Origin of the sequence: Pseudomonas putida (assembly GCF_002906855.1) — a bacterium.
Lineage (GTDB): Bacteria > Pseudomonadota > Gammaproteobacteria > Pseudomonadales > Pseudomonadaceae > Aquipseudomonas > Aquipseudomonas putida_N.
Genome location: NZ_MINI01000038.1, coordinates 1,415,817 through 1,471,499, shown reverse-complemented (window position 1 = coordinate 1,471,499; position 55,683 = coordinate 1,415,817). Strand labels below are relative to the sequence as shown.

Below are 55,683 nucleotides of genomic sequence, written 5' to 3'. Positions count from 1 at the left end.
CTTGGCAGTGGTCTTTGCCGCAGGTTTGGCAGCGGCCTTCTTCGCAGCAGGCTTGGCGGCTGGCTTCTTGGTCTCGACTGGCTTGGCGGCAGGTGCCTTGGCATCCTGCACGGCAACCATCGAAGCCGGGCTTGCTACCGAAGCAGCCTGTTGGTACTTGGCCAGCAGGGCAAGCATGGTGTTCTGCGGCGTCAGCAGCATTTCGACACGGCGGTTCAGGGCACGGCCTTCAGCGCTGTCGTTGGCGGCACGCGGCATTACCGAGCCCATGCCCTTGAGCGACAGACGGTCACGCTGCAGGCCACTCAGGCGGAAGATGGCCGATACCGAGGCGGCACGCTCCAGGCTCAGCTTCTGGTTGGCGGCTGCTACACCGCTGGTGTCGGCATGGCCCAGTACCAGCACGGCAGTCTTCGAGTCACCTTCGACAGCCTTGGCCACGCGGGTGATCGGGCCCAGGGTCATCGGCAGCAGCATGTTCGGGCGATCCGGGTTGTACGAGCTGTCGACCGGGATGGTCACCACCAGCACGTTGTCGCGGCGCTCCAGCTCCAGCTTGCTGTCCTTGACGGCTTCGCGCAGCTTTGGCTCGTACTGGTCCAGCCAGGCCTGGGTGGCCTTTTCATCGATCTTCGGTACGACAGGGCCTTTGGCCTGCTTGTCATCACCGCCGAACGGCCACCACCAGTGGCTGGCGCTCTCGGACTTGGCGTCGGCCTTGGCGACTTTCTCGGTAACCGCCGCTTTCACTTCCTTGTCGGCAACCTTGTCCGAACCGAACGGCCACCAGCTGCTGGCGCCGTCCTTGGAGGCGTCCTGGGAGTGGCTGGCGCAACCGGTCATAGCGGCCAGGCACAGGGCGAGAGCTAAGGTTTTATGTGAAGACATCAGCGATACACCATGAAATTGAAAGATATTTTGCCAACGCACTTGAGGCGTTGGCATTGAGGATAGTCAAAGGGGTCGCGTAATACCCGCTTTACCCGATCAAAGGCAAGTGCCAAGCACGCGTACCAGCTGCTGGGCTCTTGGATCCATGAGCACGTAAGGGCCGAGGGTATTGACCACGAAGCCGAAGGCCACGTCGTGCTCCGGATCGGCGAAACCGACCGAGCCGCCAGCACCTGGATGGCCGAAAGCACGGGCGCCGAGGCCGAAGGTGGCGTTGGCCACATCGGGCTGGTCGAGCATGCAACCCAGGCCGAAGCGGGTCTGGGTCAACAGGGTACGGTCCTGGCCGAGGCTGTGTTCGCGGGTCAGTTCGTCAAGCAGTTCGGATTCGAGCAGACTGCCGTCCAGCAGGCCCGCATAGAAGCCTGCCAGGCTGCGTGCATTGCCGTGGCCATTGGCCGCCGGTTGTTGCATGCGCCGCCATTCGGGTTTGTTGGTGCTGGTCAGGATTGCCGGTGGGTTGGTGAAGGCACGAGTCGACAACGCCTCGGGTTCACGCATGGTCACCTGCAACAGGCGCTGGGCTGCGGCATCACCCGCATTGCCCTTGCCACGGGCAATGTGCGCCACGCGGTGGAACTCTTCGTCGGCCAGGCCGATGTGGAAGTCCAGGCCCAGCGGCCGGGCAGTACGGGCGACGATCGACTCACCCGGGCCACGGCCATCGACGCGGCGGATCAGTTCGCCGATCAGCCAGCCATAGGTGATGGCGGCATAGCCGTGCTCAGTGCCGGGCGTCCACCAGGGCGTTTCGGCGGCCAAGGCATCGACCATGGCTTGCCAGTCATACAGGGCTTCAGCCGGCAGTAGCTCACGGATGGCCGGCAGGCCGGCACGGTGGCTGAGCAACTGACGCAGGGTGATGTTCTGCTTGCCGGCCTGGGCGAACTCCGGCCAGTAACGGGCCACCGGAGCATCCAGGGCAAGCTTGCCCTCACCCACCAGCTGCAACGCGGTCACGGCAGTGAAGGTCTTGGTGCAGGAAAACAGGTTGGCGATGGTATCGCTGTGCCAGGCCTGCTGGCCGTCCTTGTCGGCACTGCCTGCCCACAGGTCGACCACGGTCTCGCCACCCACCTGGATGCACAGCGCAGCGCCACGTTCCTGGGGATCCTCGAACAATGCCGCAAACGCTTCACGCACCGCTTCGAACTTCAGCTCATAGTGACCCTGGATCTGCACCCGCTGTTCTCCGTACGACCATGCTGACAAAGGCGTGCATTGTTTCAGTAGTTGACGGTTTTGCCTACTGGGCAAGGCCGGATGGTCGGTGCCGAAACTGCAGGGTCATCTGTGCCAGGGGCGCTGAGCGCCCCCGGTAGACATTCAGGGGGCCTTTTTCTCCAGCTCGCCGCGCAACTGACCAACGGCCTGCAGGTTGCTCTTACGCACCGACTCGACGAACCCCGGATAGGGCACATCGGTGATCGCCACCAGGCCCAGGTGGCCGTTCTCGCCATCGAGCAAGCGCCCGCTGGCCGGTTGGTCGAGGTACTGGAACCAGTGCGCGCCCACGATCATCGGCTGTGCCAGAGCGGCCTTGAGGAAGTTGCCATAGGCTGGCCCGCGGTCCTCTTCCCTGGCCACTTCCACCGGCCCTGGCCAGAACGGCCCACGGTCGCGGGAGCCGAACTGGAACTCGGACACCAGCACCGGCTTGTCGAGTTCGGCCAGACGGGCGAAGTCATAACCATCCTCGGGCTTGAGGGCATAGAAGTTGAAACTCAGAACATCGCAAAACTCGGCGCAGGCCTTGACCGCCTCCGGCGTGCTCACGGCATAGCGACCGCCCAGCAGCAGGTGGTTCGGTGCATGCCACTTCAACGCATCGGCAATGGTCTTGAAGTAGGTCTCGGCAAATACCTGCTGGAAGTATTGGTAATCGCGCTCGATTTCCGGGTGCTCGGGATTCGGCAGCGGCGCCTCGAAGCCTGGGTCCTCCATCAGCTCCCAGGCCTGCAGTTCGATGCCCCAGGCCTTGGAGAGCCCCTCCTGGTTGCGATACTTGTCGCGCAGCTGCTTGAGGAAGGCACGCTTGGCTGGCACGTCGGTGGTCAGGCGCAGGGTGCCGTAGGCCAGGCCGTAACGCGCCTTGGGGTCGTTGCCGGGCGCGGCCCAGGCCAGCTCGTTGTCGGCGAAATAGCCGATCAGCCAGGGGTCGTCACGGTGATCCCGCGCGGCGATGGCCACGGCGCGCTCCGTGGCCATGGCAAAGCGTGGGTCGAACGGGTCAGGCATGCGGCCCCACCAGTCCATGCCGGTGCTGATGCTGGCATAGTCACCGACGATCGACAGCGGCAAGGTGTAGGGCATGCGTTTGGCCTGGGCGATGGCCGGGTCACTCCAGTTACCCAGGGTGTTGAAGCCCCAGGCTTGCAGACGGTCCAGCGTGTGAGCCTGCCAACGCTCTGCGTCCAGCACCAGCGGTGGGCATACGGCAGGTGCTTGCCCCTCGACGGCTGGCGGGCACGGCTTGCCATAGGTGCGCTGGATATTCGCGGCGTAGAAGTCGAACCAGCGCCCCTGCTTGAAGCTGCGCCCTTGCGACGAGGCGTTGCCATCGTCGTTGTTGCCTTCGCCATAAAAGGCCGTCAGTACGTCGCCTTCACCTGGCAAGGCCTTGAACATCCCCTCGCGGCCGGCAACGTAGGTACGCCCACCATCGGCGGCCACGGCATTGACGCCCAGCGAGTAGAACGGATGGCCTTGCGGCGTGACCAGGTACCAGCGGCCCTCGCGCTTTTCGGTGCGGAAAAAGCCCTTGGCCGCGAACGCCGGCCCGGCCAGCAAGCCACCGTAGCTGTCCAGTGGCTGCTTCTCACGGTCAGCCAGCCAGCTCTTGAGCTGCTGCTGTTCACGCGTGTCAGCAGCCTTGAGCTGATCGTCACTGGCGATCTTCTCGGGCCAATGCCCTCGGGTGGACTGGCCGTAGGCATCGATCAACTCGTGGTAGGCCGCCTGGTAGGCCTGATCGTCGTCCTGGATGCCGACCTTCTCGATCAGCAGGTTCTGCGCCACCTTCGGGTTGGGTATGGTCAGGCTGACAGACACTACCTGCTTGAGGTCTACCTCACCGGCACTGCTGGTCAACAGCAACCGCTGCCCTTCGTAGGCCCATGGCATGGGCGGGCCGGCACGCATGCCCTGGCTCAGTGGCGAACGGGCCTTGAGCGGCACCATGACGGTTTGCGCAGGCCCTGCAGGCAGGTCGATACGGCTGGTCAGCGTGCGCCCATCGCTGCCGAGCACCGTGACGTCGACGGTCAAGGCCCAGTCCTGGGCGCTTTGCATGCGCAAGGTGAGGAACTGCCCAGCCGACCAGTCCCACACGCCGCTCTGCGGGCTCAGGCGCAAGGTCGGCCGTTCGACCGGGTTGAACACCACCCGCCTGAGTACCTCGCCTTCGGCCGTCTGCTCCGCATTGTACTGCGGCATGCCGGTGCCTTCGGTCACCACGTTGACCACCGAGGCCGGGCGGACGAAGCTGAACAACGTCTGTTGGCCAGCCAGTAAAGGCGTGCTGAACAACAGCGTGAATATCACGGGCAAGGTGCGGCGGATCATAGGGCTGGGGCTCTCCTTCCAGGCCCTCATGGGCCCGCGACTGAGTAATGGACAACGGGCCGGCGCATCGTGCTCCGGCCGTCAGGAAATCTCCCGCCGGAATGGCGGCAGCGCATTGAGAATAGCCTTGCCGTAGCGCTGCGTGACCAGACGCCGATCCAGCAAGGTGATGACGCCGCGATCCTGCTCGGTACGCAGCAGGCGACCGCAGGCCTGGATCAGGCGCAGCGAGGCGTCGGGAACGGCAATCTCCATGAACGGGTTGCCGCCGCGGGCTTCGATCCATTCGGCCAGGGCCGCTTCGACCGGGTCGTCGGGGACGGCGAAGGGAATCTTGGCAATGACCACGTGCTCACAATAGGCACCTGGCAGGTCAACACCCTCGGCGAAGCTGGCCAGGCCGAACAGCACGCTGTGCTGGCCGTCGTCGACCCGTGCCTTGTGCTTGTTCAAGGTTTCCTGCTTGGACAGGTTGCCCTGGATCAGCACCAGTTTGCGCCAGTCGCGGTCCAGGCCGTCGAACACTTCCTGCATCTGCTTGCGCGAAGAGAACAGCACCAGTGCGCCGCGGGCATCTTCGACGATGCTCGGTAACTCGCGGATGATCGCCGCGGTGTGTGCCGCTGCGTCGCGTGGGTCGGCCTTGAGGTCGGGGACCCGCAACAGGCCGGCATCGCCATGCACGAACGGGCTTGGGACCACGCAGGTGACGGCATCGCGGGGCAATCCCGAGCGCATGCGGAAGCGGTCGAACTTGCCCAGCGCGGTCAGCGTGGCCGAGGTCACCAGGGCGCCGTGGGCGACACTCCAGAGGCTGCGCCGTAGCATTTCGGCGGCGAGAATCGGGCTGGCATTGACCTCGATGTCGAACAACGCACCGCTTTCGGCCAGAGTCAGCCAGCGCGCCATGGGCGGGCTGTCTTCCGGGTCTTCAGCGGTGAACGCGGTCCACAGCTCCCAGTTGCCCTGGGCGCGGGTGACCAGGCTGCCGAACAGCGGGTACCACTCCTCGGCCTGATGGCTGGCGATGCCGATGTTGACCTCACCGTCCATGCCTTCCTTGAGCAGGTCGGCCAAGCGGGTAAACAGGTCATTGAGGCGGGCGAAACCCTTTTTCAGCTCGATGCCGACTTCGCGGATCTGCTCCGGCACGACACCGCCCTCGAAGCGGTAACGCGGGCGCTCTCGGCCTTCGGTGTCCTCGCTCGGGCGGAAGTCGGCGACCTGTTCGCACAGGGTGAACATGAACTGCTGCTGGGTGCGCACTTCCCGCGCCAGCTCAGGCACCTGCTCGATGTACTTGCCCAGGTCACCCGGCAACGGGTGCTGGGCCAGCAGCTTGGTCAGGTTCTTGGCGGTCTGCTCCAGCCAGTCGGCAGTGGAGCGCAGGCGCGAATAATGGGCGAAGTGGCCGATGGCCTTGTCTGGCAGGTGGTGGCCTTCGTCGAACACGTACATTGTGTCGCGCGGGTCGGGCAGCACCGCACCACCACCCAGGGCCAGGTCGGCCAGGACCATGTCGTGGTTGGTGACGATCACATCGACCTTGCCCATGCCTTCGCGGGCCTTGTAGAACACGCACTGCTGGAAATTCGGGCAGTGGCGGCCGGTGCACTGGCTGTGGTCAGTGGTCAGGCGCGCCCAGTCCTGGTCCTCGACGGCCTCCGACCAGCTGTCGCGGTCGCCGTCCCAACGGTTGCCGGCGAGCTTTTCGATCATGCTGTTGAACAGCTTCTGGCTGCGTTCGTCGACCTCGATGTGGAAGCCTTCTTCCTCGAACAGCTGGGCAGTGGCCGACTGCGCGTGGCCCTCCTGCAGCAGGATGTCGAGCTTGGACAGGCACAGGTAGCGACCGCGGCCCTTGGCCAGGGCGAAGCTGAAGTTCAGGCCGCTGTTACGCATCAGGTCCGGCAGGTCCTTGATGACGATCTGTTCCTGCAAGGCCACGGTTGCGGTGGCAATCACCAGGCGCTTGCCAGCGGCCTTGGCAGCCGGGATCGCGGCCAGCGCGTAGGCGACCGTCTTGCCGGTACCGGTGCCCGCCTCCACCGCAACCACGGCAGGTTCGCCGGCGCGGCGGCCTTCGTCGTCACAGGCGATGTCGCCGAGCACCTTGGCCACTTCGGCGATCATCAGGCGCTGGCCATATCGCGGCTTGAGGCTCTTGGCTTCGAGAAAACGCGTGTAGGCGCCCTGGATGGTGGCTTTGAGTTCGTTGCTGATCATGGTCTGCAGGCGCCCGGAGGGCTGGATATATTTTCAGTGTTTCACATCGGGCGGCTATCATACCCCGCTATTGCCCTTTGTGCCGCATGGAGATCCGGATGCTAGCCTTTGCCCTGCCCTACACATTGCATGTCATCGCCGCCCTGGTATGGGTCGGCGGCATGTTCTTCGCCTGGCTGGTGCTGCGCCCGGCAACGGTTGCAGCCCTTGAAGGGCCTGCCCGGCTGCGGTTGTGGGTGGAAGTTTTCCGACGTTTCTTCGTCTGGGTCTGGCTGGCCGTGGCGATTCTGGCGATAAGTGGTATCGGCATGTTGCACATGCGTTTCAACGGTTTCGAAACGGCGCCTAAATATGTGCAGGTGATGATTGGCGGCGGGATTGCCATGTTTGCCCTGTTCATGCGCATCCAGGCTCTGCTGCTGCCGGAGCTGAAGGCGGCGGTGCAGGCCGAGGACTGGCCGGCAGGCGCCGCCGTGCTGGGGCGCATTCGGCGGATGGTAGGGATCAACCTGCTGCTTGGCCTTGCGGTCGTCGCAGTGGCCAGTTCACGACTGCTGATGTGATGCTGCGTGTGCCGGCGATGGGCCGGCACCCATTATCTGAGGCGCTGCAGGATCAGTTCACCCTCGGCGCCAGCCAATCCAGGCTGCCCCTCCTGCCCGGGCCGGCCGTTGGCCCCGGCATCGGTGCGATACACCAGGCACCCCTTGCTCGCCCCGCCCCTACCGGCTTTGCCGGCAGCCCCGGCCTTGCCCGGCGCACCGCCTTCCAGACGTACCACGACGCGCTCCTGCGGGAAGCCCTGCGGCAGGCTCAGGCGAATCCGCCCGCCAGGCGCACCGTCATGCCCGTTGCCACCATCATCGCCATTCGCCCCTTTGCTTGCCTGGCCCCAAGTACAGCCTCCCGCCTGGCCATTGGCTCCATCAAGGCCCATGTAGCCTGGTGCTCCGGCGCCACCGCGGGCATCGATCGCCAGGCGCTCGGCATCGATCTCGGCAAGCTTCAACTCCAGGCTGCGCCCAGAGCGGGCAGCGCGTTCATAGGTACCGGGCGCTCCTGGCGCGCTGATCTCGCTGCCCTCGCCCAGCACAGCACTGCGTACATCGATGAGCAGCGGTGCTTCGGCGGGCGCAATGGCAATGCGCGCATCGGGGCCCAGTTGCAGATGATCGACCTTCAGCTCGGTCAATGTGGCCGGCAACAGCAAGGTCGCCGAGTCCGCCACTCGCAATTGCTCCAGGTGCACGCTCGCCGACTTGTTCGGCAAGCGCAGCATGGAATGGGGGGCAACTTCCAGGCTCTGCGCCTGAGCCATAGGCGCGGCCAGCATCGCCAGCAACATCAAATTACGCATGGCGAGGTGCCTCCTGCGGACGGGGAATGGACATGACATGAAAGATACCGGTCAGCAGGATCTGCAGCCGGTCGAACCAGTGATGGCTACGGCCTCGCAGGCTGCCATTGAAAAACAGCACTTCAAGAAAGTGCAGGCTCAGCACAAAAATGCCCAAGGCATTGATCAACAGATTCAACGGCAACGGTTGCGGCATCATCAGGTTGAACAGCACCACGCCCCAGAACGCCACGGTCAGGAACTTGCCCAGACCCAGGATGAACTTCATATCCCGCCCCTACGTGTCTATTTATTGTTATGTCTACGCGGCCCGAGCAAGCGCGCCGCGAAGCCAACACTACCTGTATGCCCAGGCACACGCCAGCGCAGTCAGTTGAGGTGCAAGTCCACCCGTCGGTTGTGCGCACGCCCTTCATCGGTGGCGTTGTCGGCGATTGGCTCATGGGCGCCTCGCCCCTCGCTGGTCACCTTCTGCGGCGCCAGGCCCTGACGGATCAGGTACTCGGCGACGCTGGCGGCGCGGCGTTCGGAAAGCACCTGGTTGTAGCTGTCGGAGCCCACGTTGTCGGTATGCCCAACCACCTTGATGCGCGTGACCCCCAGCTCGTTGAGGCGGGGCAGCAGGCTTTTCAGGCGCTCCTCGCTACCCGGGGTGAGGTCGGCGGAGTTGAAGGCAAACATCACCTGGCCCTGGTCATCGAGGGTGATCACCTCGGGCTTGGGCTGCGGTGCGGGTTGGGACGGCGGATACTGAGGCAGCGGGCACCCCATGTGGTCGACCGGGGTATTGGCCGGGGTGTCGGGGCAACGGTCGCGACGGTCGAACACGCCGTCGCCATCTTCGTCGCCATCCTGGGCATAACAGATCAGCCCGCCGGTGATCGCGCCAAGAGCACCGAGGCCAGCTGCCCAGCTGGAGTTTTCGATGGCGCCGAGGCCACCACCCACCGCACCACCGAGCAGGCTGCAGATGGGCCAAGTCCTTTGATTAAGCGGCGCACTGCCATCACTGTGGGTGGCGCAGCCTGCAAGCAGGCTGGTCACCAACAGCAACGGCATCGCCGCCTTCGACATTACACTCATGAAGAATGCTCCTGTGTCATCGGCCGCAGCCGGCTAGCAGGATTAAAGACGCGCCCGCGCCACTTCTCAAGGCGCGGGCGCCGGGACGTCAACGCTGAATCTTGATCTCGGTGCGACGATTCATGGCTCGCCCCTCGGCCGTGGCGTTGTCCGCCACTGGCTGGGTTTCGCCTGCACCTACCACCGAAATGAAGCTGGAGCGAGGCACACCGCTTTCGATCAGGTAGTCGGTTACCGCGTGGGCACGGTGCTCGGACAATTTCTGGTTGTACTTGTCGGAGCCGACGCTGTCGGTATGGCCGGTCACGGTCAGACGGGCGCTGGGGGCTTCTTGCTTCAGGCGCGTGGCAACCGTGTTCAGGCGTTCCTTGTCGGCCGCAGTCAGGCGCGAGGAGTTGAATTCGAAGTGCACATCACGAATAACGATCACTTCTTCCTTCTGCACCACCACTTCCTCGACCACAGGCGCCGGCTCAGGCGGGCAGCCATTGGCATCGACCTTCACGCCGCGCGGCGTATGCGGGCACTTGTCACGGCTGTCCGGCACGCCATCACCGTCCTCGTCGCCATCGCCGTGAGCCCAGCAATAGCCCGCCGCCAGGCCACCACCGAGCAGCGCGCCCCAGCCAGCCCAGCTGGAGCTCTCGATGGCACCCAGGCCGGCACCGGCGACGCCCCCGACGGCAGCACACTTCGGCCAGTCGGTTTTTTGCAAACCTGCACAACCAGTCAACACACTGGTGAGCAGTACCAGGGGTAACGCTGTGCGTACTATGCTCATTTTCGTAGCTTCTCCTAGGGGAATCGGCATAAGACCGATCTCTGGGAGTAAAGACCGCACAATTGATCCCTGCCAGCAATAAGCCACGACGCGGCCACTTGCCTCTATGCCGCCGGACAGCAGCCCGCTAGTCTTGGATGACTTGAACGAGGATTGGCAATGACCGACGGTTTTTCCCAGCGCACCCCGCAACAAGCCCTGGCCGCCCTGCTAGAGCGCTTCACCCCGCAACGCCTGCTGCTGGTGGGCAGCCGCTTCCCGGCCCTGGATGCCTTTGCCCAGGCCCACCCCCAGGTGACCATCGAAACCTGTGCGCCGGGGCCATTGCCGGCAGCACTGGCGGCCCAGCGTTTTGACCTGGCAGTGCTGGTGGACTGCCTCGAGCACTTGCCCAAACGCACCGGCCTGCAACTGCTGGGCGGCATCCGCAACCTCAACGCAAGCCGGGTTGCAGTACTGGCCGATCTGATTGCCTGTGGCTGGCAAGACACCGATTTCTTCTCCCTGGCATTGTCGGCCAGCGAGAAATTCCGCCGCGATGAGCAGGTGTTGAGCTTGTTCACCTATGATCTACATGACTACAAGCAGGTCCCGGACTGGCTCAACGCCAAGTTCTGGGCCAACCCTGAAAACTTCGGCAAGTATTGGTGGTGATGATGAGTGTCTCGGTTTGCCCTTGTGGCAGCGGCAACCTGCTCGACGCCTGCTGTGGGCACTACCATGCCGGCACCCCGGCCCCCGACGCCCAGACGCTGATGCGTTCGCGCTACAGCGCCTATGTGCTGGGGCTGGTCGACTATCTGGTCGCCACCACCCTGCCGGCCCAGCAGGCGGAGCTGGACCGCGCCGCCATGGCGGCCTGGAGCGCCCAGAGCACCTGGCTTGGGCTGGAGGTGGAAAGCGCCGAAGTGCTCGGCGGCCAGCCTGAACACGCCTTCGTGACCTTCACTGCCCGCTGGCATGACCAGGAGGGCGACCACCAGCACCGTGAGCGGTCTGCCTTCGTGCAGCACGAGCGACGCTGGTACTTCATCGACCCCACCGTCGCGTTCAAGGCCGGCCGCAACGATCCCTGCCCCTGCGCCAGCGGGCAGAAATTCAAGAAATGCTGCAACAATTACCTACCAAAAGGTTGAGGTGGGTATATCCGCATCATGAGCAAGGTTTTTAGCTACATCCGATTTAGCAGTGCGAAGCAATCAGCAGGCGACAGCTATGCCAGACAGGTGAAAGCCGCGAAGGCATTCTGTGACGAGCACGGCCTAGAACTGGCCGACTCTCGGGAATACCTGTTCTTCGACAAAGGACGATCAGCCTTCAAGGGTCGGCATCTAGACGACACAGGTGAGCTAGCCCGATTCTTGGGCTATGTAGAAGACGGCACGATCCCAGCAGGCAGCTATTTAGTAGTGGAGTCGCTGGACCGCCTTTCACGTGAGCGAGTGAGAGACGCCCTTCCAAGGTTTCTTGACCTGCTAGCCAAGGGAATCAACGTCTACACCAGCGTAGACAAACGCCTGTACACCAAGGATTACAACGAACTAGATCTGATCATCTCGATCATCTCAATGTCACGTGCCCATGAGGAATCGGCAACCAAGGGTGGCCGGGTATCCTCTGCTTGGCGTGCGAAACAGAAGGAGGCTCGCACCACTGGCAAGCCACTGGGCAAGAATCGCCCGTTGTGGCTCGATGTGACACCAGATGGCTATGTGCTAAACCCTGGCAAAGCTGCCATTGTTCACCGCATCTTCGACCTATCTACCAAGGGCCACGGCTCCCGCATCATTGCAGCCACATTGAATCAGGAAGGCATACCCGCTTTCAGTGCAGGGCGTAAAAACTTCTCTGGCCTGTGGGGCTTCTCGACCGTGCGACACATCCTCGATAGCCGCACAGTGCTGGGTGAGTACCAACCTCACATTTTTATTGATGGCAAACGAACTCCAGACGGTGAACCGATCAAGGACTACTTCCCTTCCGTAGTGACGGAGAATGAATTTTACCTAGCCCAAGCTGCCCGAACGTCCCGCAAGACACACAGCGTCACGAATGCCACCACCAATTTCAATGTGCTGGCGGGCATTCTCAATTGTTACAAGTGCGGCTCAGCAATGCACCTCCAAGGCCAGCGTGGCCGTAAGTATTACAAATGCTCTAAGACGACTAGAGGACTGTGTGACGCTGGGATCATCAGCGCCCCACGCACTGAGGAAGTTTTTAAAGACCTGAATTCATAGAATAAGCGCAACGCTTGAAACGAGAGGCAGAGAGCCAGCCACCGGTAGAATCCAGGCTCTCACACCGAAGGATTCAAGCGCAGATGACTAAGTAGCGAGGATCAATCTACGCCCGCGCAAGCGCTTGGGCTGGAAGACGCCGTACGAAGTGCATACAGGGGTGAGCGTTGCACTTATGTGTTGAATTCAGGAGAGATATTGACGAAGGTCGATAGCTTGTCATTGGTACAGGATAGCTCTGGCAGCTTGCAGAAGTCCTTGCAGATCGTAGAAGGCCGCATAGCTTCGCTGAAGGCACGTCAGGACGATGCAGAGGCTTCGCACGCTGAATTCCCATCCCGCATCACTGCGAAGCTGCTGCACGAACTAGAAGCCGATATTGGCGCCCTTGAGTCAGAACGAACCGCTATCGCTGAACGGCTGGCATCTGACAAAGTGGTGAGCAAACATGACTTCTTCGAAAAGCTCGACCTTGTATCGTTTGAAGGCCGTGTAGCTGCCAACAACCTTATCAAGAGACTCGGCCTGTTCATTTTCGCTAGCAAGAACGGCAGGACAGATGAGACGTACTGGGTCAGCAAGAACAACGCCATCCCACAGATGTTCAGTGCAGAAGCCGACAATCTGATTTTCTACCTGATGCACCGAGGTAAGGAGATTCGATTTGAAGCAATGTATGACGAATACGTTGACCTGCAAGTGGCCCAAGGCGAGCTAAACGAAGTGGAAGCTATCTTCGCCAAAACTGAATCTTGGGATGAGCTAACGCCAGAGCTTCTGGCAATGTGGAAGGCTCGTCATGGCATAACCGACTAGAATGCCTTTAGCTACAAGAGCAGGACGCCAATCAAGGCGATGGTCGAGGCATTGAGGCACATCGAATAACCCCGAATAACCTACCAAAAACCTAGGTTAAACCTTGCCTTCAAATCGACGTTATCCAATACCCCTTCCCGCCAAACCCAATGTTTACGGGCGAAAGGGAGGTCTGGACTAAGCGAAGTGCGTTCCTCGCCACGAATCCCGGTTTTTGGTGAAATCTGGCTTGTCAAGCCATACCTTGACTGAAAACCGATAATGTGTATAATTCGCCGCCTACCCAGTAGGTAGACAGAAAACTTGGAAGCCTCCACTACAACCACCGAATTGGTGCCCTTGTAAGGAGGCTTCGTCGTGTCTGGGACTCACAAAACTAAATCGGCACAACCCGAGAGGAATGCCTATGCACTGAACTGACACAAGGAGAAAACAAGATGACTGCACTCGTCCGCAACAAAGTATCCCCCGCCGCCACACCTACCACTGACATTCGTCCCGCACTGACCAACCTCCGCACTGCAACCTCTGATGGTTTTGTCTTTGACAAGGCGACTGGTGAGGTCTTGGGCAGCTACATTTGCTCTGATTACAGGCCAGAGCCATTTGATTACCTTGTCCTCCCCATCCAAGCAAATCCCACTTTCGTCATTGATGAAGATGGCAGCCCTATCGAGGTACCGCCCGCTGCTGTGCTCCCCGGACTCACTGCACCAGCTCTCAGGTTTCCCATAGCCATCGCACCCTCATATCCCGAGGAGAGAAGTGGCAAGGGCAGAAAAGCACAAGTCATCCAGAACGGTCTATGTGAGTTGATGTGGGCCGCCAAGATCGAAGAGGTTCGTCTGCCTTGGCTTGACCACTACGTTCACGGTGCAATCAACACAGGGCCGGGCAGGATCAACGGCAGGTATACTGTTTCGCCTGCTGATGTGAAAAAGGTCCTTTACCTGCCAGAGCTTTCAGTAGAAGCCGCTTCAAGGTGCTTACTGAATCACGATCATGAGCCGATGAGCGTGAGACAGATTCAAAGAGTCGTGGAGGCTGCCAGAGTCGCCCTGAGGGGCATTGCTCTGCACTTCGAACGCCAGCCCGAGATACTCTCTCAGCTCGACTTGGAGATTGACTTCAGCCCATTCTGGCAAACCAACGTGAGCGAGGGAAAGCAGACTGGCCGGTTGGAACACCCGAAGAAACAGGAAGTTCTTCGTCTGCTGGACCAAGGCGAGGCAATCAAAGCGATTGCACGACAAACTGGCGTATCCAAAACCACTGTCAAGAAATGGCAGGTAGAAGCACTGGCTGCCTGATCCAGCCTACCCCCTCGATAAGCAAACCGTTGAGAGGGGTCAGTGAATTCTATTAACGACAGATTCTATAAGAAGAAGCATACCGTGACCGATAGGTCGATGCACCGAATCTTCAGGTTAAGAGGGGATATGTATTGATGAAATCAATCCCCTCCAAATGAAATGGATCACCTTGTGTCGGTACGACACGGGATTCCCCTACAACTCCGTTGATCATCTGCACGGTACAGACAAGAGCGATAAGCTCATCTGGTTGGGCTTCTATTGGTTGTTATTGATCTGGGTACCAACCTGTACTGCCGTACAGCGTGCGTCACACACATCGCTTTGACCTTCACATACGGAGCATGGCGGGTACTTCGTGTAAGCGACGCTTACAGATTGATCCCACTGAAAGAAAGGGTGGATGAATGATATACAATATCATCCACCAAATTTGAGGGCTAAACGCCTTGTGGTGCAAGCAACCAGTCAATACAGATACAACCATCAGCCGTCGATACCTTCCTAGACAAGTAACCAACAGCAGTAATGATAATGATTAAAATTAGCGCAACACTTGACCTCAAGATCAACATTACCTACTAGCCTTGCAATTCCCTGAGTATGCAGAAAACCCCAGCAACCACAGCAGACGCAGTTACGGAGGCAAGCAACATACAATCTCTTCTGCGTTTGTTGGCTAACTCATCCGCTATCACTTTGCGATAGGTATCGGTGTCGCTAAGACCTTGCATTTTATACTGACGTACAAGATCCATTTGCTTCTGGATATTGTCGTTGTACCTGTTGTTCATACTGATAACAAAGCACCATGGAACGAGCCATAAACCGAGCGTAGGCATGCACAGCAGTAGGTGCAGCACATGGTTGTCGTTTTCTCCTGATGAGCTAGCACAAAGAGCTTTTGATTCTTCACAGATGAGCTTTCCTGACACGATAGTCAACAACCGCAACGGACAAAGCAGATAGTATCATCCCATGTGCTACCAGCCAGAGCATTACGACCAACACACACCATACCCATCACTCTTGAAGCCACTAAATTTCCGCTGGTACGGCTCCAATCCAATCATAATGGATTCGCCTTAATGGAATGGACGAATTGATCTGCTGCAGGTATATGATAGGGGCAGAGAGCACTATCTTTCTTTGGTGAGCGGCATTTCGGATCGCTCCCAGCTAGAGCCCTACGTCGAACTCATGATTGAGAGTGACCGCCATGTCAGATAGCAACGCAAGAGTTGCCCACATCCTGGAGCTGCTTATGAACCCTGAATTCATAGAATAAGCGCAACGCTTGAAACGAGAGGCAGAGAGCCAGCCACCGGTAGAATCCAGGCTCTCACACCGAAGGATTCAAGCGCAGATGACTCAGTAGCGAGGATCAATCTACGCCCGCGCAAGCGCTTGGGCTGGAAGACGCCGTACGAAGTGCATACAGGGGTGAGCGTTGCACTTATGTGTTGAATTCAGGAACAACCAAGACGCCATAGCCGCTGGACTCGAAGAGGTGGCGCTATGGATCGAAGCAAAAGGCTCACCAAGCGTTCATGAGAACATCATGGCAGTACTGGAAACACTCGAATACAACGCTGACGCTGTAAATGCTGCTATCTCCTCCTTGGCCGGAACAGATACACCGTAACGAATTGGGTATAGGTCAACGAGCACAGGCAAACGACACCACACGAGTGTACCGAATAACTCTATAGACAACCCTAACGAGCACACCTATAATCGGTACATCCAAAACGATACAAGGCATCAGCCACCATGTTCATCCGTGCATACCTTCGAGCTTCGACCGACTCCCAAGACGCCAGCCGTGCCAAAGGCGCTCTCGTTCAGTTCGCTGCTGACAATGGTCACAAGATCGCTGCCTTCTACACAGAGAACGAATCAGGGACCAAGCTCCATCGTCCTGAACTGTTTCGTTTACTGGATGACAGCCATGACGGTGACGTGCTGCTGATTGAGCAGGTGGACAGATTGTCCCGCTTGTCTCCTGATGATTGGGCAAGCCTGAAAGCCATCATCGCAGCCAAGAAAGTCACTGTGGTATCCCTCGACTTAGCCACCAGCCATGCCGCATTGAAGCCCGCCCAAGGTCAAGACGACTTCACCAAAGGCATGATCAACGCTGTCAACGGGATGCTGCTCGACATGCTGGCTGTGGTAGCACGCAAGGACTACGAAGATCGCCGCCGCCGTCAGGCTGAGGGCATCGAGAATGCCAAGACCAGAGATGTTTACAAGGGCAGACAGGTCGATCAGGCACTTCATAACCGCATCAAAGAATGCCTCAATGCAGGCAAGAGCATCCGCAAGACTGCTGAAATTGTGGGCTGTGCAGTATCTACAGTGCAACGAGTGAAGGCAGCGTAAAAGCTCTGGCGCCAGCCACGCCTCTGTCACTCAGATCAGAGGCGACCAATCCTGACGACCTAAACTTATTTTAGATTCGAGAACGTTTCCTATCTGCTGCCTCGCATTTGGCTTAGCACCTCAGGCAAGATCACCAGTATTAATTTCCTGACCAAATCGTCAATCTGACTTCAATCTGCACCAGAAATTTTGGGGCGAGAAGGTTAATCACACCTGATGCAGGCTCGCTTTCCACAAGCAATCATGAATGATTATCGTTTTGATTGAGACTTGTAACCATGAGCCACGCTCGGTTTTTCGATAAGCCGCTTTGATACCAATACGGAAAGACAGTGCTACGCTTTGAAAGCTCCACGGCATTTGCTCAATCTGAATGGAGCCTTGAACATGAACTCATCACTAGATAAGAATGAGTTGCATTACTGAGCAACCGCAATTACAGCTGCCGCCCTATTCATCTGGATGACCAGTGACGCTTCCGAGGTGCAATTGATATGGGCAATCATCTGTCATTCTTAGACTGGGTTTTCATCGCTGTGGCGTTGCTAGGCGTGGCAATGGCAACGGCGCTGCTTCACTGGATATTCTGATAACCTGCCCCCATAGGAAGGGCGAGTCTCAGGAAGCTGGATTCATATGTTTGTACAGGAGGCGACATAAAATGGCTCGCAAATTCTCCAACGCTAAACAAGCAAAACGATACACCGATAGAGAGCGTACTGCCATAATCGCCAAGTTTCGTGCATCTGGCATGACCATTACTAATTTTTGCAAGCAGGATGACACACCTTCTTATCAAATTTTGAAAGCTTGGATAAGCGAGGTCAACACCTCTACAAGCAACATCAACATGATGGAGCTCAACGACGAGACATCAAATCATTCTAGAGAGCATCACATTGAGCTTATGCACGAAAGACTGGAAAATCTTCAAATCCAACTTCTAGCCATCAAGCATGAAGTTATGGAACTGGAACAAGACAACCTATAATCTCATTCTTTAGGAGCAGGCGTTTCAATTCGAAAGCGCCTACCCTCCGCATTCATTGAGGTTGTGCACCTTTGAGCTTGCAAGCTTGGATAAATTTATCCGTTTCACGAGTGGAGCCACTTACAGGTGCGGTGCCCGACCATTTGGCGTTAAACTCCTCTGATTGGAGCCCGAGCAAAATCTGCGACTTGGCATTACGCAGCTCTGCCAAAACTTTAAAAATCTCGTCTTTCTCGAATGTAATGTATTGAACATATTCGGTATTACGCTGACCGCTACTAGCGATGAAGCGATGAACCTCACCACCATCGACTTTAACAAGCAGATTCCAAGCTGAGCTCGGGCGACCGTCCTGCCACTTCTCCTTCTGAAGAAGTGCCAGTGAAAGACCATCCGAATTGCAGTCTATCGCTACCGATTGAAAAGGACTGATATATCCCAGCATCATGGCCGTCTTACCGCCACTGAAAATGTCGTCTTGCGTGGTCGTTATCCAGTCAGCGTTAGCGAATGAAGACATAACAAAACCACACATCCCTACAACTGCTGCCATCCTTGCTTTCATATCACGACCTCAATAGGAGTTTTGTGAATTTTATCCACACCAATGGCATTTTGCCAGCACGATTCACTGGAACACTGCCGTCCTTCTTTTGGGCTGGACCACACTCCGCGAGAGAGCCCACTTCAGGGCATGGAGCATTAAGGGTGCAAAATGAATCAACTCCTTGGTAGTGTATTGTTGCATAAGATCAAGAAATGCTGCGCCAGCTACGTCGGTAACTGAGCATGATCGCCGCCACCCGCCTGCTCCTGCTCAGCGCCCTGCTGGCGCTGCTGGCGGGCTGTGCGAGCTGGGGCGACGACTCTCGCGAGCCGGAGCTGCACCTGGACAAGGTGGAAACGGTGAAGGCGCGGCTGCTGCAACAGGAATTCGTCCTGCACCTGCGCGTCGACAACCCCAACGACAGCCGCCTGTTCATTCGCAACCTGAGCTATTCGGTGTGGCTCGACGACCTGCTGCTGGCGCAGGATGACGTCAGCCTCTGGCGCAGTGTCGGCGGGCATGCCCGGCGCACCTTCAAGATCACAGCGCGGACCAACCTCTGGCAACACCTCAAGCCATTGGCCAAGCTGCTCAAGAGTGGGCAGCCGCTGCACTACCGCCTGCAAGGCGAGCTGGAGACCGGGCTGATCTTCCATCAGGACCTGCACTTGTCGCGCAGTGGTGAGATAATCCCCGGCGATCTCATACCGGAGTAACCCTGCAATGACCCAGCAACCCCATGTTCATGGCCCGGACTGCAACCACGGTCACGATCATCATGATCACGACCACGGCCATGTGCACGGCCCGCACTGCAACCACGGCCATCAGGAGCCGGTGCGCAACGCCCTGAAGGACGTCGGCCGCAACGACCCGTGCCCGTGCGGCAGCCAGAAAAAGTTCAAGAAGTGCCACGGCGCTTGATCCTTTGAACGCAGGTACCTGCAGCGGCGATGACGGCGGTGCAGGTACCGCTGGTAAATAAACCTCCACCGCACCTTGCACGGCGCCTGCGCGCTCACTACCTTAGCGCCTTTCGAACCCCGCCACGCCTTGCAGGAGCCCTTGTCATGGCCGCCCCCGTCCTTCCTCCCTTCCGCCTGCGGTTCAGCGCCGCCGCCACGTTGCTCGGCATGCTCGGGCTCGCCGGCTGCCAGATGGGTGGCTATCAGGACAGCGTGCCACCGACCACCGGTGTGCAACCGCTCAAAGGCCTGGCACAGAACGTTTCGGTCCGGCGCAACGCCATGGGCGCGCCGCTGATCGAGAGCAGCAGCTTCCATGACGCGCTGTTCACCCTCGGCTATGTGCATGCCGGCGATCGCATCGAGCAGATGCTCGCCATGCGCCTGCTCGCCCAGGGCCGCCTGGCGGAGCTGGCCGGCAGCGATGCGCTGGACATCGACCGGCTGATGCGGGCCGCCAACCTCAAGCAGAGCGCCGCCCAGCAGTACGCAGACGCCTCGCCACGCCTGAAGCGCTTCTTCGAGGTGTATGCCCGCGGCGTCAACGCCTACCTGTTCCGCTACCGCGACAAACTGCCGGCGAGCCTGGCCAGTAGTGGTTACCGCCCGGAATATTGGAAGCCTGAAGATTCGGCACTGATCTTCAGTCTGTATGCGTTCAGCCAGTCGGTGAACCTGCAGGAAGAACTCAGCGCCCTGACCCTGGCGCAGAAAGTCGGCAACGACAAGCTGCCCTGGCTGCTGCCCGGCGCACCGGACGAACCCCTGGCAGCAGCCGAGGTGGACAAACTCAAGGGCCTGAACCTGGGCAGCCAGCTGCCGGGCCTGCCTGCACTGGCAGCGGCCAGCCAGAAACTCGCCGATCTTGACCTGCTCGGCAGCCCCGGCTCGGCCAACCTGGCACTAGGCCCGCAACGTAGCCGCAGCGGCAAGAGCCTGCTGGCCAGCGACAGCCGCGCAGCCTGGGCCCTGAGCCCGGTGCAGATCCACACGGGCAAGTACCAGGTTGCCGGCCTGTCACTGCCTGGTCTGCCCATCGTGCTGGCCGGCTACAATGGCAAGCTGGCCTGGAGCAGCAGCGCGGTGATGGCCGATAACCAGGACCTGTATCTGGAGCAACTGCGCCATGCCGGCAGCCAGGTGAGCTACCTGGCCGACGGCAAGTGGTTGCCGGCCCGGGCCCGCAGCGAGACCTTCTTCGTTCGCGGCCAGCGCCCACAGCGCGAGGTAATGTACGACACCCGCCACGGCACCCTGCTCCCCCAGGCGGGCAACCCCAGCCTGGGCCTGGCCCTGAGCCTGCCTCAGCTCAAGGGCGACCGTAGCCTCGACGCGCTGTTCGACCTGACCCGCGCTCAGAATATCGAGCGCGCCTTCGACAGCACCCGAGAAGTCGCCACCGCGGCGCTCAACTTCGTCTTCGCCGAGCCCGAACACATCGGCTGGCAAGTCAGCGGCCGCTACCCGAACCGCCGGGAAGGCCAGGGCCTGTTGCCGTCGCCTGGCTGGGACGGCCGCTATGACTGGGATGGCTATGCCGACCCCATGTTGCACCCGTATGACCAGGACCCACCGGCCGGCTGGATCGCCCACGCCAACCAGCGCAGCCTGCCGCGTGGCTATGGCATGCAGCTGTCCAGTACCTGGTACTACCCCGAGCGCGCCGAGCGCCTGGGCCAGCTGGCCGGCAACGGTCGCCACGACAGCCGCAGCCTGATGGCCCTGCAGAACGACCAGGTAACGCTGCTGGCCGACAAGCTCAAGCAGATGTTCGACGCCCCCGGCATGGCCCAGCAACTGAAGCAGGCGATCGACGCCCTGCCTGCGGCCCAGCGTGACAAGGCGCGCAACGCCTTGGCTCGGTTGAAGGCCTTCGATGGCCGTCTGAGCCCGGTGTCGGCGGATGCAGCGCTGTACGAGCTGTTCATCCAGGAAGTCACCCGGCAGACCTTCCTCGACGAGCTCGGCCCGGAATCCAGCCCTGCCTGGCAGGCGTTCGTCAGCAACGCCCGCCTGTCGTACTCGGCCCAGGCTGACCACTTGCTGGGCCGCGATGACAGCCCGTTCTGGGACGATCGCAACACGCCGCAGAAAGAAGACAAACCGACCATCCTCGCCCGCAGCCTGGCGGCCGCCGTGGATGCCGGCACCGCGCAACTGGGCAGTGACCGCCGTGCCTGGCAGTGGGGCAAGCTGCACCAGTACCGCTGGCCGGCCCCTGCCTACCACGGCCTGGGCGATGCAATGAACCGCTCGCCAATGGCCGCCGGTGGCGACTTCAGCACCCCGGCCCTGACCCCTTACGCCTGGGGCAGCAATTTCGACACCCGCCTGCCGGCCTCGGCGCGGATGATCGTTGACTTCGGCCAGGCCGAGCCGCTGCAGGTCCTGACCAGCAACGGCCAGTCGGGCAACCCGGCCAGCTCGCACTACAGCGACGGGCTGGACGCCTGGTTCACGGGGCGGTTCATGAGCTTGCCGCTGCAGCCGCAGAACTTCGGGCGGGCTTATGGCAGCCAGCGGTTGACGTTGGTGCCAGGGCGGTAAGGGCTTTGCGAAAGGTCGGAGGGCGAGTCAGGGCCACCAGGTGCTCGCCACAAGATTTTCAGCGCCAACTCCATCCGAACTTCCACACCGACCCACGGCTCCTAACTGGTAACCCCAAACCAGTGCGCCCAACCCATGGACCTCGTCATCGCTCGCCCCGAAGGCCTGTACTGCCCGCCTGGCGACTTCTACATAGACCCCTGGCGCCCGGTCGAGCGCGCCGTGATCACCCATGGTCATGGCGACCATGCCCGCACCGGCAACCGCCACTACCTGACCGCAGCCCCCGGCGCCGGCATCCTGCGCAGCCGACTGGGCCAGGACATCGACCTGCAGACCCTGCCGTACGGTGAACGCATCCTGCATCACGGCGTCACCCTCAGCCTGCACCCGGCTGGCCATGTGCTGGGCTCGGCGCAGGTGCGCCTCGAGTACCAGGGCGAAGTCTGGGTTGCTTCGGGTGATTACAAAGTCGAGCCGGATGGCACCTGCGCAGCCTTCGAGCCGTTGAGCTGCCATACCTTCATCACCGAGTCCACTTTCGGCCTGCCCATCTACCGCTGGCCCAGCCAGGCGCACATTTTTGCCGGGATCAACGCCTGGTGGCGCAGCAATTGTGAGCAAGGCAAGGCCAGCGTGCTGTTCTGCTACGCGTTCGGCAAGGCTCAGCGAATACTCCACGGCCTGGACCCGGAGATCGGGCCGATCCTCGTGCATGGCGCTGTCGAGCCGCTGAACCGGGTCTACCGAGAAGCCGGTGTGCACCTGCCGAGCACCCGTTATGCCGGTGATGTTCCGCGCAACGACCCACTGCTGCGCCAGGCATTGATCCTGGCGCCCCCCTCTGCCGCAGGCAGCAGCTGGATGCGCCGTTTCGGCGATTACAGCGATGCATTTGCCAGCGGCTGGATGCTGTTGCGCGGTACCCGACGACGGCGTGGGGTGGACCGTGGCTTCGTGCTGTCCGACCACGCCGACTGGCCGGGGCTGCTGTGGGCCATCGGCCAGACCGGAGCCGAACGGGTCATGGTTACCCACGGCTCGGTAAACGTGTTGGTGCGCTACCTCAACGAACAAGGGCTGGATGCCCGTGCGTTCATCACCGAGTACGGCGAAGAGGATGACACCGTAGCCACGGAGCCAGAGGCATGAAAGCCTTCGCCGAACTGTACCTGCGCCTGGATGCCACCACCTCCAGCAATGCCAAGCTCGAAGCCTTGCGTGACTACTTTGCGGCAGCACCCGCCGCAGATGCCGCCTGGGCTGTCTATTTCCTTGCTGGCGGGCGCCCCCGCCAGCTGGTGCCGACCCGCGTGCTGCGTGAGTTGGCCACGGCGTTGGCGGGGTTGCCCGAATGGTTGTTCGAAGAGAGCTATCAGGCGGTGGGCGACCTGGCCGAAACCATCTCGCTGCTGTTGCCGCAAGCCGCCCATGCCAGCGACGACGGCCTGGCATACTGGGTCGAAGCCCATCTGCTGCCCTTGCGCGGCCTGCCCGCTGAAGAACTCCAGCAACGCCTGCTCCCCTTGTGGGCACAACTGGACCGTCCGAGCCTGATGTTGTGCCTGAAACTGATCACCGGCAGCTTTCGTGTCGGGGTATCCAAGCTGCTGGTCACCCGCGCCCTGGCACAACTGGCGGGGCTGGATGCCAAGCGCGTGGCCCAGCGACTGGTCGGCTATACGGACATCGGCCATCGCCCGAAAGCCGCCAGTTACCTCAAGCTGATCGCCGAAGAGTCCACTGATGAACATAGCCAGCGCGGTGGCCAACCGTACCCATTCTTCCTGGCTCACGCCCTGCAGGCCCCGCCAGAACAATTCGAGGCCCTGCTCGGTCCGCCAGCTGCGTGGCAAATCGAATGGAAGTGGGACGGCATTCGCGCCCAGGTCGTCAAGCGCGAGGGTCAACTATGGGTCTGGTCACGGGGCGAGGAGCTGGTCACCGAGCGCTTTCCCGAGCTGCACGGCCTGGCCGAAAGCTTGCCGGACGGCACGGTGCTCGACGGTGAGATCCTGGTCTGGAAGCCGGGCGTCAGCGCCGATACACCAGCGGTGCAGCCGTTCGCCGTGCTGCAGCAGCGCCTTGGCCGCAAGAACCTGGGCAAAAAGCTGCTGGCTGACGCCCCGGTCGTACTGCAAGCCTATGACTTGCTGGAATGGCAAGGCGAGGACTGGCGCAGCCGCCCGCAACATGAACGGCGCCAGCAGTTGCAGCGTCTGGTGGCAGAGTGCCCGTTGGCCCCGCTGCTGCTTTCACCGCTGCTCGATGGCACCGACTGGAGCGACCTGGCCCGGCAACGTGAAAAGTCGCGCAGCCTGGGCGTTGAAGGGTTGATGCTCAAGCAGCGTGATGCCCTGTACGGCGTGGGCCGGACAAAGGACATGGGCCTGTGGTGGAAGTGGAAGATCGACCCGTTCAGCATCGATGCGGTACTGATTTATGCCCAGCGCGGGCATGGCCGCCGCGCCAGCCTCTACAGCGACTACACCTTCGCGGTATGGAACGCGCCACCCGGCACGCCCGACCGCGCGCTAGTGCCCTTCGCCAAGGCTTATTCCGGGCTCAGCGACGAAGAGATGCGCAAGGTGGATGCGATCATTCGCAAGACCACGGTGGAAACCTTCGGTCCGGTACGTAGCGTCACCCCGACGCTGGTGTTCGAGTTGGGCTTCGAGGGCATTGCGCTGTCCAAACGTCACAAGAGCGGCATCGCCGTCAGGTTTCCGCGGATGTTGCGCTGGCGCCTGGACAAGCCGGTCGAGGAAGCCGATGACCTGGCCAGCCTGCAGGCATTGCTGGTCTGAAAGAAGGCAACGCGGTGAGGCGCGATATCGGAAATTATGCTTCTATCTTTGAGCCGACCCGTGTCGCAGACCGTTTTCGCCACGCAGCCAGGACCACCATGCACCATTCGACCCACGACCTGCTTTCGCCCGTACCGGGCATTACCCGCCAATTGCACAGCTTCCACTTCGGCCCACGCGGTGGCGCCAAGGTGTATATCCAGGCCTCGCTGCATGCCGACGAACTGCCCGGCATGCTGGTGGCCTGGCATCTCAAGCGCCGCCTGGCCGAGCTGGAACAGCAGGGTCGCCTGCTGCGCGAAATCATCCTGGTACCGGTGGCCAACCCGGTCGGCCTGGAGCAGGTGATGCTGGACGCGCCCCTGGGCCGTTTCGAGCTGCAGAGCGGCGAGAATTTCAACCGCAATTTTGTCGACCTGTCCGACAGCATCGGCGACCAGATCGAAGGCCACCTGACCCAGAACCCGGCCCACAACCTGGCGCTCATCCGCGAATACCTGCGTCGTGGCTTGGACGCCCACCCAGCGCGCACGCCGTTGCAGTCCCAGCGACTGACCCTGCAACGACTGGCCTGCGATGCCGATCTGGTACTGGACCTGCACTGCGACTTCGAAGCGGTCGAACACCTCTACACCACGCCCGAAGCCTGGCCGCAGGTCGAACCCCTGGCGCGCTACCTGGGCGCCCAGGCCAGCCTGCTGGCTACTGATTCCGGCGGGCAGTCGTTCGACGAATGCTTCAGTCTGGTCTGGTGGCAACTGCAGCAACGCTTTGGCAAGCACTTCCCGATCCCGCTGGGCAGCGTTTCGGTCACCGTCGAACTGCGTGGCCAAGCCGACGTTAGCCATGACCTGGCCAGCCAGGACTGCCAGGCGATTCTCGACTACCTGACTTACGCCAGTGTCATCGAAGGTATTGCCGCACCACTACCGGAGCTATCACGCCCGGCCACGCCACTGGCCGCCGTCGAACCCGTGGCCGCGCCCCTGGGCGGGCTGCTGGTGTACCACGCCCGCCCAGGCGAGCACCTGGAGGCCGGGCAATTGATCGCCGAAGTCATCGACCCGCTCAATGACCGCGTGACTGCCGTGCGCAACAGCCAGCCCGGCCTGCTCTATGCCCGCAGCGTGCGGCGCATGGCCACGGCCGGCATGGTCATCGCCCATGTCGCCGGCGAACAGGTGTTGCGCAGCGGCTACCTGCTAGCCAACTGATCGGGTAAAACCAATGCATGCGGCGAGTGGTCTGTAGAAGCACAGCCTTCTCAGGACTGCTTGCACGCATGCCCGCCTCGTCCGACCTTGCCAATGCCTGGTTCACTGCCCGTGGCTGGAAGCCCTTCGCCTTCCAACGCCAGGTATGGGCTGCGGTTGGCCGTGGTGACTCCGGGCTGCTGCATGCCAGCACCGGCGCGGGCAAGACTTATGCGGTCTGGCTGGCGGCATTGCGTGCCTTCGCCAAGTCAGCAACCGGGCGCCAGCCTGCGGCGCTGCAGGTGCTGTGGATCACGCCCATGCGCGCACTGGCCGCTGATACTGCCCGCGCCCTCCAAACGCCGCTGGATGAGCTTGGCCTGAACTGGACGGTCGGCGTGCGCAGCGGCGATACCGGCAGTGCCGAGCGCGCTCGCCAGGCCCGGCGCCTGCCAAGCACCCTGATCACCACGCCGGAAAGCTTGACCCTGCTGCTGACCCGCGCACAAGCCGCCGAAGACTTCGCCAGCCTGCGCCTGGTGGTGGTGGATGAATGGCACGAACTGCTTGGCAACAAGCGCGGCGTGCAACTGCAACTGGCCTTGGCCCGGTTGCGTCGCTGGCACCCGGGCCTGATGACCTGGGGCTTATCGGCCACGCTCGGCAATCTGCCGCACGCCCTCGAGGTGCTGTTGCCGGGAGGAGGCCTGCTGGTGAAAGGCCGCCAGGACAAGCAGTTGGTGGTCGACACCTTGCTGCCCGATGCCATCGAGCGCTTCCCCTGGGCCGGGCACATGGGCCTGAAGATGCTCGACCAGGTTGCCCAGCAACTCGACGCCAGCGCCAGCAGCCTGGTGTTCACCAACACCCGTGCCCAGGCCGAGCTCTGGTACCAGGCCCTGCTGGATGCCCGCCCCGACTGGGCCGGGCAGATCGCCCTGCACCATGCCTCGCTGGCCCGGGCAACCCGCGACTGGGTAGAACTCAGCCTCAAGCAGGGCACGCTCAAGGCAGTGATCTGCACCTCCAGCCTGGACCTTGGGGTGGACTTTTTGCCGGTCGAACGGGTGTTGCAGATCGGCTCGGCCAAAGGCATTGCTCGCCTCATGCAGCGCGCCGGGCGCTCTGGCCACGCGCCAGGGCGCCGCTCGCGCATCACCCTGGTGCCAACCCATAGCCTGGAGCTGGTGGAAGCCGCCGCAGCCCGCGCCGCACTGGCTTCCGGCCATATCGAAGCGCGCCGTTCGCCGCGGCTGTGCCTGGACGTGCTGGTTCAGCATCTGGTCAGCATGGCCTTGGGCAATGGCTTTCGCCCCGCCGAACTGCTCGAGGAGGTGCGCAGCACCTGGGCCTTCCGTGACTTGCGCGACAGCCAGTGGCAATGGGCACTGGATTTCGTCAATCACGGTGGCCACGCACTGACGGCCTACCCCGACTATCGGCGTGTCGAAGCACACCCCGACGGGGTCTGGCGGGTGGCCAGCGAGCGCCTGGCGAGGCGTCACCGCATGGGCATCGGCACCATCGTCAGCGAAGCCAGCCTGCAGCTCAAGTATTGGAGCAAGGGTGGTGGTGGCAAGCACCTTGGCAGTGTCGAGGAAGCTTTCATTGCCCGCCTGCGCCCTGGCGACACCCTGGTGTTCGCCGGCCGGGTCCTGGAGTTGGTACGGGTGGAAGGCATGACCGCCTACGTGCGCCGCAGCACCGCGCGCAAGGCCGCCGTGGCGCGTTGGAATGGCGGGCGCATGCCGCTGTCCAACGAACTGGCCGACGCACTGGTCGAGCAACTCGATGCTGCCGCCCATGGGCGCTACCACGGCTCGGAGATGCAGGCCGTACGGCCGTTGCTGGCCTTGCAGGCGCAGTGGTCGGCCTTGCCCACCTGCAGCACGCTGCTGGCCGAAACGCTGGCATCGCGCCAGGGCTCGCACCTGTTCCTCTACCCCTTTGCCGGGCGCATGGCCAACCTGGGCCTGGCCAACTTGATCGCCTGGCGGGTGAGCCGGGTGCAACCACTGTCGGTCTCCATCGCCGTGAACGACTATGGTTTCGAACTGCTCAGCCCCAGTACCGTGGATTGGGCCCGCTGCCTGCCTGAGGCGCTGTCTGGCGACAACCTGCTGGAGGATGTGCTGGCCAGCCTGAACGCCGGCGAGATGGCGTTGCGACGGTTTCGTGAAATCGCCCAGATCGCCGGGCTGGTATTCGGCGGTTACCCGGCCGCGCAGAAGAGCACGCGGCAGATTCAGGCCTCCAGCGGGTTGTTCTATGAAGTATTCCGCAAACATGACGCCGGCAACTTGCTGCTCGGCCAGGCGCGCGATGAAGTCCTGAGCGAAGAACTGGAGATCGAGCGCCTGCACCGCCAGTTGCTCAAGATGCACAGCCTGCAACTGGACCTGCGCACGCTGCAACGGCCAGGCCCCTTGGCGTTCGCCCTGCTGGTCGAAGGCATGCGCGAGACCTTGAGCACGGAAAAGTTGGCAGACCGCATTGCGCGGATGGTGGCCGACCTGGAAAAAGCGGCAAACCGGCCATGAACAGTTACTTGTCGATCGAGCACTGCGGCGAAACGCTCTGGCTGTTACCGGACAAGGCCATCTACTGGCCAGCCCGCCGCACCTTGCTGGTGGCTGACGTCCATATCGGCAAGGCCGCCAGCTATCGGGCCTTGCATCAACCGGTTCCGCGCGGCACCACAGCCGCCACGCTGGCACGCCTGGACACGTTGCTGAACAGCTATGACTGCGAGCAGTTGGTCATCCTCGGTGACTTCCTTCATGCGCGCGCCGCACATTCACCCGGCATGCTGGCCAGCCTGCGCAGGTGGAAAAACAGCCATGGCGCGCTGAAGGTCGTGCTGGTGCGTGGCAACCATGATCGCCATGCCGGCGACCCGCCGGTCGAACTGGGTATCGAAGCAAGGGATGAACCTTTGCTGCTGGAACCCTTTGCCCTGCGGCACGACCCCCTGCCTCACCCCACCCATCCGGTGCTGGCCGGCCATGTGCATCCAGTTTATGTGCTGCGAGGACGGGCACGGCAACGGCTCAGGCTGCCTTGCTTCCTGATCGATGCTCAGGTCAGCCTGCTGCCGGCGTTCGGCGAATTTACCGGGGGATGGACGATAGAGCCTGGCTCGGACGCCCGCGCGTTCGTCGCAGGGGGCGACCGGGTGTGGGCACTCGCCAACTAGTCAGGCTACGGGAGACGGTGGTGGCTCGTCCGGCAGGGTCGGCTCACCCGGTTCCATGGGCGGATGTTCGCCTGGTTCCGGCGGCTGCGGCGTATCGGGGTCAGGCTGGTGCGGAACGCCACCGGCCTGCATTGGCAAGGGATGCGCCAGCAGTGACCACGCCAGCAACCCGATCTGGTTGGGCTGCAGTACGGCCAGCTTGGCACTGATTGCGGGGTTGAGTTTCATTGGCAGCTCCTGGACGAGGGCCGATACGCTGCATACGTATCGGCGCTGTTCAAACTCTTGGAGTGCCATCAGGGAAACTAATTCCCCGCGCTCGTCGGATCAGGTGCGTGGCAGGGTGACGCCGCGCTGGCCCTGGTACTTGCCGCCACGGTCCTTGTACGACACTTCGCATTCTTCGTCGGACTGCAGGAACAGCATCTGCGCCACGCCTTCGTTGGCGTAGATCTTCGCCGGCAGCGTGGTGGTGTTGGAGAACTCCAGGGTCACGTGGCCTTCCCACTCCGGCTCGAGCGGGGTGACGTTGACGATGATGCCGCAACGGGCGTAGGTGCTCTTGCCCAGGCAGATGGTCAGCACGTCACGCGGGATGCGGAAGTACTCGACGGTACGGGCCAGGGCGAAGGAGTTTGGCGGAATGATGCAGACATCGCTCTTGATGTCGACGAAGCTGCCGGCGTCGAAGTTCTTCGGGTCGACGGTGGCCGAGTTGATGTTGGTGAACACCTTGAATTCGTCGGCGCAGCGCACGTCGTAGCCGTAGCTGGAGACGCCGAAGGAGATGACCCGGCTGTCCTGCTCGCCGCGCACCTGGCGCTCGACGAACGGTTCGATCATGCCGTGTTCCTGCGCCATGCGGCGAATCCACTTGTCCGATTTGATGCTCATGGCGGGGTGTCCTGAAGAGTTGCGAGGGGAAAATCCAGACGCGCATCTTACCGGTCCCGAAGCCCGGGTTAAAGTTCCAGTGCCTCATCCCGCGCCGGACGGGGGCTGCAGCCGCCGTCGATCCGAATTTGCGTAAAGCGTTCACAGACCATTGGCAGCTCGTGGAAAGTGGGGTAAGGTGACGCCACTGTGCTGCACGTGACACCGAGAATCTCTAGTTTGATGCACGATCCTGATCGGCCCATCGCTGAATTTTCTGCTCTCTTTGCGCTCAGTCCCGGGCAGGGTTTTTCCTGACCGTTATCAAATTGTCCAAGGAGACAGAAAAATGTCCAACCGTCAATCCGGTGTTGTTAAGTGGTTCAACGATGAGAAAGGCTACGGCTTCATCACCCCTCAGTCGGGCGACGACCTGTTCGTGCACTTCAAAGCCATCCAAGCTGACGGCTTCAAAACCCTGAAAGAAGGCCAGGCTGTTACTTTCGTCGCTACCCGCGGCCAGAAAGGCATGCAGGCTGAAGAAGTTCAAATCGCCTAAGTCGATTTAGCTTCCTAGCTTTCAAAAAAACCCGCCTTCTGGCGGGTTTTTTTATGCCTGACTGCAAAGCATCTGCGGCCTTGTGGGACCGGCAAGGCCGTTCCCACAAGTGCTGCCTCAATCTTCGCTGATGGTGATGCTCGGCATCGCCGGCGCCGCTGCTTCCTGCAGCACGATCCGCGCGCCCACCTGGCGGGCCAGTTCCTGGTAGACCATGGCAATCTGGCTCTCCGGTTCGGCGATCGCCGTCGGCTTGCCGCTGTCGGCCTGCTCGCGGATCAGCATCGACAGCGGCAGCGAGGCCAGCAGTTCGACGCCGTATTGCACCGCCAGCTTTTCACCACCGCCTTCACCGAACAGGTGCTCGGCATGGCCGCAGTTCGAGCAGATGTGCACGGCCATGTTTTCCACCACGCCCAGCACCGGGATGTTGACCTTGCGGAACATCTCCACGCCCTTCTTGGCATCCAGCAGGGCCAGGTCCTGTGGCGTGGTGACGATTACCGAACCGGCCACCGGCACCTTCTGCGCCAGGGTCAGCTGGATATCGCCGGTACCTGGCGGCATGTCGATGACCAGATAATCCAGGTCGTCCCAGGCAGTCTGGGTGACCAGCTGCAACAACGCACCGGACACCATCGGGCCACGCCAGACCATCGGCGTGTTGTCATCGGTGAGGAACGCCATGGACATCACTTCCACGCCATGGGCCTTGATCGGCACGAACCACTTCTGCTCACGAATCTGCGGGCGGGTACCCTCGGCGATACCGAACATCACGCCCTGGCTGGGGCCATAGATGTCGGCATCGAGAATGCCCACCCGGGCGCCTTCACGGGCCAGGGCCAAGGCCAGATTGGCGGCGGTGGTCGACTTGCCGACCCCGCCCTTGCCCGAGGCCACGGCAATGATGTTCTTGACGTTGGCCATGGCTGGCACCTGGGCCTGGGCCTTGTGCGCGGCGACCACGCAGTCGATCGACACCTGGGCCGAACTGACGCCCTCGAGGTTCTCGATCGCAGTCTGCAGCACCTGGGCCCAGCCGTTCTTGAACAGGCCGGCGGCATAGCCCAGCTGCAACTGCACAGCGACCTGCCCACCCTGGATGTCGATGGCGCGCACGCAACCGGCGCTGACCGGGTCCTGGTTCAGGTAGGGGTCGGTGTACTGGCGAAGCACGCCTTCGACGGCGGCACGGGTGACGGCACTCATGGACACTCCCATTGGCAAACTGAGTACAAAACAGACGCCTATCCTAACCCGTCAATCGTCAGCAGATGCGTGCTTGGGGTGAAATATCTTCGCCGGCCCTTTATAGTGGCCGATCACCCTCATTTTTACCCGAGCCAGATAAGTAGCCGAGCCACCATGTCCGAGCCACGTCAGATTCTCGTTACCAGCGCCCTGCCCTATGCCAATGGATCCATCCACCTTGGCCATATGCTGGAGTACATCCAGACGGACATGTGGGTGCGCTTCCAGAAGCTGCGCGGCAACCAGTGCATCTACGTCTGCGCCGACGATGCCCACGGTTCGGCCATCATGTTGCGTGCCGAGAAGGAAGGCATCACCCCTGAGCAGCTGATCGCCAATGTCCAGGCCGAGCACAGCGGCGACTTCGCCGACTTCCTGGTGGACTTCGACAACTTCCACTCCACCCACAGCGACGAAAACCGCGAGCTATCGAGCCTGATCTACGGCCGCCTGCGTGATGCCGGGCACATCGCTACCCGTTCGGTGACCCAGTACTTCGACCCTGAAAAGGGCATGTTCCTCGCCGACCGTTTCATCAAGGGCACCTGCCCGAAATGCGCGGCTGAAGACCAGTACGGCGACAACTGCGAAAAATGCGGCGCCACCTACGCCCCGACCGAACTGAAGAACCCCAAGTCAGCGATTTCCGGTGCCACCCCGGTACTGCGCGATTCCCAGCACTTCTTCTTCAAGCTGCCGGACTTCCAGGCCATGCTGCAGCAGTGGACGCGCAGCGGCACCTTGCAGGACGCCGTCGCCAACAAGCTCGCCGAATGGCTGGATTCCGGCCTGCAGGAGTGGGACATCTCGCGTGATGCGCCGTACTTCGGCTTCGAGATCCCGGGCGAGCCTGGCAAGTACTTCTACGTCTGGCTGGACGCGCCGATTGGCTACATGGCCAGCTTCAAGAACCTCTGTGCACGCCGCCCGGAGCTGGACTTCGACGCCTTCTGGAGCGAAGGCTCCAAGGCCGAGCTGTACCACTTCATCGGCAAGGACATCGTCAACTTCCACGCGCTGTTCTGGCCTGCCATGCTCGAAGGCGCCGGCTTCCGCAAGCCGACCGCAGTCAACGTGCACGGCTACCTGACCGTCAACGGCGCCAAGATGTCCAAGTCGCGTGGCACCTTCATCAAGGCCCGCACCTATCTGGACCACCTGCAACCGGAGTACCTGCGCTACTACTATGCCGCCAAGCTTGGCCGTGGCGTCGATGACCTCGACCTGAACCTCGAGGACTTCGTGCAGAAGGTCAACTCCGACCTGGTCGGCAAGGTGGTCAACATCGCCAGCCGTTGCGCCGGCTTCATCCACAAGGGCAATGCCGGCGTGATGGTCGCGGGCGATGCTGCGCCGGAGCTGACCGAGGCCTTCCTCGCTGCCGCCCCGTCGATCGCCGAAGCCTACGAAGGTCGCGACTTCGGCCGCGCCATGCGCGAAATCATGGCCCTGGCCGACCGTGCCAACGCCTGGATCGCCGACAAGGCACCTTGGTCGCTGGCCAAACAGGAAGGCAAGCAGGACGAAGTCCAGGCCATCTGCGCCCAAGGCATCAACCTGTTCCGCCAGCTGGTGGTCTTCCTCAAACCGGTGCTACCGCTGCTCGCCGCCGATGCCGAGGCATTCCTCAACGTCGCGCCACTGACCTGGAACGACCACCAGTCGCGCCTGGAAAACCACCAGCTGAACCCGTTCAAGGCGCTGATGAGCCGTATCGAACCGGCCAAGGTCGAAGCCATGGTCGCCGCCAGCAAGGAAGACCTGCTGGCCGCCGAAGCCCAGGCACCAGCCGGCAACGGCGAGCTGACCAAGGACCCGCTGTCGGCCGAAATCGAGTTCGACACCTTTGCCGCGGTCGACCTGCGCGTCGCGCTGATCGTCAAGGCTGAAGCCGTGCCTGGCGCCGACAAGCTGCTGCAACTGACCCTGGACATCGGCGACGAACGCCGCAACGTGTTCTCCGGCATCAAGTCGGCCTATCCGGACCCCTCCCAGCTGGAAGGCCGCCTGACCATGATGGTGGCCAACCTCAAGCCGCGGAAAATGCGCTTTGGCGTATCCGAGGGCATGGTCATGGCGGCCGGCCCTGGCGGCGAAGAGATCTACCTGCTCAGCCCTGACAGCGGCGCCAAGCCAGGTCAGCGCATCAAGTAAGCCTCCTGCCCCGGCCTCACCGCCGGGGCAGTTCCATCTGCAGCGCCAATGCCGGACGCGCCAGGCGATTCCCGGCTATCGTCATTCTCATGAACGACTATATGCTGATCCTCGCCAGCGCTGCGCTGTTCAGCCACCTACTCCTGCAACAACAGCCGCTGAGCCGGCTGCGCCTGCAGGTCTGTGGCCTGGCAGGCGCCCTTTCGATAGCGCTCGGGGCAAGCGGCGGGCAAGCGCTCGACCGGTTGATCATGGCGCCCTGGCATTTACAGGACTTGCGCCTGTTCCTGCTGCTGCCCTGGCTGGCGTTGCTGGCATGGGGCGTGCCGCAGGTGTTGGCCAGGCTACGCCCGCAATGGCCCACCGAGGACCTTGCGCTGCCCTTGCTGGGCAATGCCTTGCTGCTGGGCCTGGTGCTGCAAGTGACGGAAGATGACACCTCGGCGCTTGCAACGTTGTGCTGGGGGATAGCGGCCGGCCTGGGCTTCTGGCTTGCGCTGGTGCTGTTCGACGACCTGCACCAGCGCAGCCAGCACCCTGATGTACCGGCTGCGCTGCGCGGCTTGCCCATTACATTGATCGGTACGGGTGTCATGGCCCTGGCGTTCTCGGGATTCAACGGACTTTTCACTCAATGAACTTGATTCAACGCATCGACGCCCTGTTGCCACAGACCCAGTGCGGCAAATGCGGCCACAATGGCTGTCGGCCCTACGCCGAAGGCCTGGCTGCGGGCGAGGCCATCAACAAGTGCCCGCCAGGCGGTAGCGAAACCATCGCCGCGCTGGCCGTGCTGCTGGAGGTGCCACTGCTTGCGCCTGACCCACAGCGAGGAAGCGCACCACCCCAGGTCGCCTACATTCGCGAAGCCGAATGCATCGGTTGTACCAAATGCATCCAGGCCTGCCCGGTCGACGCCATCGTTGGCGCCGCCAAGCTGATGCACACGGTCATCGCCAGCGAATGTACCGGCTGTGACCTTTGCCTGGCGCCCTGCCCGGTCGATTGCATCGACATGCATCCACTGCCAGCCACGGTGGTGCCAATTGTCAGCGGCCTGGCCCATACCCCCGAACAACTGCAGGTCCGCCGCCAGCGCCGCGATCATGCGCGCCAGCGCCACGAACAGCGCAACGCCCGCCTGCAACGCGATATCGCACGCCGGGAGGCGCAGCGTCTGGCACGTACGGCCGGAGCCACACAAGGCGCGCCAGATGCTATCAAGGCCGCCCTCGAACGGATCAAGGCGCAAAAAGCCACCGCTGCCGATGCTGCGCCTGCAGCGGCCGGGCACGACCATGGCAAACCCTGACCCACGGCTACGCAAGGCCATGGGCCTGGTGCTGCTGGCCTGTCTACCGGGCTTGCTTGCAGCGCTCTGGACAGAGGGCTGGGGGGTGCTATTCAGCCTGTTGCTGTGCTCCAGCAGTGCATTGAGTTGCGAAGCGGCACTGCTGGCTGTACGTCGACAACCTGTTCTACCGGCATTGAACGATGGCAGTGCCCTGGTGACTGCCGTGCTGTTGGCCATCGCCCTGCCTGTGCAAGCGCCCTGGTGGTTGCCCGTGACTGCAGCAGGCATTGCCATCGGCGTCGGCAAGCAGGCCTTTGGCGGAGTGGGCCGCAACCTGTTCAACCCGGCAATGGTCGGTTACGCCTTTGTGCTGCTGAACTTTCCGCTGCACATGACCCACTGGCCCAGCCAGGCCGTTGGCTTTATCGATAGCCTGCAGCTGGTGTCCGGCAGTGACAGCCAAATCGATGCCTGGGCGGGGCCGACCATTCTCGATGGCCTGCGCCACAACCGCAGCCTGACCATCGACGAACTCTTCGCCAGCCACTCCGGCTTTGGCAAATTTGGCGGCCGCAACAGCGAGTGGGTCAACCTGGCACTGCTGTTCGGTGGGCTGTTTCTCTTGCAGCGCAAGGTTATCAGCTGGCATGCCCCGGCAGGCCTGCTGGCCGGCCTGTTTCTGTTCAGTCTGCTGGCCTGGAATGGCTCCGGCTCGGATTCGAACGGTTCGCCACTGCTGCACCTGTTCAGCGGCTCAACCATGCTGGCGGCGTTCTTCATCGCCACGGAGCCTGTGTCCGGCCCCAAGACCAACCTGGCCAGGCTGTTGTTTGGCTTTGGCGCAGGCGCGCTGGTCTACCTGATTCGCACCTGGGGCAATTACCCGGATGGCACGGCATTCGCCATCCTGCTGATGAACCTGGCAGTGCCCGCCCTGGATCGGTTTGCCTTGCGACGCCCGCAGGTCTCGCCATGACCGCACCTGTTCGCAGCAGCTTGCTGCTACTCGTCGTCGGAGGGTCGGCGTTGGCGTTAACGCTGGCCTGGCAGGACTGGACGGGCCCAGCCATCGCAGATGCCGAGCACCAACTTAAGGCAGACCAATTGCTGGCGGTGCTGCCCGCGCAAAGTTACGACAATCACCCCCTGGACAACGCCTTACCACTGCCAGCCGATCAGCCATTGCATAGCAAGATACTCGCGGCCTTGCGCGCGACCCACGGCACTTCGCCAACAGCCATCGTGCTGGTGAGCCAGGTGCAGGGCTATGCTGGCCCTATCAAACTGACCATTGCCATCGACGCCGAAGGCCGCCTGATTGGCACTCGGGTGGTCGAACAGCAGGAAAGCCCTGGGCTGGGCGGCCAGATCGCCGACCCACAGTCTGGCTGGCTGTCACAGTTTGCCAATCACGACCTTGGCAATCGCTGGGCGCTCAGGCGCGACCAAGGTGACTTCGATCAGCTGGCTGGGGCAACCGTTACTTCCCGGGCAGTGATCGATGCCCAGCAGGAAGCCTTGCGATATTTTGACCAGCATCGCAGCGAACTGCTCGGAGCCCCCGGCCATGAATAAATACTGCCTGCTGGTGACCGGCCTGGCCCCGCTGCTTGGTGCAACGCGCACCTTTGCGCAGGCACTAGCCATCGGCGCGTGCATGCTCGTGCTGCCCCTTCTCCACCAAGCCTTGCTAAGCCAGCTGCGGCCAACACTCAGCGGCGCGAAGTACTGGCTGGCAAGCCTGCTGCTGCTTGCTGCGCTTGCCAGTTGCCTGCAACTGGCACTGCGGGCCTGGGCATTGCCATTGGCGCTGACGCTTGGGTTTTTTCCTGCGCTGATCTGCCTGCAATGCCTCGCCATCGACACATTGCTGCCAACTGAAGGGCGCTGGCGACAACTGTTGCTGCATTTGACTGGCCTGCTGCTCGCCTGCCTGCTGCTCGGCGCCGGCCGCCAATGGCTGGACAAAGTCGCCGGCATGCACTTGGCCCAGCTGCCGTCAGGTGGGCTGCTACTGCTCGGCGCGCTACTTGCCTTGTACAATTGGCTGCGCCCCACTCTCACACGTCGTCAAGGAAAGCGTTGAACCCATGAATGCCGCCAAACGCCTGGAGATCTTTCGCAGGCTGCACGAAGACAATCCCGACCCGAAAACGGAATTGGCCTACACCACCCCATTCGAGCTCCTGGTTGCCGTGACGCTTTCCGCACAATCCACCGATGTCGGCGTCAACAAGGCCACCGCGCGCCTGTTTCCGGTCGCGAATACACCGCAGGCCATCCATGCGCTAGGTGTCGAGGGCCTGAGCGAATACATCAAGACCATCGGCCTGTACAACAGCAAGGCCAAGAACGTCATCGAGGCGTGCCGCCTGTTGATCGAGCGCCATGAAGGCGAAGTACCGCAGACCCGAGAAGCACTGGAAGCGCTACCCGGCGTTGGCCGCAAGACCGCCAACGTGGTGCTCAACACTGCCTTCCGCCAGCCGACCATGGCCGTGGACACACACATCTTCCGGGTCAGCAACCGCACTGGCATCGCGCCGGGCAGGACCGTGCTCGAAGTCGAGAAGAAGCTGGTCAAGTTCGTCCCCAAGGATTACTTACTCGACGCTCACCATTGGCTCATCCTGCACGGCCGCTACGTGTGCCAGGCACGCAAGCCTCGTTGCGGTAGCTGCCGCATCGAAGATCTGTGCGAATACAAGCACAAGACCTCCGACGATTGAGCCAATAGCAAAAACAGCTGCATCCTGATTGAAAAAATCTTTTTTACCGGACTTCGCTTTCTCGCTATAAGGACGGCCAATGGCCCTTTGGCTTGGAGCGACTCATGAGTACCGATAAAGACGACCTGTCGATCGAAGATGACTTTGCTACCGCTGACGACGAAGCGGAGCCTCAGGTAGAAACCGCGAAGACCAACCTGAGCAAGCGTCGTACCATTGACAACCTCCTCGAAGAGCGACGCCTGCAACGACAACTCGCCGATTTCGACTACGACCTGTAGCCTGACAAAAAGCCTCCTTCATGGAGGCTTTGTGCATGCCGCGCTCAGTTCAGGCCATGACGGCGGGCCAACTCGATCAGGTCCACCAGTGAATGGGCATTCAGCTTCAGCAACAGGCGGGTCTTGTAGGTGCTGACCGTCTTGTTGCTGAGGAACATGCTGTCGGCAATCTCCTTGTTGGAACGCCCGCGTGCAAGCTGCTGCAGCACCATCATCTCCCTTGCCGACAGGCGATCTACCATTTCAGCCTCGCTGGCGCCTCCTACCCGGCCATGGGACTTGTGCAAAGCCTGATTCGGGAAGTAACTGTAACCAGAGAGCACAGCCTTGATGGCACTGAGCAGTTCGGTGAGTTCCTGCTGCTTGCACACATAGCCTGAAGCCCCCGCCTGCATGCAGCGCATGGAGAAATGCCCGGGCGCCTGGGAAGTCAGCACCAGGACACGGCTGCCAGGGCTGGCCGCGGCCATCCGGGCGATGACTTCCAGCCCATCGAGCTTGGGGATGCCGATGTCGAGCACGACAATGTCGGGGAGGTGCTCGCGAGTGAGTTGCAAGGCTGCAATGCCGTTGTCGGTTTCCGCAACAACATCATACCCATGCCGCTCCATGAGCATGCGCACTGCCAAGCGTATGACCGGATGATCATCCACGATAAGGACTTTATTCATGCGATATCCATCATTCATTATTCTGCTTTGACGACTGCCTCACCATAACCGAGCAGAACGCTAAATGGCGCGTCGATTCCCTGTACAAATAGCCGAATAGATGAACCTTACGTCGGTTTGGGAATTTTCCTACAAGAAAAATTTAATCCTTTATCCCGAATGCGCTTACGAACACGCAAATCAAAACGTGATCAACTCACTCCCCCCGCAGAAATTTCCCTCCCCCGGAAAATGTCCACAATTTAGTTGAGGCAGTCAGTAGGTTATTGATAAGAGAAACATGCAGGAGGCAATGACCATGAACGATAACCAACCTGTGGCCCCACTGACGATAATCGCCATCTTCGCTGGCATCATCGAAGCTTCTGCCTTGGCAACCTTGCCTTTTCTCAGCGAAAAAAGTCAGACGTACTACACTTGGTTCCTTGTGGGGTTTCCATTCTTTCTCACAGCCCTGTTCTTTCTCACCCTGAACTTCAACTACAAATCCTTTTACAAACCTGACCCAGCCGAACAGAAAAACATCCCTGAGCAAGCGACGCTTCCCGACATGCAAGAAACTATAACCATGATGTTTTCCGGGCCAGACGCGGAAAAACTGATACAACAACAAATCGTGCAAGCCCTTAGCCAAGCGCATGTCGAAAACAGGCGCTGGCGGATGTGCAACATGGATCTACAACAGTGCGTGATTCTTACGACCACCCGCTTGCCTGAGGATCTACCCAATGGGTATTGACCAGGCCACCGTCCAGAAGGCAAAAAAAACCCGGCCAGAGCCGGGTTTGTTTTTGCCACTTCAGCCAGATGCTCAGAGCATCCCGCGGCCTTTGTTGGCAGCAATACGCATGCGCAGCGCGTTGAGCTTGATGAAGCCGGCAGCATCAGCCTGGTTGTAGGCGCCGCCGTCTTCTTCGAAGGTCGCGATGTTGGCATCGAACAGCGAGTCATCCGACTTGCGGCCAACCACGATGACGTTGCCCTTGTACAGCTTCAGGCGCACGACGCCGTTAACATTTACCTGCGAAGCGTCGATCATCTTCTGCAGCATCAGACGCTCCGGGCTCCACCAGTAGCCGGTGTAGATCAGGCTGGCGTACTTCGGCATCAGCTCGTCTTTGAGGTGAGCGACTTCGCGGTCCAGGGTGATCGACTCGATGGCACGGTGGGCCTTGAGCATGATGGTGCCGCCAGGGGTTTCGTAGCAGCCGCGGGACTTCATGCCCACATAACGGTTCTCGACGATGTCCAGGCGGCCGATACCGTTGGCGCCGCCGATGCGGTTCAGCTCGGCAAGCACGGTGGCCGGAGTCATGTCGACGCCGTCGATGGCGACGATGTCACCATTGCGGTAGGTCAGCTCAATGTAGGTAGCCTGGTCCGGGGCGTTTTCTGGCGAGACGCTCCAGCGCCACATGTCTTCTTCGTGCTCGGTCCAGGTATCTTCCAGGACACCGCCTTCGTAGGAGATGTGCAGCAGATTGGCGTCCATCGAGTACGGCGACTTCTTCTTGCCATGGCGCTCGATCGGGATACCGTGCTTCTCGGCGTAGTCCATCAGCTTCTCGCGGGACAGCAGGTCCCACTCGCGCCATGGAGCGATGACCTTGACACCTGGCTTGAGGGCGTAGGCACCCAGTTCGAAGCGAACCTGGTCGTTACCCTTGCCGGTAGCGCCGTGGGAAATGGCGTCGGCGCCGGTTTCGTTGGCGATTTCGATCAGGCGCTTGGCGATCAGCGGGCGGGCGATGGAGGTACCCAGCAGATACTCGCCTTCGTAGACGGTGTTGGCGCGGAACATCGGGAAGACGAAATCACGCACGAACTCTTCGCGCAGGTCGTCGATGTAGATCTCTTTTACGCCCATCGCCTGAGCTTTGGCGCGAGCCGGCTCGACTTCTTCGCCCTGACCCAGATCAGCGGTGAAGGTCACCACTTCGCAGTTGTAGGTATCCTGCAGCCACTTGAGAATCACCGAAGTATCAAGGCCGCCGGAATACGCCAGTACGACCTTTTTTACGTCCGCCATGCCATCACTCCACGGGGTTGTACGGAAAGGGGTCGATTCTACCGGCGTTGCGGACAAATTTACAGTGGGGCGACAGCTTCTGACGACAAAGCGACAGGAACTGTCAGCAGCGCGACGTGGGTGGCGTGGAAGTACGGTCAGGGTGCCTTCGTTCCCGATGCAGACGGAGCAGCCGTAGCCGGTGCCACCGCGGCAGGCGGGATGGCAGGCGCTACCGGTGCCGGTTGCTGAACCGACTGCACCGCCGGCTTCTCCACCTGAGCCACCCGATCCAGTTCGATGTTTACCCGCCGGTTACGCGCCCGATTGGCCGGGCTGTTGTTCTTCACCAGCGGATAGCGCTCGCCATGGAAGCGCACGACGATTTGCTCTTCGGGCACACCATGGGCCTTGAAGTAATCGGCAACGGCCAAGGCCCGGCGCCGCGAAGTGTCACGATTGGTCAGGCGGTTACCACTGTTATCGGAATGGCCATTGAGTTCGATGTGGTTCACCGTCGGGTCGGCCTTGAGGTAATCGAGGATCACATCCAGCCGCGCACGGGCGTCGGCATCGAGATCGAAGCCACCGCCCGGGAACCCAACCTGGGTCTGGCGCACCTGGTCATAGTTCATCGGCAGCATCTTGCTGGCGCAGGCTTGATAGTCGCCATACGCCTTGGCGAAGCTGACCGGCAACACGCGTACCTCCATTACCCGCCCGCCTTCGCCGGTATAGTTGCGCACCACCGTGCTGCGGCCATCGAGCAGGCCGTTGATCAGGCGACTGGCCTGGCTCTGCGACGAGCTGAACAACACGCCGCTACGGGCCATACGAACAGCGCCGAGATTCACATCGCCGCGACCCGGCTGCCAAGGGGCAGCGGCTGCCAGCAAGGTGGCGGAACCTGCGCCCAGCACATTGCTGTGCGAGCGTAGCTGAAACACCGGCTGCTCACCGGCCTTACGCACGAACTCGCCACTGCCGAAACCGTCGATCGGCTGGATCAGACGACATTCGAACTGGTCACCCTCGACGTTCCAGGCGACATTCTCCATGCGGGTCTGGAAGGTCAGTGCGCCGGCCGGCAGGCTGGCGACGAGGGTCAACAGGGCAAGGTAACGCTGGCGCACGGGCGGCTCCACAAATTCTGACGGCTTACAGGCAGGCTATCGGACGCTTGCCGGAAAACTTGATAGCCGTGCTCGGACCGGGGTTTTCCGGTAGCATTGGGGCCTGAGTTCGACCCGCCTGGAATTCCCAATGTCCGATCGCCTGACCCTCCTGCGTCCCGACGACTGGCACATCCATCTGCGCGATGGTGCCGTCCTGCCCCATACCGTTGGCGATGTGGCGCGTACTTTCGCCCGTGCCATCATCATGCCTAACCTGGTTCCGCCGGTGCGCAATGCCGTCGAAGCTGGCGCCTACCGCGAGCGCATCCTTGCCGCCCGCCCGGCTGGCAGCCGCTTCGAACCGCTGATGGTGCTCTACCTCACCGACCGCACCAGCCCCGAGGACATCCGCGCGGCCAAGGCCAGCGGCATCGTCTACGCCGCCAAGCTGTACCCGGCCGGCGCGACGACCAACTCCGACTCGGGCGTGACCAGCATCGACAACATCTTCCCGGCCATCGAAGCGCTGGCGGAAGTGGGCATGCCATTGCTGGTGCACGGTGAAGTGACCCGCAGCGAGATCGACGTGTTCGACCGCGAGAAGCGCTTCATCGACGAGCACATGCGCCGCCTGGTCGAGCGCTTCCCGACCCTGAAAGTGGTGTTCGAGCACATTACCACGGGCGACGCCGCGCAATTCGTCACCGAAGCCCCGGCCAATGTCGGTGCGACCATCACTGCCCAGCACCTGCTGTACAACCGCAACCACATGCTGGTCGGCGGTATCCGCCCGCACTTCTATTGCCTGCCGATCCTCAAGCGCAACACCCATCAGGTGGCGCTGCTGGACGCGGCCACCAGCGGCAACCCGAAGTTCTTCCTCGGCACCGACTCGGCACCGCACGCCCGTCACGCCAAAGAAGCCGCCTGCGGTTGCGCCGGCTGCTACACCGCATACGCGGCCATCGAGATGTACGCCGAGGCGTTCGAACAGCGCAATGCACTGGACAAGCTCGAAGGCTTCGCCAGCCTGCACGGCCCGGCCTTCTATGGCCTGCCGGCGAACACCGACACCATCACCCTGGTCCGCGAAGAGTGGACCACCCCGGACAGCCTGCCGTTTGGCGAGCAGACCGTGATCCCGCTGCGTGCCGGTGAAAAACTGCGCTGGCGCCTGCTGGAGGACAACGCGTGAGCGAAGACCTCTACGAAGACGACCAGGACGGTCAGGGCGGCAGCGGCTCGCGCCACCCGATGGCCGAGCGTTTCCGCGGCTATCTGCCAGTCGTGGTGGATGTCGAGACCGGCGGCTTCAACAGCGCCACCGACGCCCTGCTGGAAATCGCCGCCGTGACCATCGGCATGGACGAGAAAGGTTTCCTGTTCCCCGAGCACACCTACTTCTTCCGAGTAGAACCGTTCGAAGGGGCCAACATCGAGCCGGCCGCGCTGGAGTTCACCGGCATCAAGCTGGACCACCCGCTGCGCATGGCGGTGAGCGAGGAAAGCGCACTCACCGACATCTTCCGCGGCGTGCGCAAGGCACTGAAGGCCAACGGCTGCAAACGGGCGATCCTGGTCGGCCACAACAGCAGCTTCGACCTTGGTTTCCTCAATGCGGCGGTAACGCGTAACGATATCAAGCGTAACCCGTTCCACCCGTTCTCCAGCTTCGACACCGCGACTCTTGCGGGCCTGGCCTACGGCCAGACCGTGCTGGCGCGGGCCTGCCAGAGCGCCGACATCGACTTCGACGGCCGTGAGGCGCACTCGGCGCGTTACGACACCGAGAAGACCGCCGAGCTGTTCTGCGGCATCGTCAACCGCTGGAAGGAAATGGGCGGCTGGCGCGACTTCAACGACTGAGTCGAAATGCTGGAGCCGCTGTGCGACCCCAGCATCCAGGCACAAAAAAGTTCTGGTGTCAAGTCCTTTGTGCAAATCACGCAGGACTTGAAACCGTATATGGGACAGTAGGTTAGCTCTTTTCTCGGCCACTTTGGCGCGGTGTGGCTTCGTGGGCTAGGAGCCACATAGGAGCGTTGGGAGAGAAAGCCACATCGCACTGTGTCGTGCTGGATTGCCGAGGGACGGCGGGCTTGTCTTGTCATCATAGCCCAGGCGGCTCTTGGCGGCATCCAGAATGAAGAACGCGCAGCCTTGGGCTGCGCGTTCGATGGATGTTGCTGGGCAGGCTTCGAGGGCCATCACGTCGGCTTGGACGGCACGCTCCGCGTCGTGGTGCCCTTCCTGAATCCCCGATCCCCCGCCATGAACGCCTCCAGCATGTGCGGGATCAACTTCTCGGCATCGACGGCCTCGCCATACGCCTGCGCGTGCAGCGCGGCGTAGCGGTCGAGGTCGGCTTTCAAGCTGGCCGGGCAGGCAAAGGTCAGCTTGACGCTCTCGGTCTTGGGCAGCGGCCCTAGCCGCAGTTTCTTCGTGTTCATTGGGAAGCTCCCCGGTTGAAGAACAGCGGCTGGCACGGCCGCAGCACCAGATCCCGGTTCACGATGACGCGAACCGGCAGGCCCGGCCTAATGGTCAGCGTCGGCTGGATGTCCATGTTGCGCCGGGTGATCTCCTGACCCACCTGATTGATGCTGTCCTGGGCGCTGTCGCGCCCCGCGATGACGATGCGGTTGCCGTCCTGGCGGTTCTCTGGCGCGGCCAACTCGGCGCCTACGCCCAGCAGCGTCGTCAGCACGGCGCCCGCGACGATGCGATTCCAATGCCAGTCCACGTCGTCTTCCAGGCCGGCGTAGCCGGCTGGATCGGTGCCGACAAGGTTGTCGAGCGTCAGCGAGGACGTATCGGGCAGGATGACCCGGTTCCACACCACCTGCACGCGGCTCTGCCCGTAGCTGACCTGGCTGTTGTATTTACCCAGGATGCGCGACCCCTGCGGGATCAACAGGAACTTGCCCGTGGCCGAGTCATAGACCGGCTCCGTCACCGTGGCGATCACGTCGCCTGGCAAGTCCGACTTGATGCCCGTCACCAGCGCGCCCGCAATCACCGTTCCGGCCATGACCTGATACGGCGAGGCCGGCATTTTCAGGTTTCCGGAATTGCGGGTTTCCATAGAGCCGCCTTTCAGGAACGCCTCTTTCTGGTCTTGCCGGTTTTGCACAGCTGTCGGATCGGCAGGCTGGGGCGCCGCCGAGGCCGGCCCAGCCGCGAGCGGGTCGAAGGCCGCGAGCGTGTTGGCAGCACCAGGCACACCCGGCGGCGCCACCGTGGCCGTGGCGGCGGCCTGGCCCTGGCCGCCCGAGCGGAAAAACACCGACGAAGCCGCTGCGGCTTCCGCCTCCTTGCGCAAGGCGTCGTTGGGATCGTGGCCGGGGGCCGCGTAAGCGGCCACGGCGGACTGCTGCGAGTTCACGATGGCCGGGCCAAGATCGCCCGGCAGTGGCGGCCCCAGCTCGGGCACCTTCGGCGGCAGCTTCGAGTAGTCGGACGGCAGGCCGTCCAGCCCTTCGGACTTCGAGACGCGATCGACGTTGTAAAGCTCGGTCTGCTCGCCCGCGCCGCGCCGGTGCGGTTGCAATGACCAGATCGTGGCCCCGAGCACGGCGACCGACAGGCCGCCGACGAGGACGGCCAGCGTGCGCCGGTTCAACCGGGTCACGGCACGCGGCTGGGCGCGAAGCGCCACCGCCTCGGGCGCGACCTTGCCTGCCTGCCGCGTGGCGAGGTCGGGGGTATCGTCCTGGCTCATGGTCAGTTCCTCCGTGCCACGCCATCCGTGCGCTCGATCCGCACCACGTCGCCCTTGTCACCGCCCAGGCGCAACTCTGCCGCGCCAAACAGGCGATCCACGATGTAGTACGGCGAACGGAAGCGGTAGTTCACCAGTTGCCCGTCGCCTTCCGGCCCGATCACGAACAGCGGCGGCAGTTCGCCTTGCGCGATGCCGGCGGGGAACTGGATATAGACCTTCTGCCCGTCGTCGAAAGCGCGCAGCGGCTTCCACGACGGATTGCTGCCGCCGATCGCGTAGCGAAAGCGCAGGTTCTCCAGCGACAGGCCGCTATCCACCGGCGCGGCGGCGCTGGCCGCTTGCGCCTGGCGCTGCAAGGCCAGCATCCGGTCGCGCGGGTACTCCCAGGACACCGACGCCATCCACGTCTTTTCCGTGGAAGTCAGTTCCAGCAGGTACGTCCTCCGGCTGGTGATGATGACCAGATTGGTCTTGAGGCCCGAGCGGATCGGCTTGACCAGCACGTTGACGCGCAAGTCGGCACCGCTGCCGCTGGACGTGTCGCCCACGATCCAGCGCACGGTATCGCCGGCGGCCACCGTCACCAGCTCCTCGCCCGGCTGCAAGGCAACCATCGTCACCCGGCCCACGGCCGCATAGACCTGATACAGCGCGCCATCGGTGAAGGGCCACACCTGAATCGCGTTGACGTAGCCCTCGCGCGTGGGCGCGACACGCGCCTCGGCATTGGCGCGTGAAACGCGCACCTTCTCGTCGGCCGGCTCGGGCGTGGGCTTGGCGTCCTCGGCCTCGGGTGCCGGCATCAACTGCGCCGGCATCGGCAGCACCTCGGGCACGGCCACAACCTCCACGGGCGCGGGCGGCTCCGGCATCGGCTGGGCCTGCACCGGCACCGGCTCATCGAGCGAGATGGTCGGCGGCGGCTTGCCTTGCGTGGCGCAGCCCGCCAGGGCAACAAGCATCAACGGCAAAGCGTAAAAGCGGAAAGACAGGTTCATGGTTTTGCTCCTTCGGAAGAATCCAGCTCGCGGCTCCAGGAAAGGCCGTTGACGTAGATGCCCAGCGGGTTCTTGCGCAGGCGTTCTTCGGTGCGCGGCGGCTGGAGCACGATGGACACCACGGCCGTCCACCGTTCCAGGCCCGCCGCAGCGCCGTTGACGTAGCGGCGTTCCGTCCAGCGCACGTTGAAAGACGTGTCGCTGGCACGCACGACGCTGGTGATCTGCACCGTCACCGACTCCTTTCCGATGCGCGCGAACGGGTCGTTGACCCGCGCGTAGTCGTTGAGCACGGCCGCGCCTTTGTCGGTCGTGTAGTCGTAGGCGTCCAGCCAGTTCTGGCGGACGACGATGGGGTCGATGGACAGCGAGCGCACCAGCGTCACGAAGCGCGCGATGTGGTGCGCCGTCTGCGCATCGTTGGGCCGGTGCGGCGTGGCGGCTTCGCCCACGGCGCGCACCTGGCCCGCGTTGTCCACCTCCACGACGTAGGGCGTGACGATGGATTGCGCCGAGCGCCACACCAGTCCGCCGGCCATCAGCAGCGCGAGCGTGAGGCAGCCGAAGGCCATGAATCGCCAGTTCTTGGCCTGGACGCGGGCCGAGCCGATACGGTCGTCCCACACCTGGCCGGCGGTTTGGTACGGCGTGGCAGGCTGCGGCGTGTCGGCGTAGCGCACCTGCGGTTTCTTGAATCGCATGGTCAGTTCTCCTTGTGAATCGCGTCAGTCGTCGGAGCCGCGCAGGCTCGGGCCTTGCCCGGAGCCGCCGCCGTCGCCACCGCGCAGCGCGTGGGCAGCGGTGGTCGCGGCGTGGGTGAGCTGCTGGCGGCGATGCAGCCGCTTGGCCCAAGCGGGCTGCTCGGGCGCCTGTGCAGCGGCAGCGCCTGCCGGCGCTTCGCTGGTGGCGGCCTGGCCGGCTGACGCGCCAGCGTCGCCGTTCCAGCCCGCGCGGAACGGTGCGGCCATGCGCTGCCCGGCAGCGGAAGCGCGGGATGCGGCAGCGCGTCCGGCAGACTGCGCGCCGGTCTTGGCGACGTTGCCCAAGCCCGCCATCGCGCCTTTGGCACCGCCGCCGGCGGCAGCGGAACCCGCCTGGAACGCCGACTTCGCGCTGCCAGCCGCCGACGTGGCGGCACGCGCGCCGCTGCCGGCCAGCTTGGCGGCAGCCGGGGCCATGCGCGCGCCAGCGGCCACCGCGCCGCCCACGCCCGTCGCGGCAGCACCGACAGCCACTGCCGTTCCGGCCGCGCCGACGGCGGCACCGGCCATCGCGCCCGCGCCGAGCTGGGGCGCGCCGGACACAAGGCCCGTGGCGATGCCGGGGCCGAAGATCCCGAGCGCGAGCAAGGTGAGCGAGGCCAGCATGATGACCAGCGCGTGGTCGATGTTCGGCTCGGCGGGGTGGACTTGGAACTGCGCGAACAGGCCCGAGCCGATGCCGACGATCACAGCCAGCACCAGCACTTTGATGCCAGCGGCCACGACGTTGCCCAGCACCTTCTCGGCGAGAAAGCTGGTCTTGTTCCACAGCGCGAACGGCACCAGCACGAACCCGGCGAGCGTGGTCAGCTTGAACTCGATCAGCGTGATGAAAAGCTGGATCGCCAGCACGAAGAAGCACAGCACCACGACCAGCCACGCGAGGAACATCACCACGATGGGATCGAGATTGGCGAACACCTCGGGGAAGCCCGCCATCTCGCCGATCTGCTCCAGAATCGGCGCCCCGGCGTCGATGCCGGTCTTGGCGAGCCGGCCCGGCTGCAAGAAGTTCTCCATCGTGATGGCCGAGCCGGTGGCGGTGATGCCCAGCCCCGCGAACGAGCGGAACACGATGCTGGCCAGCCAGTTGAAGTTGTTGAGGATGTAGGCGAAGGCACCGACGTAGAGCACCTTGCGCAGCAGCTTGGCGATCACGTCATCGCCTTGGCCGGTGGCGTGGCTCATGGCCCAATACAGCCCGGCGATCGTCATGTCGATGACGATCAGCGTGGCCGTGAGGAACGCCACTTCGCCGCGCAGCAGCCCGAAACCCGAGTCGATGTAGGTGGCGAAGGTGTTGAGGAACTGGTCGATGATGGTCACGTCATTCATGGCGTGCCCTCCGGTTCCTCGAAGCTGGGCGGGATCGGCGGCAGGTCGGCCAGCGTCTGGTATTCATCCGGCCCGGCCTCGCCGGAAAAGAAGCGCCGCCGGAAGGCTTCGGCGGCGGCGCGGCAAGCGTCCTCGCCCGTGGCCTGCCGGTCGGCCGCGCATTGCGCGCGCAATGCCTTGAGCCGCACGCGATCGGCGGCCAGGGCATCGGCGAGGTTGTCGGCCGGCTGCTCGCCGCAAGCGGCCAGCAGCACGGCACCAAGGACGAGGACGCATCGCATGGCGGCCTCCTGTCAGTCGCGGTAGAAGTTGACGGACTGCGGCGTGTACGGCGTGCCTTCCCCGAGGAAGCGCCGCCGCACTTCGCGGGCGCGCTCGGTGGCCGCCGCCTGCCGCGCCAGTTCCAGCGAGGCGGCCCGGTCTTGCGTGATCTGGAGCCGCTGCGACTGGATCGACTGCTTGGCCTGCAAGGCGAGCAACTGGTTCATGGCCTGCATCGCCTGCAACGCGCCTTGCGCCGACTGGCTCTTGCCGACCAGATCGGCCAGCACGCTTTCGTCTTCGCCCAGGTTCTGCGACACCTGCGCCTGCATCTGCATGGTGGTCTGCAAGCCGCCCAGCGTGTTCTTCCACCGCTCCTGGGCGTCGCGGTACATCTGGTCGCCGCTGACGGTGGCGGCGTACTGCTCCGGGTACAGGCGGGCAAACTCCCGATCCAGATTCGTCACGTCGTAGGCCAAGCCTCGGGCCTGGGCGATCAGCCGCTCGGTCGTCGCCAGGTTGGCGCGCAACTGGCCGACCACGCTGGATGGAAGGCTGGCGAGGTTGCGCGCCTGGTTCATCAGCATTTGCGCTTCGTTCTGGAGCTGGCGAATCTGGTTGTTGATCTGCTCCAGCGTGCGGATCGCGGTCATCGTGTTCTGCACGAGGTTGGTGGGGTCGATCACGACCCATTGCGCATGGGCAGTGGCGGTGCAAAGCATGGCCGCGATGGCAGCGGCGACAAGGCGCTTCTTCATGGCAGGATCTCCTGTGGTTGGTCAGCGAGGGAATCCGGCGCGAGGCCGGGGAACGAGGGCAGCAGGTCAGCCGCCCAATCGAGGCCGCGATGGCGCAGCCAGGCACCCGCGAAGCCGGGCGTGCCGGCGTCCAGCAGCACGCGGTCTATGTCGCGCTGGTCTTGCGGCGTGGAAGCGCCCGCGAAGGCCAGCGTCGCCGCCCCCAGGTCGAGGTCGAACAGGCGGTTGCCGAGGCGGGATTGGTAGTAGTAGTCGCGCTTGGGTTGCGCGGTGGCGACGATCTCGATCTGGCGCGAGTTCAACCCGAAGCCCTCGTAGATCGTGCGAATCTGCGGCTCGGTCGCCTGCGGGTTCGGCAGGAAGATGCGGCTTGCGCAGCTCTCGATGATTGCGGGCGCGATGCTCGAATCCTTAATGTCCGCGAGCGACTGCGTGGCGAAGATCACCGACACGTTTTTCTTGCGCAGCGTCTTGAGCCACTGGCGGATGCGCGCGGCAAACACCGGGTCATCCAGGAACAGCCACGCTTCATCGAGGATCAGCATCGTGGGCGCACCGTCAAAGCGTTCGTCAAAGCGCGCAAAGAGGTAATGCAGCACGGCCATGACGGCGGCCTTGCTGTGCATCAGCTCCTCCATCTCGAAACCCTGCACGTCCGCCATGCCCAGCCGGTCGTGGTCGGCATCCAGCAGCTTGCCGTGCGCGCCGCCCAGCACATAGGGCGCGAGCGCCTGGCGCAGCGCGTTCGATTGCAGCAGCACCGACAGGCCGGTCATCGTGCGCTGCTCGACGGGCGCACCGGCCAAGCTGCCCAGCGCCGACCAGATGGCGGCTTTCTCGTCCGGGCCGACTGCTACGCCTTCATGCAGCAAACGGCCTTCGATCCATTCGGCGGCCCAGGTGCGGTAGCCTTCGCGGTCAATGCGGGCGAGCGGCTGGAAGGCGATTTCGCCGTCCGTGCCCAAGTCGTAGTGCTCGCCGCCAAGCCCGAGGATCGTGGCGCGCATCGAACGCCCCATATCGAACGCGAAGATGCGCGAGCCGAGGTAGCGGCGGAACTGCATCGCCAGCGTGGCGAGCAGCACTGACTTGCCCATGCCCGTCGGGCCGGCCACCAGCATGTGGCCCACGTCGCCATCGTGCGTGACCAAGCGAAACGGTGTGGCGCCATCGGTGCGCGTCACGATGAGAGGCGGGCCGTCCAGATGCGCGTTGCGCTCGGGGCCGGCCCACACGGCCGACACCGGCATCATGTGCGCCAGGTTCAGCGTCGAGACGATCGGCTGGCGCACGTTGGCATAGGCGTTGCCGGGGAGCGAGGACAGCCACGCATCCACGGCATTGAGCGTTTCGGAGATGGTCACGAAGCCCCGGCCCTGGATGACGCGCTCCACCATGCGCAGCTTCTCGTCGGCTGCGGCCGGGTCGGCATCGAGCACCGTCACCGTGGCGGTGAGGTAGCCGAAGGCGACTTGATCACTGCCCAGCTCCTGCAACGCGGCATCGGCATCGGTCGCCTTGTTCGAGGCATCCGTGTCCACCAGCGGCGACTCCTGTTGGAAGATCGTTTCGCGCAGCAGCGCGATGACGTTCTTGCGCTTGGCGAACCACTGGCGGCGCAGGCGGGCGAGGTCTTTTTCCGCCTCGGATTTGTCCATGCAGAGGAAGCGCGTACTCCAGCGATACGCAAATCCGAGGCGGTTGAGGTCGTCCAGAATCCCCGGCCAGGTCGAGGTCGGAAAGCCCCGCACCGACACCACGCGCAGGTGCCGGTCGCCCAGCATGGGGGCCAGGCCGCCAACCAGCGGCGAGTCGGCCAGCAGCGCGTCGATGTGGAAAGGCACCTCGGGCACACCGACGCGATAGCGTCGCGTCGAGATGGTCGCGTGCAGGTAGGTCAGGGTCTGCGCGTCATCGAGCCAGGCAATTTCCGGCATGACGCCATCGAGCTGGTCAAAGACCCGATCCGTTTCCGCGACGAAGGCTTGCAGCCGCTCGCGCCAGTCCACGCCATTCGTCGGCGTGTTCTCGTAGAGCATCTTGGCGGCACGAGCGCGCGATTCTTCAGGCGGCAGGTACACCAGCGTCAAGTGATAGCCGCTCTCGAAGTGATGGCCGGTGTCCTCGAAGGCCGAGCGGCGTTCTTCGTCCACCAGCCACGACAGCGCCTCCGGAAACTCTGAGTGCGGGTAGTCCGCGGCGGCGCTGCGTTCGGCCTCGATGAACAGCGCCCAGCCCGATCCCAGCCGGCGCAGCGCATTGTTCAAGCGGGCCGACGTGGCGATCAGCTCGCCTTGCGTGGCACTGTCGAGGTCAGGCCCGCGAAACCGGGCCGTGCGCTGGAAACTGCCGTCCTTGTTCAAGACGACACCCGGCGCGACGAGCCCGGCCCACGGCAGCCAATCGGCGAGCAAGGCCGGGCGCTGGCGGTATTCGGCGAGGTTCAGCATGGCGGCGTCCCCTCACACGTCCAGCAGCGGGCGGTGCTTGATGTGCCGGGCGAACACGGCCATGAACTGCGGATCGACGCGCGCACCCCATACCGCCAGCGAATGGCCGACGATCCAGAGCACCACGCCAGGAATCCACAGTTGCAGGCCCAGCCCGACGGCGGCGGCCAGCGTGCCGTTGGCAATCGCCACGGTGCGCGGTGCGCCGCCCAGCAAGATCGGCTCGGTGAGCGAGCGATGCAAAGGCACCTCGAACCCGGCCGCGAAGCTATCCGGGCCGCTCATACGACAGCCCCGCCCGAGAACGAAAAGAACGACAGGAAGAAGCTCGAAGCCGCGAACGCGATGGACAGGCCGAACACGATCTGGATCAGCTTGCGAAAGCCGCCCGACGTGTCGCCGAAGGCGAGCGCGAGGCCCGTGGCAATGATGATGATGACCGCGACGATGCGCGCCACCGGCCCCTGAATCGACTCCAAGATCGACTGCAACGGGCCTTCCCAGGGCATCGAGGAACCAGCGGCCTGCGCGGTGCCGGCCAGGAACAGCAACAGCGCGGCCAGCAGCAGCCCTCGCCCCGCAGGGCGGGCCAGGCAGCGCAGCCGTGCAAGGCGCAAAGCCGGATTTACGGAAACACGGAAAGCAGGAATGGTCATCTGCGTCATAGCAGTTCTCCAGGTTGGTCAGGGGACGAGGAAGTCGCCGCAGCGGGTGCGGCATCAGGGATCGGCGGCAGCTCGGGAAACGGCGTTTCCAGCGCGTCCACCAGTTGGTAGCCCACGCCGTCGAAGCCGACGATGCGGGCGATGTTCTCGATGCGGCGCTTGCGTCCGCGCCCGGCGATCTGGATCACCACGTTGACCGCCTCGGCGATCAGCGCACGCGGCGGATTCACCGCCACTTCGAGAATCAGTTGCTCCAGGCGCAGCAACGCGCCCAGCGCGGAGCCGGCGTGGATCGTGGCGACGCCGCCGGGGTGGCCGGTGCCCCACACCTTGATGAGATCCAGCGCCTCGGCACCGCGTACCTCGCCGACGACGACGCGATCAGGTCGCAGGCGCATGGACGAGCGCACCAGCTCGGTCATGGACACCACGCCGGAGCGCGTGCGCAGCGGAACGTGGTCGCGGGCCGCGCATTGCAGCTCCACCGTGTCTTCGAGCACCAGCACGCGGTCGCCCGTGGCAGCTATCTCGGCCAGCAGCGCGTTCGCCAAGGTCGTCTTGCCGCTGCTGGTGGCCCCCGCGATCAGGACGTTCTGGCGCTCGCGCACGGCGCGCACCAAAAAGCCCGCCTGGGCGGCGGTCATCATTCCGTCCACGACGTACCGCTCCAGCGGGATCACGCCGATGGTGCGCTTGCGCAGCGCGAAGGCCGGCCCCGGCGCGGCTGGCGGCAGGATGCCCTCGAAGCGTTCACCGGTTTCGGGCAGTTCGGCGGACAGCAGCGGCTGGCCGCGATGCACCTCCGCGCCGACGTGGGCCGCGACCAGGCGGATGATTCGCTCGCCATCGGCTTCGGGCAGCTCCACGCCCATAGGCGCGCGGCCCGACGACAGGCGATCCACCCAAAGGGTGCGGTCAGGGTTGAGCATGATTTCCACCACGTCGGGGTCTTCGAGCGCGGTGGCGATCAGCGGCCCCATTGCCGTGCGCAGCATCTGGATGCGCCGGTCGAGCGACGTGGCACTCATGGATTGGGAAACGGCGCTCATGACGCACGCTCCTGCGCATCGGCGGCTGCCGCCGCGTCCTCCATCCGCACCGAATCGGGATGCAATTCCTCCACCACGTCGCGCACCAGGCTGCGCCCACGCATCAGGTGGCGGCCAAGCTGCTCGGTGAACTGCTCGAAACGCGCCTTGCCCAAGGCGCGGGCCGCCTCTTGGTGCGCCTCGGGAACCGGCGTGCTGACGGTCAGGTAGTAGCGGATGAACAGCGCCAGCGTCTCGATGGCGATGCTCTGGTCGCGCTCCATTCGCTCGGCCTGGCGCGAGAGGCGATCAAGGCGCTTGGCGATGGCCGCCTCGCGCTGGTCGGCCGCGTCCGGCGACAGCCAGGACGCCAAGGCAGCGGCGACGATGCTGGACTTGGACACGCCTTTCTTGGCGGCCAGTTCATCGAGCCGCTGGGCGTGCTCGGGCTGGATAAAGAGGTTCAGGCGATAGTGGCTCATAGCTCGATTCCGTCGTTGGGGTCGAGGGACGCCAGCCGGGCCGTGCGCTGCATGGCCGGATCAAGCTGGCGAGGAAGGGGAAGCGGCAGGTCGTCGTCGTCATCGAGCAGGCCGAGGTCGGCCGCGGGCGCGGCCAGCTCGGGGTCGTAGGCGACGGCCTCAGTTAGCTCGGGCTGACGGCGCGGGCCGCCGTCGTCGGCCGACGCCCGGAAGCCTTCGGCGGCATCGGCCGCAGGCGCGGCAGGCACGGCAGGAATCGCCAGGCCACTCCAGTCGTCGGGGCGCAGTGGCGGCGCGTCGGCGTACCGGCCGTCCGCCAGCTCGGGCGGCGGCAGCACGCGCTGCTTGAAATTGGCGTCGGCGTAGTAGCGCAGCTTCCGGGCCTTGATCGGCGCCATGCTGGACACCATCACTACGGCATCGTCCGGCGGAAGCTGCATCACCTCGCCCGGCGTCAGCAGCGGGCGGGCCGTCTCCTGGCGCGACACCATGAGGTGGCCCAGCCACGGCGCGAGCCGGTGGCCCGCGTAGTTGCGTTGCGCGCGCAGCTCGGTCGCAGTGCCCAGCGTCTCGGAAATGCGCTTGGCGGTGCGTTCGTCGTTGGTGGCGAACGTCACCCTGACGTGGCAGTTGTCGAGAATGGAATGGTTCTGTCCATACGCCTTGTCGATCTGGTTGAGTGACTGCGCGATGAGGAAGCTGCGGATGCCGTAGCCCGCCATGAAGGCCAAGGCTGTCTCGAAGAAGTCGAGCCGACCCAGGGCCGGGAACTCGTCGAGCATCAGCAGCAGCTTGTGGCGGCGTTCGATGCCGTCGCTGCCGTCCAGCGATTCGGTGAGGCGTCGCCCGATCTGGTTGAGGATCAGGCGGATGAGCGGTTTGGTGCGCGATATGTCCGAAGGCGGCACCACCAGGTACAGCGACACCGGATGCTCGGCCGCGATCAGGTCGGCGATGCGCCAGTCACAGCGCGAGGTGACTTCGGCCACCGTGGGATCGCGGTACAGGCCGAGGAACGACATGGCGGTGCTTAACACGCCGGAACGCTCGTTGTCCGACTTGTTGAGCACTTCACGCGCCGCCGACGCGACTACCGGATGCGGCCCCTCGCCCAAGTGGGGCGTGGTCATCATTCGATGCAAGGTCAGCTCGAACGGGCTGGCCGGGTCGCTGAGGAAGTTGGCGACGCCGCGCAGCGTCTTGTCTTCGCCCGCGTAGAGCACATGCAGGATCGCGCCGACCAGCAGCGCGTGGCTGGTCTTTTCCCAATGGTTGCGCTTCTCCAGCGCGCCTTCGGGATCGACCAGAATGTCCGCGATGT

General features: G+C 62.8%; 55 protein-coding genes and 1 pseudogene (2 of these 56 running past the window's edge). 28 read left to right on the top strand and 28 right to left on the bottom strand.

What is annotated here, in order from left to right:
* The 4 genes from BGP85_RS19465 to dinG form a co-directional block, all read right to left on the bottom strand.
* On the bottom strand, positions 1–888 hold the 5' portion of the coding sequence (locus BGP85_RS19465) for an OmpA family protein (RefSeq protein WP_103449443.1). The gene continues 90 nt to the left of window position 1, outside the view; 888 of the gene's 978 nt are visible here — the first part of the coding sequence; its start codon is at positions 886–888; its stop codon lies off the left edge, out of view.
* 99 nt (positions 889–987) lie between these two features.
* On the bottom strand, positions 988–2,133 hold the full coding sequence (locus BGP85_RS19460; RefSeq protein ID WP_103449442.1) for a serine hydrolase domain-containing protein: 1,146 nt from the start codon (positions 2,131–2,133) through the stop codon (positions 988–990).
* Positions 2,134–2,277: 144 nt separating this feature from the next.
* The gene (locus BGP85_RS19455; protein WP_103449441.1) at positions 2,278–4,515 is read right to left on the bottom strand and encodes a beta-galactosidase; all 2,238 of its coding nucleotides are present in this window, start codon (positions 4,513–4,515) and stop codon (positions 2,278–2,280) included.
* 81 nt (positions 4,516–4,596) lie between these two features.
* Positions 4,597–6,741: an ATP-dependent DNA helicase DinG gene (dinG, locus tag BGP85_RS19450; protein WP_103449440.1), complete on the bottom strand. Its 2,145-nt coding sequence runs from the start codon at positions 6,739–6,741 to the stop codon at positions 4,597–4,599.
* A gap of 98 nt (positions 6,742–6,839) precedes the next feature.
* On the opposite strand from dinG, the gene BGP85_RS19445 reads away from it, so the two are divergent.
* The gene (locus BGP85_RS19445; protein ID WP_103449439.1) at positions 6,840–7,304 is read left to right on the top strand and encodes a CopD family protein; all 465 of its coding nucleotides are present in this window, start codon (positions 6,840–6,842) and stop codon (positions 7,302–7,304) included.
* Between the two features lie 32 nt (positions 7,305–7,336).
* Here BGP85_RS19445 and BGP85_RS19440 read toward each other — a convergent pair whose 3' ends face one another.
* From BGP85_RS19440 to BGP85_RS19425, 4 genes are all read right to left on the bottom strand, one after another.
* Complete coding sequence (locus tag BGP85_RS19440; protein WP_103449438.1) at positions 7,337–8,098, bottom strand: hypothetical protein; 762 nt, start codon at positions 8,096–8,098, stop codon at positions 7,337–7,339.
* Positions 8,091–8,366, bottom strand: a complete 276-nt coding sequence (locus tag BGP85_RS19435) for a DUF1145 domain-containing protein (RefSeq protein WP_103449437.1) — start codon at positions 8,364–8,366, stop codon at positions 8,091–8,093. The genes BGP85_RS19440 and BGP85_RS19435 overlap by 8 nt, the downstream gene beginning before the upstream one ends.
* Before the next feature lie 101 nt (positions 8,367–8,467).
* A complete protein-coding gene (locus BGP85_RS19430) occupies positions 8,468–9,181 on the bottom strand; it encodes an OmpA family protein (protein ID WP_103449436.1) in 714 nt (237 codons plus the stop codon).
* Between the two features lie 88 nt (positions 9,182–9,269).
* Positions 9,270–9,962: an OmpA family protein gene (locus BGP85_RS19425; protein ID WP_103449435.1), complete on the bottom strand. Its 693-nt coding sequence runs from the start codon at positions 9,960–9,962 to the stop codon at positions 9,270–9,272.
* Between the two features lie 159 nt (positions 9,963–10,121).
* Between BGP85_RS19425 and BGP85_RS19420 the strand changes: the two genes are divergently transcribed.
* The 7 genes from BGP85_RS19420 (at position 10,122) to BGP85_RS19380 (ending at position 17,707) form a co-directional block, all read left to right on the top strand.
* Positions 10,122–10,616 carry a DUF6231 family protein gene (locus tag BGP85_RS19420; RefSeq protein ID WP_103449434.1) on the top strand — a complete coding sequence of 165 codons (495 nt, stop codon included), beginning with the start codon at positions 10,122–10,124 and terminating at the stop codon, positions 10,614–10,616.
* A 2-nt stretch (positions 10,617–10,618) separates the two neighbouring features.
* A complete protein-coding gene (locus BGP85_RS19415) occupies positions 10,619–11,098 on the top strand; it encodes a YchJ family protein (protein WP_103449433.1) in 480 nt (159 codons plus the stop codon).
* A gap of 18 nt (positions 11,099–11,116) precedes the next feature.
* Positions 11,117–12,202, top strand: a complete 1,086-nt coding sequence (locus tag BGP85_RS19410) for a recombinase family protein (protein WP_258035898.1) — start codon at positions 11,117–11,119, stop codon at positions 12,200–12,202.
* Between the two features lie 198 nt (positions 12,203–12,400).
* Positions 12,401–13,018: a hypothetical protein gene (locus BGP85_RS19405; RefSeq protein ID WP_103466507.1), complete on the top strand. Its 618-nt coding sequence runs from the start codon at positions 12,401–12,403 to the stop codon at positions 13,016–13,018.
* Between the two features lie 437 nt (positions 13,019–13,455).
* Entirely contained in the window at positions 13,456–14,328 is an 873-nt protein-coding gene (locus BGP85_RS19400; protein WP_016713777.1) for a helix-turn-helix domain-containing protein, read from the top strand.
* A 1,776-nt stretch (positions 14,329–16,104) separates the two neighbouring features.
* Entirely contained in the window at positions 16,105–16,716 is a 612-nt protein-coding gene (locus BGP85_RS19385) for a recombinase family protein (protein WP_103449431.1), read from the top strand.
* A 661-nt stretch (positions 16,717–17,377) separates the two neighbouring features.
* Entirely contained in the window at positions 17,378–17,707 is a 330-nt protein-coding gene (locus tag BGP85_RS19380) for a hypothetical protein (RefSeq protein ID WP_103449430.1), read from the top strand.
* A 52-nt stretch (positions 17,708–17,759) separates the two neighbouring features.
* Here BGP85_RS19380 and BGP85_RS19375 read toward each other — a convergent pair whose 3' ends face one another.
* Positions 17,760–18,272, bottom strand: a complete 513-nt coding sequence (locus BGP85_RS19375; RefSeq protein ID WP_103449429.1) for a hypothetical protein — start codon at positions 18,270–18,272, stop codon at positions 17,760–17,762.
* A gap of 224 nt (positions 18,273–18,496) precedes the next feature.
* Between BGP85_RS19375 and BGP85_RS19370 the strand changes: the two genes are divergently transcribed.
* The 8 genes from BGP85_RS19370 (at position 18,497) to pdeM (ending at position 28,962) form a co-directional block, all read left to right on the top strand.
* On the top strand, positions 18,497–18,970 hold the full coding sequence (locus tag BGP85_RS19370) for an LEA type 2 family protein (protein ID WP_103449428.1): 474 nt from the start codon (positions 18,497–18,499) through the stop codon (positions 18,968–18,970).
* Between the two features lie 7 nt (positions 18,971–18,977).
* Positions 18,978–19,178, top strand: a complete 201-nt coding sequence (locus BGP85_RS19365; RefSeq protein WP_023379046.1) for an SEC-C metal-binding domain-containing protein — start codon at positions 18,978–18,980, stop codon at positions 19,176–19,178.
* A 146-nt stretch (positions 19,179–19,324) separates the two neighbouring features.
* The gene (locus tag BGP85_RS19360) at positions 19,325–21,766 is read left to right on the top strand and encodes a penicillin acylase family protein (protein ID WP_103449427.1); all 2,442 of its coding nucleotides are present in this window, start codon (positions 19,325–19,327) and stop codon (positions 21,764–21,766) included.
* 135 nt (positions 21,767–21,901) lie between these two features.
* A complete protein-coding gene (locus tag BGP85_RS19355; protein ID WP_103449426.1) occupies positions 21,902–22,918 on the top strand; it encodes a ligase-associated DNA damage response exonuclease in 1,017 nt (338 codons plus the stop codon).
* Positions 22,915–24,573, top strand: a complete 1,659-nt coding sequence (locus BGP85_RS19350; protein WP_103449425.1) for an ATP-dependent DNA ligase — start codon at positions 22,915–22,917, stop codon at positions 24,571–24,573. Before BGP85_RS19355 ends, BGP85_RS19350 begins: the two co-directional genes overlap by 4 nt.
* Positions 24,574–24,671: 98 nt before the next feature.
* Complete coding sequence (locus BGP85_RS19345; protein WP_103449424.1) at positions 24,672–25,787, top strand: succinylglutamate desuccinylase/aspartoacylase family protein; 1,116 nt, start codon at positions 24,672–24,674, stop codon at positions 25,785–25,787.
* A gap of 68 nt (positions 25,788–25,855) precedes the next feature.
* On the top strand, positions 25,856–28,306 hold the full coding sequence (locus BGP85_RS19340; protein ID WP_103449423.1) for a ligase-associated DNA damage response DEXH box helicase: 2,451 nt from the start codon (positions 25,856–25,858) through the stop codon (positions 28,304–28,306).
* Positions 28,303–28,962 (top strand): ligase-associated DNA damage response endonuclease PdeM, encoded by a 660-nt coding sequence (pdeM, locus tag BGP85_RS19335; RefSeq protein WP_103449422.1) that lies wholly within the window; start codon positions 28,303–28,305, stop codon positions 28,960–28,962. Before BGP85_RS19340 ends, pdeM begins: the two co-directional genes overlap by 4 nt.
* Here pdeM and BGP85_RS19330 read toward each other — a convergent pair whose 3' ends face one another.
* Positions 28,963–29,190 carry a hypothetical protein gene (locus tag BGP85_RS19330; RefSeq protein ID WP_103449421.1) on the bottom strand — a complete coding sequence of 76 codons (228 nt, stop codon included), beginning with the start codon at positions 29,188–29,190 and terminating at the stop codon, positions 28,963–28,965.
* Between the two features lie 99 nt (positions 29,191–29,289).
* The gene (gene dcd, locus BGP85_RS19325; protein WP_003258001.1) at positions 29,290–29,856 is read right to left on the bottom strand and encodes a dCTP deaminase; all 567 of its coding nucleotides are present in this window, start codon (positions 29,854–29,856) and stop codon (positions 29,290–29,292) included.
* Positions 29,857–30,184: 328 nt separating this feature from the next.
* Here dcd and BGP85_RS19320 point away from each other — a divergent pair, with 328 nt between their 5' ends.
* The gene (locus BGP85_RS19320) at positions 30,185–30,394 is read left to right on the top strand and encodes a cold-shock protein (RefSeq protein WP_003254922.1); all 210 of its coding nucleotides are present in this window, start codon (positions 30,185–30,187) and stop codon (positions 30,392–30,394) included.
* Between the two features lie 117 nt (positions 30,395–30,511).
* Here the strand turns inward: BGP85_RS19320 and apbC are convergent, their stop codons facing one another.
* Positions 30,512–31,606 (bottom strand): iron-sulfur cluster carrier protein ApbC, encoded by a 1,095-nt coding sequence (gene apbC / locus BGP85_RS19315; RefSeq protein WP_103449420.1) that lies wholly within the window; start codon positions 31,604–31,606, stop codon positions 30,512–30,514.
* Positions 31,607–31,762: 156 nt separating this feature from the next.
* On the opposite strand from apbC, the gene metG reads away from it, so the two are divergent.
* The 8 genes and pseudogenes from metG to BGP85_RS28940 all read left to right on the top strand — a co-directional run bounded on the left by metG (position 31,763) and on the right by BGP85_RS28940 (position 38,106).
* The gene (metG, locus tag BGP85_RS19310; RefSeq protein WP_103449419.1) at positions 31,763–33,802 is read left to right on the top strand and encodes a methionine--tRNA ligase; all 2,040 of its coding nucleotides are present in this window, start codon (positions 31,763–31,765) and stop codon (positions 33,800–33,802) included.
* A gap of 89 nt (positions 33,803–33,891) precedes the next feature.
* Positions 33,892–34,440: an Rnf-Nqr domain containing protein gene (locus BGP85_RS19305; RefSeq protein WP_103449418.1), complete on the top strand. Its 549-nt coding sequence runs from the start codon at positions 33,892–33,894 to the stop codon at positions 34,438–34,440.
* Positions 34,437–35,078: pseudogene (gene rsxB / locus BGP85_RS19300) on the top strand (electron transport complex subunit RsxB); the annotation flags it as partial. The gene BGP85_RS19305 and the pseudogene rsxB, both read left to right, overlap by 4 nt.
* A 22-nt stretch (positions 35,079–35,100) precedes the next feature.
* Positions 35,101–36,072, top strand: coding sequence for an RnfABCDGE type electron transport complex subunit D (locus BGP85_RS19295; protein WP_103449887.1), 972 nt, complete (start codon positions 35,101–35,103; stop codon positions 36,070–36,072).
* Positions 36,069–36,671 (top strand): RnfABCDGE type electron transport complex subunit G, encoded by a 603-nt coding sequence (locus BGP85_RS19290; protein ID WP_103449416.1) that lies wholly within the window; start codon positions 36,069–36,071, stop codon positions 36,669–36,671. The genes BGP85_RS19295 and BGP85_RS19290 overlap by 4 nt, the downstream gene beginning before the upstream one ends.
* Positions 36,664–37,182, top strand: a complete 519-nt coding sequence (locus BGP85_RS19285) for an Rnf-Nqr domain containing protein (RefSeq protein ID WP_103449415.1) — start codon at positions 36,664–36,666, stop codon at positions 37,180–37,182. The genes BGP85_RS19290 and BGP85_RS19285 overlap by 8 nt, the downstream gene beginning before the upstream one ends.
* A 4-nt stretch (positions 37,183–37,186) precedes the next feature.
* On the top strand, positions 37,187–37,825 hold the full coding sequence (gene nth, locus BGP85_RS19280; RefSeq protein ID WP_103449414.1) for an endonuclease III: 639 nt from the start codon (positions 37,187–37,189) through the stop codon (positions 37,823–37,825).
* A gap of 104 nt (positions 37,826–37,929) precedes the next feature.
* Positions 37,930–38,106, top strand: coding sequence for a PA3496 family putative envelope integrity protein (locus BGP85_RS28940; RefSeq protein WP_027918964.1), 177 nt, complete (start codon positions 37,930–37,932; stop codon positions 38,104–38,106).
* Between the two features lie 44 nt (positions 38,107–38,150).
* On the opposite strand, the gene BGP85_RS19275 is transcribed toward BGP85_RS28940, so the two are convergent.
* Positions 38,151–38,777 carry a response regulator transcription factor gene (locus tag BGP85_RS19275; RefSeq protein ID WP_103449413.1) on the bottom strand — a complete coding sequence of 209 codons (627 nt, stop codon included), beginning with the start codon at positions 38,775–38,777 and terminating at the stop codon, positions 38,151–38,153.
* 298 nt (positions 38,778–39,075) lie between these two features.
* Between BGP85_RS19275 and BGP85_RS19270 the strand changes: the two genes are divergently transcribed.
* Positions 39,076–39,516, top strand: a complete 441-nt coding sequence (locus tag BGP85_RS19270) for a hypothetical protein (RefSeq protein ID WP_103449886.1) — start codon at positions 39,076–39,078, stop codon at positions 39,514–39,516.
* A gap of 72 nt (positions 39,517–39,588) precedes the next feature.
* Here BGP85_RS19270 and BGP85_RS19265 read toward each other — a convergent pair whose 3' ends face one another.
* Together BGP85_RS19265 and BGP85_RS19260 are read right to left on the bottom strand one after the other, a co-directional pair.
* The gene (locus tag BGP85_RS19265; RefSeq protein ID WP_054885859.1) at positions 39,589–40,806 is read right to left on the bottom strand and encodes an argininosuccinate synthase; all 1,218 of its coding nucleotides are present in this window, start codon (positions 40,804–40,806) and stop codon (positions 39,589–39,591) included.
* Between the two features lie 137 nt (positions 40,807–40,943).
* A complete protein-coding gene (locus BGP85_RS19260) occupies positions 40,944–41,918 on the bottom strand; it encodes a flagellar protein MotY (protein WP_103449412.1) in 975 nt (324 codons plus the stop codon).
* 130 nt (positions 41,919–42,048) lie between these two features.
* Between BGP85_RS19260 and pyrC the strand changes: the two genes are divergently transcribed.
* Positions 42,049–43,095: a dihydroorotase gene (gene pyrC, locus BGP85_RS19255; RefSeq protein ID WP_103449411.1), complete on the top strand. Its 1,047-nt coding sequence runs from the start codon at positions 42,049–42,051 to the stop codon at positions 43,093–43,095.
* 59 nt (positions 43,096–43,154) lie between these two features.
* Positions 43,155–43,766, top strand: a complete 612-nt coding sequence (rnt, locus tag BGP85_RS19250) for a ribonuclease T (RefSeq protein ID WP_371922801.1) — start codon at positions 43,155–43,157, stop codon at positions 43,764–43,766.
* Between the two features lie 341 nt (positions 43,767–44,107).
* On the opposite strand, the gene BGP85_RS19245 is transcribed toward rnt, so the two are convergent.
* The 13 genes in view from BGP85_RS19245 to BGP85_RS19185 are tightly spaced (at most 24 nt apart) and all read right to left on the bottom strand, a layout consistent with a single transcriptional unit that may run on beyond the window.
* Positions 44,108–44,350 (bottom strand): DUF2274 domain-containing protein, encoded by a 243-nt coding sequence (locus tag BGP85_RS19245; protein ID WP_008786880.1) that lies wholly within the window; start codon positions 44,348–44,350, stop codon positions 44,108–44,110.
* Positions 44,347–45,621, bottom strand: coding sequence for a TrbI/VirB10 family protein (locus BGP85_RS19240; RefSeq protein WP_008786881.1), 1,275 nt, complete (start codon positions 45,619–45,621; stop codon positions 44,347–44,349). The genes BGP85_RS19245 and BGP85_RS19240 overlap by 4 nt, the downstream gene beginning before the upstream one ends.
* 2 nt (positions 45,622–45,623) lie before the next feature.
* Positions 45,624–46,622: a P-type conjugative transfer protein TrbG gene (gene trbG, locus BGP85_RS19235; RefSeq protein WP_008786882.1), complete on the bottom strand. Its 999-nt coding sequence runs from the start codon at positions 46,620–46,622 to the stop codon at positions 45,624–45,626.
* Positions 46,619–47,323, bottom strand: coding sequence for a conjugal transfer protein TrbF (gene trbF, locus BGP85_RS19230; protein WP_103449409.1), 705 nt, complete (start codon positions 47,321–47,323; stop codon positions 46,619–46,621). The genes trbG and trbF overlap by 4 nt, the downstream gene beginning before the upstream one ends.
* 24 nt (positions 47,324–47,347) lie before the next feature.
* The gene (trbL, locus tag BGP85_RS19225; RefSeq protein WP_021221531.1) at positions 47,348–48,718 is read right to left on the bottom strand and encodes a P-type conjugative transfer protein TrbL; all 1,371 of its coding nucleotides are present in this window, start codon (positions 48,716–48,718) and stop codon (positions 47,348–47,350) included.
* A complete protein-coding gene (locus BGP85_RS19220; protein ID WP_008786757.1) occupies positions 48,715–48,999 on the bottom strand; it encodes a hypothetical protein in 285 nt (94 codons plus the stop codon). Before BGP85_RS19220 ends, trbL begins: the two co-directional genes overlap by 4 nt.
* A 12-nt stretch (positions 49,000–49,011) precedes the next feature.
* A complete protein-coding gene (trbJ, locus tag BGP85_RS19215; protein ID WP_008786756.1) occupies positions 49,012–49,737 on the bottom strand; it encodes a P-type conjugative transfer protein TrbJ in 726 nt (241 codons plus the stop codon).
* Positions 49,734–52,187, bottom strand: a complete 2,454-nt coding sequence (gene trbE / locus BGP85_RS19210; RefSeq protein ID WP_008786755.1) for a conjugal transfer protein TrbE — start codon at positions 52,185–52,187, stop codon at positions 49,734–49,736. The genes trbJ and trbE overlap by 4 nt, the downstream gene beginning before the upstream one ends.
* A gap of 12 nt (positions 52,188–52,199) precedes the next feature.
* Positions 52,200–52,472: a VirB3 family type IV secretion system protein gene (locus tag BGP85_RS19205; RefSeq protein ID WP_008786754.1), complete on the bottom strand. Its 273-nt coding sequence runs from the start codon at positions 52,470–52,472 to the stop codon at positions 52,200–52,202.
* Positions 52,469–52,852 carry a TrbC/VirB2 family protein gene (locus BGP85_RS19200; RefSeq protein WP_008786753.1) on the bottom strand — a complete coding sequence of 128 codons (384 nt, stop codon included), beginning with the start codon at positions 52,850–52,852 and terminating at the stop codon, positions 52,469–52,471. Before BGP85_RS19200 ends, BGP85_RS19205 begins: the two co-directional genes overlap by 4 nt.
* On the bottom strand, positions 52,849–53,901 hold the full coding sequence (trbB, locus tag BGP85_RS19195; protein ID WP_008786752.1) for a P-type conjugative transfer ATPase TrbB: 1,053 nt from the start codon (positions 53,899–53,901) through the stop codon (positions 52,849–52,851). The genes BGP85_RS19200 and trbB overlap by 4 nt, the downstream gene beginning before the upstream one ends.
* Positions 53,898–54,362: a CopG family transcriptional regulator gene (locus tag BGP85_RS19190; protein ID WP_008786751.1), complete on the bottom strand. Its 465-nt coding sequence runs from the start codon at positions 54,360–54,362 to the stop codon at positions 53,898–53,900. Before BGP85_RS19190 ends, trbB begins: the two co-directional genes overlap by 4 nt.
* On the bottom strand, positions 54,359–55,683 hold the 3' portion of the coding sequence (locus tag BGP85_RS19185; RefSeq protein ID WP_019396555.1) for a conjugal transfer protein TraG. It continues 679 nt past the right edge of the window; 1,325 of the gene's 2,004 nt are visible here — the last part of the coding sequence; its start codon lies beyond the right edge, outside the window — the gene reads right to left on this strand; the stop codon is at positions 54,359–54,361. Before BGP85_RS19185 ends, BGP85_RS19190 begins: the two co-directional genes overlap by 4 nt.

What these genes read in the sequence shown, in the direction of transcription:
- BGP85_RS19380 (WP_103449430.1), top strand. Translation starts at nt 17,378, where the DNA reads ATGGCTCGCAAATTCTCCAACGCTAAACAAGCAAAACGATACACCGAT.
- BGP85_RS28940 (WP_027918964.1), top strand. Translation starts at nt 37,930, where the DNA reads ATGAGTACCGATAAAGACGACCTGTCGATCGAAGATGACTTTGCTACC.
- pyrC (WP_103449411.1), top strand. Translation starts at nt 42,049, where the DNA reads ATGTCCGATCGCCTGACCCTCCTGCGTCCCGACGACTGGCACATCCAT.
- BGP85_RS19270 (WP_103449886.1), top strand. Translation starts at nt 39,076, where the DNA reads ATGAACGATAACCAACCTGTGGCCCCACTGACGATAATCGCCATCTTC.
- BGP85_RS19445 (WP_103449439.1), top strand. Translation starts at nt 6,840, where the DNA reads ATGCTAGCCTTTGCCCTGCCCTACACATTGCATGTCATCGCCGCCCTG.
- BGP85_RS19275 (WP_103449413.1), bottom strand. Translation starts at nt 38,777, where the DNA reads ATGAATAAAGTCCTTATCGTGGATGATCATCCGGTCATACGCTTGGCA.
- trbB (WP_008786752.1), bottom strand. Translation starts at nt 53,901, where the DNA reads ATGAGCGCCGTTTCCCAATCCATGAGTGCCACGTCGCTCGACCGGCGC.
- BGP85_RS19355 (WP_103449426.1), top strand. Translation starts at nt 21,902, where the DNA reads ATGGACCTCGTCATCGCTCGCCCCGAAGGCCTGTACTGCCCGCCTGGC.
- apbC (WP_103449420.1), bottom strand. Translation starts at nt 31,606, where the DNA reads ATGAGTGCCGTCACCCGTGCCGCCGTCGAAGGCGTGCTTCGCCAGTAC.
- dcd (WP_003258001.1), bottom strand. Translation starts at nt 29,856, where the DNA reads ATGAGCATCAAATCGGACAAGTGGATTCGCCGCATGGCGCAGGAACAC.
- trbJ (WP_008786756.1), bottom strand. Translation starts at nt 49,737, where the DNA reads ATGAAGAAGCGCCTTGTCGCCGCTGCCATCGCGGCCATGCTTTGCACC.
- BGP85_RS19455 (WP_103449441.1), bottom strand. Translation starts at nt 4,515, where the DNA reads ATGATCCGCCGCACCTTGCCCGTGATATTCACGCTGTTGTTCAGCACG.
- BGP85_RS19305 (WP_103449418.1), top strand. Translation starts at nt 33,892, where the DNA reads ATGAACGACTATATGCTGATCCTCGCCAGCGCTGCGCTGTTCAGCCAC.
- BGP85_RS19370 (WP_103449428.1), top strand. Translation starts at nt 18,497, where the DNA reads ATGATCGCCGCCACCCGCCTGCTCCTGCTCAGCGCCCTGCTGGCGCTG.
- BGP85_RS19435 (WP_103449437.1), bottom strand. Translation starts at nt 8,366, where the DNA reads ATGAAGTTCATCCTGGGTCTGGGCAAGTTCCTGACCGTGGCGTTCTGG.
- nth (WP_103449414.1), top strand. Translation starts at nt 37,187, where the DNA reads ATGAATGCCGCCAAACGCCTGGAGATCTTTCGCAGGCTGCACGAAGAC.
- BGP85_RS19285 (WP_103449415.1), top strand. Translation starts at nt 36,664, where the DNA reads ATGAATAAATACTGCCTGCTGGTGACCGGCCTGGCCCCGCTGCTTGGT.
- BGP85_RS19360 (WP_103449427.1), top strand. Translation starts at nt 19,325, where the DNA reads ATGGCCGCCCCCGTCCTTCCTCCCTTCCGCCTGCGGTTCAGCGCCGCC.
- BGP85_RS19240 (WP_008786881.1), bottom strand. Translation starts at nt 45,621, where the DNA reads ATGAGCCAGGACGATACCCCCGACCTCGCCACGCGGCAGGCAGGCAAG.
- BGP85_RS19340 (WP_103449423.1), top strand. Translation starts at nt 25,856, where the DNA reads ATGCCCGCCTCGTCCGACCTTGCCAATGCCTGGTTCACTGCCCGTGGC.
- BGP85_RS19295 (WP_103449887.1), top strand. Translation starts at nt 35,101, where the DNA reads ATGGCAAACCCTGACCCACGGCTACGCAAGGCCATGGGCCTGGTGCTG.
- BGP85_RS19375 (WP_103449429.1), bottom strand. Translation starts at nt 18,272, where the DNA reads ATGAAAGCAAGGATGGCAGCAGTTGTAGGGATGTGTGGTTTTGTTATG.
- trbG (WP_008786882.1), bottom strand. Translation starts at nt 46,622, where the DNA reads ATGAACCTGTCTTTCCGCTTTTACGCTTTGCCGTTGATGCTTGTTGCC.
- BGP85_RS19205 (WP_008786754.1), bottom strand. Translation starts at nt 52,472, where the DNA reads ATGAGCGGCCCGGATAGCTTCGCGGCCGGGTTCGAGGTGCCTTTGCAT.
- BGP85_RS19430 (WP_103449436.1), bottom strand. Translation starts at nt 9,181, where the DNA reads ATGAGTGTAATGTCGAAGGCGGCGATGCCGTTGCTGTTGGTGACCAGC.
- BGP85_RS19410 (WP_258035898.1), top strand. Translation starts at nt 11,117, where the DNA reads ATGAGCAAGGTTTTTAGCTACATCCGATTTAGCAGTGCGAAGCAATCA.
- metG (WP_103449419.1), top strand. Translation starts at nt 31,763, where the DNA reads ATGTCCGAGCCACGTCAGATTCTCGTTACCAGCGCCCTGCCCTATGCC.
- trbF (WP_103449409.1), bottom strand. Translation starts at nt 47,323, where the DNA reads ATGCGATTCAAGAAACCGCAGGTGCGCTACGCCGACACGCCGCAGCCT.
- BGP85_RS19200 (WP_008786753.1), bottom strand. Translation starts at nt 52,852, where the DNA reads ATGACGCAGATGACCATTCCTGCTTTCCGTGTTTCCGTAAATCCGGCT.
- dinG (WP_103449440.1), bottom strand. Translation starts at nt 6,741, where the DNA reads ATGATCAGCAACGAACTCAAAGCCACCATCCAGGGCGCCTACACGCGT.
- BGP85_RS19350 (WP_103449425.1), top strand. Translation starts at nt 22,915, where the DNA reads ATGAAAGCCTTCGCCGAACTGTACCTGCGCCTGGATGCCACCACCTCC.
- BGP85_RS19220 (WP_008786757.1), bottom strand. Translation starts at nt 48,999, where the DNA reads ATGCGATGCGTCCTCGTCCTTGGTGCCGTGCTGCTGGCCGCTTGCGGC.
- trbE (WP_008786755.1), bottom strand. Translation starts at nt 52,187, where the DNA reads ATGCTGAACCTCGCCGAATACCGCCAGCGCCCGGCCTTGCTCGCCGAT.
- BGP85_RS19245 (WP_008786880.1), bottom strand. Translation starts at nt 44,350, where the DNA reads ATGAACACGAAGAAACTGCGGCTAGGGCCGCTGCCCAAGACCGAGAGC.
- BGP85_RS19365 (WP_023379046.1), top strand. Translation starts at nt 18,978, where the DNA reads ATGACCCAGCAACCCCATGTTCATGGCCCGGACTGCAACCACGGTCAC.
- pdeM (WP_103449422.1), top strand. Translation starts at nt 28,303, where the DNA reads ATGAACAGTTACTTGTCGATCGAGCACTGCGGCGAAACGCTCTGGCTG.
- BGP85_RS19265 (WP_054885859.1), bottom strand. Translation starts at nt 40,806, where the DNA reads ATGGCGGACGTAAAAAAGGTCGTACTGGCGTATTCCGGCGGCCTTGAT.
- BGP85_RS19400 (WP_016713777.1), top strand. Translation starts at nt 13,456, where the DNA reads ATGACTGCACTCGTCCGCAACAAAGTATCCCCCGCCGCCACACCTACC.
- BGP85_RS19425 (WP_103449435.1), bottom strand. Translation starts at nt 9,962, where the DNA reads ATGAGCATAGTACGCACAGCGTTACCCCTGGTACTGCTCACCAGTGTG.
- BGP85_RS19385 (WP_103449431.1), top strand. Translation starts at nt 16,105, where the DNA reads ATGTTCATCCGTGCATACCTTCGAGCTTCGACCGACTCCCAAGACGCC.
- BGP85_RS19415 (WP_103449433.1), top strand. Translation starts at nt 10,619, where the DNA reads ATGAGTGTCTCGGTTTGCCCTTGTGGCAGCGGCAACCTGCTCGACGCC.
- BGP85_RS19290 (WP_103449416.1), top strand. Translation starts at nt 36,069, where the DNA reads ATGACCGCACCTGTTCGCAGCAGCTTGCTGCTACTCGTCGTCGGAGGG.
- rnt (WP_371922801.1), top strand. Translation starts at nt 43,155, where the DNA reads ATGGCCGAGCGTTTCCGCGGCTATCTGCCAGTCGTGGTGGATGTCGAG.
- BGP85_RS19190 (WP_008786751.1), bottom strand. Translation starts at nt 54,362, where the DNA reads ATGAGCCACTATCGCCTGAACCTCTTTATCCAGCCCGAGCACGCCCAG.
- BGP85_RS19345 (WP_103449424.1), top strand. Translation starts at nt 24,672, where the DNA reads ATGCACCATTCGACCCACGACCTGCTTTCGCCCGTACCGGGCATTACC.
- BGP85_RS19330 (WP_103449421.1), bottom strand. Translation starts at nt 29,190, where the DNA reads ATGAAACTCAACCCCGCAATCAGTGCCAAGCTGGCCGTACTGCAGCCC.
- BGP85_RS19420 (WP_103449434.1), top strand. Translation starts at nt 10,122, where the DNA reads ATGACCGACGGTTTTTCCCAGCGCACCCCGCAACAAGCCCTGGCCGCC.
- BGP85_RS19320 (WP_003254922.1), top strand. Translation starts at nt 30,185, where the DNA reads ATGTCCAACCGTCAATCCGGTGTTGTTAAGTGGTTCAACGATGAGAAA.
- BGP85_RS19440 (WP_103449438.1), bottom strand. Translation starts at nt 8,098, where the DNA reads ATGCGTAATTTGATGTTGCTGGCGATGCTGGCCGCGCCTATGGCTCAG.
- trbL (WP_021221531.1), bottom strand. Translation starts at nt 48,718, where the DNA reads ATGAATGACGTGACCATCATCGACCAGTTCCTCAACACCTTCGCCACC.